General features: G+C 40.4%; 44 protein-coding genes (1 of these 44 running past the window's edge). 33 read left to right on the top strand and 11 right to left on the bottom strand.

The genetic code is table 11. The features are described from left to right. A protein-coding gene (purD, locus tag CYJ36_RS21645; RefSeq protein ID WP_101569322.1) for a phosphoribosylamine--glycine ligase crosses the window boundary here: on the top strand, positions 1-1246 show its 3' portion. 23 nt of this gene lie to the left of the window's left edge; 1246 of the gene's 1269 nt are visible here — the last part of the coding sequence; its start codon lies beyond the left edge, outside the window; it ends in the stop codon at positions 1244-1246. Here the strand turns inward: purD and CYJ36_RS24950 are convergent. Beyond that, the gene (locus tag CYJ36_RS24950) at positions 1227-1328 is read right to left on the bottom strand and encodes an EYxxD motif small membrane protein (protein ID WP_374702850.1); all 102 of its coding nucleotides are present in this window, start codon (positions 1326-1328) and stop codon (positions 1227-1229) included. The genes purD and CYJ36_RS24950 overlap by 20 nt on opposite strands. A gap of 236 nt (positions 1329-1564) precedes the next feature. Further along, positions 1565-1807, bottom strand: coding sequence for a YgaP family membrane protein (locus CYJ36_RS21640; RefSeq protein ID WP_101569321.1), 243 nt, complete (start codon positions 1805-1807; stop codon positions 1565-1567). Positions 1808-1904: 97 nt separating this feature from the next. Between CYJ36_RS21640 and CYJ36_RS21635 the strand changes: the two genes are divergently transcribed. The 11 genes from CYJ36_RS21635 to CYJ36_RS21585 all read left to right on the top strand — a co-directional run bounded on the left by CYJ36_RS21635 (position 1905) and on the right by CYJ36_RS21585 (position 15029). Continuing rightward, entirely contained in the window at positions 1905-3641 is a 1737-nt protein-coding gene (locus CYJ36_RS21635; protein WP_101569320.1) for an adenine deaminase C-terminal domain-containing protein, read from the top strand. 29 nt (positions 3642-3670) lie between these two features. After that, positions 3671-4708 (top strand): DUF3048 domain-containing protein, encoded by a 1038-nt coding sequence (locus tag CYJ36_RS21630; protein WP_101569319.1) that lies wholly within the window; start codon positions 3671-3673, stop codon positions 4706-4708. A 22-nt stretch (positions 4709-4730) separates the two neighbouring features. Then, complete coding sequence (locus CYJ36_RS21625) at positions 4731-5039, top strand: YerC/YecD family TrpR-related protein (RefSeq protein ID WP_101569318.1); 309 nt, start codon at positions 4731-4733, stop codon at positions 5037-5039. Positions 5040-5275: 236 nt separating this feature from the next. Further along, on the top strand, positions 5276-7069 hold the full coding sequence (locus tag CYJ36_RS21620) for a glycoside hydrolase family 2 protein (RefSeq protein ID WP_101569339.1): 1794 nt from the start codon (positions 5276-5278) through the stop codon (positions 7067-7069). Between the two features lie 194 nt (positions 7070-7263). Then, complete coding sequence (locus tag CYJ36_RS21615; protein ID WP_101569317.1) at positions 7264-8535, top strand: extracellular solute-binding protein; 1272 nt, start codon at positions 7264-7266, stop codon at positions 8533-8535. A gap of 168 nt (positions 8536-8703) precedes the next feature. Further along, entirely contained in the window at positions 8704-9606 is a 903-nt protein-coding gene (locus CYJ36_RS21610; RefSeq protein WP_101569338.1) for a carbohydrate ABC transporter permease, read from the top strand. A 12-nt stretch (positions 9607-9618) separates the two neighbouring features. After that, a complete protein-coding gene (locus CYJ36_RS21605; RefSeq protein WP_374702849.1) occupies positions 9619-10455 on the top strand; it encodes a carbohydrate ABC transporter permease in 837 nt (278 codons plus the stop codon). A gap of 68 nt (positions 10456-10523) precedes the next feature. Further along, positions 10524-10943, top strand: coding sequence for a DUF4064 domain-containing protein (locus CYJ36_RS21600; protein ID WP_101569316.1), 420 nt, complete (start codon positions 10524-10526; stop codon positions 10941-10943). A gap of 92 nt (positions 10944-11035) precedes the next feature. Next, positions 11036-12742, top strand: a complete 1707-nt coding sequence (locus CYJ36_RS21595; RefSeq protein ID WP_257962588.1) for a glycoside hydrolase family 2 protein — start codon at positions 11036-11038, stop codon at positions 12740-12742. A 233-nt stretch (positions 12743-12975) separates the two neighbouring features. Continuing rightward, complete coding sequence (locus tag CYJ36_RS21590; protein ID WP_101569314.1) at positions 12976-14022, top strand: aldose epimerase family protein; 1047 nt, start codon at positions 12976-12978, stop codon at positions 14020-14022. Between the two features lie 17 nt (positions 14023-14039). Next, positions 14040-15029: a LacI family DNA-binding transcriptional regulator gene (locus CYJ36_RS21585; RefSeq protein WP_101569313.1), complete on the top strand. Its 990-nt coding sequence runs from the start codon at positions 14040-14042 to the stop codon at positions 15027-15029. A gap of 336 nt (positions 15030-15365) precedes the next feature. On the opposite strand, the gene CYJ36_RS24710 is transcribed toward CYJ36_RS21585, so the two are convergent. Together CYJ36_RS24710 and CYJ36_RS24705 are read right to left on the bottom strand one after the other, a co-directional pair. Next, entirely contained in the window at positions 15366-15560 is a 195-nt protein-coding gene (locus CYJ36_RS24710) for a hypothetical protein (RefSeq protein ID WP_308315398.1), read from the bottom strand. Continuing rightward, entirely contained in the window at positions 15544-15852 is a 309-nt protein-coding gene (locus CYJ36_RS24705) for a tetratricopeptide repeat protein (protein WP_308315397.1), read from the bottom strand. Before CYJ36_RS24705 ends, CYJ36_RS24710 begins: the two co-directional genes overlap by 17 nt. A 139-nt stretch (positions 15853-15991) precedes the next feature. Between CYJ36_RS24705 and CYJ36_RS21575 the strand changes: the two genes are divergently transcribed. The 5 genes from CYJ36_RS21575 to pruA all read left to right on the top strand — a co-directional run bounded on the left by CYJ36_RS21575 (position 15992) and on the right by pruA (position 24157). Beyond that, entirely contained in the window at positions 15992-16678 is a 687-nt protein-coding gene (locus CYJ36_RS21575; protein WP_101569312.1) for a heptaprenylglyceryl phosphate synthase, read from the top strand. A 108-nt stretch (positions 16679-16786) separates the two neighbouring features. Beyond that, positions 16787-18955, top strand: a complete 2169-nt coding sequence (pcrA, locus tag CYJ36_RS21570) for a DNA helicase PcrA (protein WP_374702851.1) — start codon at positions 16787-16789, stop codon at positions 18953-18955. Positions 18956-18983: 28 nt separating this feature from the next. Then, complete coding sequence (ligA, locus tag CYJ36_RS21565) at positions 18984-20993, top strand: NAD-dependent DNA ligase LigA (protein WP_101569310.1); 2010 nt, start codon at positions 18984-18986, stop codon at positions 20991-20993. A 176-nt stretch (positions 20994-21169) separates the two neighbouring features. Then, a complete protein-coding gene (locus CYJ36_RS21560) occupies positions 21170-22378 on the top strand; it encodes a CamS family sex pheromone protein (protein ID WP_374702848.1) in 1209 nt (402 codons plus the stop codon). Between the two features lie 231 nt (positions 22379-22609). After that, a complete protein-coding gene (gene pruA / locus CYJ36_RS21555; protein WP_101569309.1) occupies positions 22610-24157 on the top strand; it encodes an L-glutamate gamma-semialdehyde dehydrogenase in 1548 nt (515 codons plus the stop codon). Between the two features lie 353 nt (positions 24158-24510). Here pruA and putP read toward each other — a convergent pair whose 3' ends face one another. Then, complete coding sequence (gene putP, locus CYJ36_RS21545) at positions 24511-25992, bottom strand: sodium/proline symporter PutP (protein WP_101569307.1); 1482 nt, start codon at positions 25990-25992, stop codon at positions 24511-24513. A 345-nt stretch (positions 25993-26337) separates the two neighbouring features. Here putP and CYJ36_RS21540 point away from each other — a divergent pair, with 345 nt between their 5' ends. From CYJ36_RS21540 to CYJ36_RS21475, 14 genes are all read left to right on the top strand, one after another. Then, complete coding sequence (locus CYJ36_RS21540) at positions 26338-26727, top strand: Hsp20/alpha crystallin family protein (protein ID WP_180850531.1); 390 nt, start codon at positions 26338-26340, stop codon at positions 26725-26727. Between the two features lie 579 nt (positions 26728-27306). Beyond that, entirely contained in the window at positions 27307-29538 is a 2232-nt protein-coding gene (locus CYJ36_RS21535; RefSeq protein WP_101569305.1) for an alpha-galactosidase, read from the top strand. A gap of 61 nt (positions 29539-29599) precedes the next feature. Continuing rightward, on the top strand, positions 29600-30781 hold the full coding sequence (locus CYJ36_RS21530) for a galactokinase (protein ID WP_101569304.1): 1182 nt from the start codon (positions 29600-29602) through the stop codon (positions 30779-30781). Then, entirely contained in the window at positions 30778-31776 is a 999-nt protein-coding gene (gene galE / locus CYJ36_RS21525) for a UDP-glucose 4-epimerase GalE (protein WP_101569303.1), read from the top strand. Before CYJ36_RS21530 ends, galE begins: the two co-directional genes overlap by 4 nt. Then, positions 31773-33326 (top strand): UDP-glucose--hexose-1-phosphate uridylyltransferase, encoded by a 1554-nt coding sequence (galT, locus tag CYJ36_RS21520; protein WP_101569302.1) that lies wholly within the window; start codon positions 31773-31775, stop codon positions 33324-33326. The genes galE and galT overlap by 4 nt, the downstream gene beginning before the upstream one ends. Continuing rightward, on the top strand, positions 33271-34311 hold the full coding sequence (locus CYJ36_RS21515) for an aldose epimerase family protein (protein WP_101569301.1): 1041 nt from the start codon (positions 33271-33273) through the stop codon (positions 34309-34311). Before galT ends, CYJ36_RS21515 begins: the two co-directional genes overlap by 56 nt. A 361-nt stretch (positions 34312-34672) precedes the next feature. Further along, positions 34673-35599, top strand: a complete 927-nt coding sequence (locus tag CYJ36_RS21510; protein WP_180850529.1) for a glycerophosphodiester phosphodiesterase — start codon at positions 34673-34675, stop codon at positions 35597-35599. An 82-nt stretch (positions 35600-35681) separates the two neighbouring features. Continuing rightward, positions 35682-35972, top strand: coding sequence for an Asp-tRNA(Asn)/Glu-tRNA(Gln) amidotransferase subunit GatC (gene gatC / locus CYJ36_RS21505; RefSeq protein ID WP_070879500.1), 291 nt, complete (start codon positions 35682-35684; stop codon positions 35970-35972). A 16-nt stretch (positions 35973-35988) separates the two neighbouring features. Continuing rightward, complete coding sequence (gene gatA, locus CYJ36_RS21500) at positions 35989-37446, top strand: Asp-tRNA(Asn)/Glu-tRNA(Gln) amidotransferase subunit GatA (protein WP_101569299.1); 1458 nt, start codon at positions 35989-35991, stop codon at positions 37444-37446. An 11-nt stretch (positions 37447-37457) separates the two neighbouring features. Further along, positions 37458-38888 (top strand): Asp-tRNA(Asn)/Glu-tRNA(Gln) amidotransferase subunit GatB, encoded by a 1431-nt coding sequence (gene gatB / locus CYJ36_RS21495; protein WP_101569298.1) that lies wholly within the window; start codon positions 37458-37460, stop codon positions 38886-38888. A 166-nt stretch (positions 38889-39054) separates the two neighbouring features. Continuing rightward, complete coding sequence (locus tag CYJ36_RS21490) at positions 39055-39966, top strand: diacylglycerol kinase (protein WP_101569297.1); 912 nt, start codon at positions 39055-39057, stop codon at positions 39964-39966. Between the two features lie 81 nt (positions 39967-40047). After that, the gene (gene rlmD / locus CYJ36_RS21485) at positions 40048-41427 is read left to right on the top strand and encodes a 23S rRNA (uracil(1939)-C(5))-methyltransferase RlmD (protein ID WP_101569296.1); all 1380 of its coding nucleotides are present in this window, start codon (positions 40048-40050) and stop codon (positions 41425-41427) included. Between the two features lie 223 nt (positions 41428-41650). Next, positions 41651-42613 carry a tRNA dihydrouridine synthase gene (locus CYJ36_RS21480; protein WP_101569295.1) on the top strand — a complete coding sequence of 321 codons (963 nt, stop codon included), beginning with the start codon at positions 41651-41653 and terminating at the stop codon, positions 42611-42613. Positions 42614-43286: 673 nt separating this feature from the next. After that, the gene (locus tag CYJ36_RS21475; RefSeq protein ID WP_180850527.1) at positions 43287-48875 is read left to right on the top strand and encodes a 5'-nucleotidase C-terminal domain-containing protein; all 5589 of its coding nucleotides are present in this window, start codon (positions 43287-43289) and stop codon (positions 48873-48875) included. A gap of 158 nt (positions 48876-49033) precedes the next feature. Here CYJ36_RS21475 and CYJ36_RS21470 read toward each other — a convergent pair whose 3' ends face one another. Beyond that, on the bottom strand, positions 49034-49696 hold the full coding sequence (locus CYJ36_RS21470) for a 2OG-Fe(II) oxygenase (protein ID WP_101569293.1): 663 nt from the start codon (positions 49694-49696) through the stop codon (positions 49034-49036). A 379-nt stretch (positions 49697-50075) separates the two neighbouring features. Then, positions 50076-50537, bottom strand: coding sequence for a phosphate-starvation-inducible protein PsiE (gene psiE / locus CYJ36_RS21465; RefSeq protein ID WP_101569292.1), 462 nt, complete (start codon positions 50535-50537; stop codon positions 50076-50078). Between the two features lie 902 nt (positions 50538-51439). Between psiE and CYJ36_RS21450 the strand changes: the two genes are divergently transcribed. After that, positions 51440-51937, top strand: coding sequence for an SRPBCC family protein (locus tag CYJ36_RS21450; RefSeq protein WP_101569289.1), 498 nt, complete (start codon positions 51440-51442; stop codon positions 51935-51937). Between the two features lie 468 nt (positions 51938-52405). On the opposite strand, the gene CYJ36_RS21445 is transcribed toward CYJ36_RS21450, so the two are convergent. Together CYJ36_RS21445 and CYJ36_RS24185 are read right to left on the bottom strand one after the other, a co-directional pair. Continuing rightward, positions 52406-54121: a GMC family oxidoreductase gene (locus CYJ36_RS21445; protein ID WP_101569335.1), complete on the bottom strand. Its 1716-nt coding sequence runs from the start codon at positions 54119-54121 to the stop codon at positions 52406-52408. Between the two features lie 328 nt (positions 54122-54449). Continuing rightward, positions 54450-54779 carry a hypothetical protein gene (locus CYJ36_RS24185; protein ID WP_308315401.1) on the bottom strand — a complete coding sequence of 110 codons (330 nt, stop codon included), beginning with the start codon at positions 54777-54779 and terminating at the stop codon, positions 54450-54452. Positions 54780-55173: 394 nt separating this feature from the next. Here CYJ36_RS24185 and CYJ36_RS21430 point away from each other — a divergent pair, with 394 nt between their 5' ends. Then, positions 55174-56001: an NmrA family NAD(P)-binding protein gene (locus CYJ36_RS21430; protein ID WP_101569287.1), complete on the top strand. Its 828-nt coding sequence runs from the start codon at positions 55174-55176 to the stop codon at positions 55999-56001. Between the two features lie 972 nt (positions 56002-56973). On the opposite strand, the gene CYJ36_RS21420 is transcribed toward CYJ36_RS21430, so the two are convergent. Both CYJ36_RS21420 and CYJ36_RS21415 read right to left on the bottom strand, forming a co-directional pair. Then, positions 56974-57273 carry a spore coat protein gene (locus CYJ36_RS21420; RefSeq protein WP_101569286.1) on the bottom strand — a complete coding sequence of 100 codons (300 nt, stop codon included), beginning with the start codon at positions 57271-57273 and terminating at the stop codon, positions 56974-56976. Beyond that, positions 57266-57478, bottom strand: a complete 213-nt coding sequence (locus CYJ36_RS21415; RefSeq protein WP_101569285.1) for a hypothetical protein — start codon at positions 57476-57478, stop codon at positions 57266-57268. The genes CYJ36_RS21420 and CYJ36_RS21415 overlap by 8 nt, the downstream gene beginning before the upstream one ends. Positions 57479-57671 lie beyond the last annotated feature (193 nt).

The raw sequence follows: 57671 nt of genomic DNA, 5'->3' as shown, positions 1-57671 counted from the left end.
TGGAGGCCGTGAACATGCAATCGCTTGGAAGGCATCACACAGTAAGCTTGCAGAAAAAGTGTTTGTTGCTCCAGGGAACGATGGAATGAGCAGCGTTGCCGAGCTTATAGAAATCGATGAGCAGGATACAGAGCAGCTTGTTGCTTTTTCAAAAGAAAATGAGATTGCGCTGACAATCGTTGGGCCTGAGGTACCGCTGCTTAACGGAATTGTAAATGCTTTTCAAGAAGCAGGATTAAAGGTTTTCGGTCCAACGCAAGAAGCTGCCCTCATTGAAGGCAGCAAGAAGTTTGCCAAGGAATTAATGATGAAAAATGAGATTCCGACTGGAGACTATCAATCGTTTACTTCATTTGAGGAAGCGAAGCAATATGTGATGGAACAAGGAGCTCCTATTGTCATCAAAGCAGATGGCCTTGCTGCTGGAAAAGGTGTAACCGTAGCTATGACCGCCCAAGAAGCTGTTGATTGCCTTCATGATTTTCTTGAGGACGCTAAGTTTGGCGAAGCAAGCAGCTCTGTTGTGATAGAAGAGTTTTTGGACGGAGAAGAATTTTCTTTAATGGCATTTGTTCATGGTGATGCTGTGTATCCAATGGTCATCGCGCAGGATCATAAACGGGCATTTGACAATGATGAAGGTCCGAATACAGGCGGAATGGGAGCCTATTCCCCAGTTCCTCAAATTTCAGATGCCATTGTACAGGAAGCTGTGGAAAAAGTACTGAAGCCGGCAGCTAAAGGCATGATAGCGAACGGAACTCCGTTTACCGGTATTTTATATGCGGGCTTAATATTAACAAAACAAGGTCCAAAGGTCATTGAATTTAATGCGCGCTTTGGCGACCCTGAAACACAGGTTGTGCTGCCGCGCTTAGAGTCAGATTTAATTGAAACGCTACTGAATATCCTAGATGGCGCAAACGTGAATCTGAAATGGCGCAAAGAAGCTGTGATGGGAGTTGTCCTTGCTGCAAATGGCTACCCCGATGAGTACAAAAAGGGCGAATCAATTGGCACGCTCTGCACTAGCTTCGAGCAAGGCGCACTCTTCCATGCCGGCACAAAGAAAAAAGGCAATGAATTTGTAACGGACGGAGGACGGGTTTTGGCAGTAGTTGCTTATGGCAGCGACTTGCTTGAAGCTCAGACTCAAGCATATGAGTATGTGTCTGAAGTCGCTTCACCAGCACTTTTTTACCGCAAGGATATTGGTGCAAAAGCAACTAAACACGTTTTTTCTTAACATAAACAAACATTAATGCAACAAGACTGCCGATGAGCAATGCTAATACAAACGACATATCGGTTAAATACTCCATAATCATTGTGTTCACCTCTTAAATGGACTCTCCTGCTTAGCGGGAGAGTTTTTATTTACTATCTGAATTAAAAGCTTTCCGCTTTTGACAATTATGTTGAATTAATTTGGAAAGCGCGTGAATTAAATTAAAAAAGGCCGTGAATTAATTTATTACTAATTCGCCCAGAACAAATCAGACAAAAAAGTCGAACCCGGCATTTTCTTTCTGTCAAGGATAAACGAGCGCTCCCGATTTTCTAATTAACTTGGGTTATAAGTCTTTTCTTCAATTTCCAGATCATCCTTGCAATATTCCTGATACATAAAGGTCATCGGACAGAAACGCAAAATTCCTTCTCCAACTTTCATTGCACCAATAAGCATCATAAGCAGCAGGGAATCTTTCCAAGGTTTTTTTGAATACTTGGCTGAAGCCCATGATAATAAGGTCAGACCAATGGTAATGCGGATTAATCCGTTTACGATTCCGATGTTTGGTTTCATAAGAATCCTCCTAATTAGAAAATACAGTAAATCTTTACTGCGTTAATAGAATACATATGTTAACATATTAAGGTAAGGAATTTAGGGAGGGTCTGACATGCCCCAACATGCAAATTGGAAAGTTCATCAGATCAGGGAGCACATACAAGTGGCATCAGGCCACAAGCCTCCAACCCTTGTTTTGAAAAATGGAATGTATTTAAACTCCTATTTGAAACAATGGGTAAAAGCCAACATCTGGATCTCAAATGATCGTATTGTTTACGTTGGAGATAAGCTTCCTGCTGAAGGACAATCAGAAATCGCTGATTGCGAAAATCGCTTTATTGTACCAGGATATATCGAGCCACATGCTCACCCATTTCAACTTTATAATCCCCATTCTTTTGGGAAGTATGTGTCACAGTTCGGTACAACAACACTTATCAATGACAACTTATTTCTGCTTTTTCAATCCAATAAAAAGAAAGCGCTTACTTTGGTTCGCGAGCTAAATAAGCTTCCTATGCAGTATTTTTGGTGGGCGCGATTTGATTTGCAGACAGAGGTTTCGAATGAACATGAGTTATTATCACTGGGTTTTATGAAGCAATGGATGGAAAATGAATATGTTATTCAAGGCGGAGAATTAACTGGGTGGCCAAAACTGCTCTCAGATGATGATTTGATGCTGTCATGGATGATTGACATGAAGCGGAATGGAAAAAGGATTGAAGGTCACTTTCCTGGAGCTTCCGCCAGTACGCTTGCCAAAATGAAATTATTAGGGGCAGATTGCGATCACGAAGCTATGACGGGAGATGACGTAGTAGAACGATTGAAGCTCGGGTACACGGTTTCTCTCAGACACTCATCGATTCGGCCTGATTTGCCGCTATTGCTTGAAGGAATTCGTGAAAAAGGAATTCGCAATTATGAACACTTGTTTTTTACAACGGATGGTGCAACTCCTCACTTTTATAAGGATAGTATGATGGATTCACTCATAAAAATGGCGATTGATCATGATGTTCCTGTTATTGATGCTTATCATATGGCAAGCTTTAATGCTGCGCGGTATTATCATATGGAAGATGCAACAGGAGTGCTTGCACCAGGAAGAACGGCGAACCTCAACATTTTGGAAGACGAAATGAATCCATCACCTGTTTCTGTTATATCAAAAGGAAAATGGCTGAGGAAAGACGGAGTCCCTGTTGATGAATTTGGTGACTTTAATTGGGAAGCAGCAGGTTTTGGAAAACTGGAGATTGAATGGAGCTTAACGTATGATGATCTGCAGTTCTCTATGCCGCTTGGACTGCAAATGAAAAATGCCGTCATTATGGAGCCGTACAGCATTGTCATTGATAATTCATTTGATGAACTAAGCACAAACCATGATGAATGTTTTCTTGCTCTAATTGATAAAAAGGGAAAATGGCGGATTAATACGATGCTTAAAGGCTTCGCATCATCAGTCGGAGGACTTGCAAGCTCGTATTCGACTACAGGTGATATTATATTAATTGGCAAGAACAAGCACGATTTAATCACTGCTTTTAATAGGATGAAGGAGCTGGGAGGCGGAATTGTGCTCGCTGAGAAGGGAGAGATTCTTCATGAAATCCCTCTTGAAATATGCGGCGGAGCATCTGACCGGAAATTTGGAGCAGTTGTTCAGAAAGAGGAAAGGTTTAAGCATCTGCTGAATGAGAGAGGCTATTCGTTCGGTGATTCGATTTATTCACTTTTTTTCCTATCATCAACTCACTTGCCGTATATTCGAATCACTCCAATCGGAATCTATGATGTGCTTAAAAAAATATTACTCTTTCCAGCGATAATGCGTTAAAATATAAAAGTGAGCAGAAGGTGTCAATCATGAAAAACAACAAGAAGAAAGTTCAGCGGCTGTTTATTGCGTTCATACTGCTCGTCATGTGTACGGCCTGTAAACAAGAACCTGATAAAAGCCCAAAAGCAGATGTGAAAGAAGAAGAAACCTCTGCACCGATAGCGGAAAATACTGAAATCTATCCATTAACAGGCCTTCCATTGAAAAATGTAAACGGGCAGCGCTCATTTGCAGTTATGGTGAACAACCACCCTGATGCACGGCCGCAGTCTGGACTTCATCAGGCTGACCTTGTCTACGAGGTTTTATCTGAAGGAAATATTACAAGGTTCTTAGCTATTTTTCAAAGTGAGCAGCCAGCAGTAATCGGACCTGTCAGAAGCGCCAGAGAATACTATGTTGACTTAAGCAGCGGCTATGATTCTGTCTTTATCAGCCACGGCTGGAGTCCTCAGGCTAAGGAAACGCTTGAAAACGGGAGATACGATTATTTAAATGGATTGTTTTATGATGGCACGCTCTTTTGGAGGGCGGATTTCAGAAAAGCACCGCACAACTCCTATATTTCAGCAGAAAATATTATGGAGGGTGCAAAACAAGCGGACATTGACTTGGTACAGCAGCCTGAATCGCTGTCGTTTTTAAGCGAAGATGAAATGAAAAACCTTAAAGGTGATGAGGCGGTCAAAGCCGAAGTGCGCTATGATAAGTCAGATGTGTGGAATGCAGAATATGAATACGACAAACAAACAGAAAAGTACTTACGATATAGCAACAATGAGCAAACAAAAGATCTGGAAACAGGAAAATCCATTGCAGTCGATAACTTATTTATTGTAGAAATGGAACATCAATTGATTGACGACTATGGAAGAAGATCAATTGACCTTACATCCGGAGGCAAAGGGATTTTGCTGCAAAAAGGCGTCAGCCGGCAAGTGGAATGGCGCAATGAAGATGGAAGAATCCTCCCTTACTTAAATGGCTCGCAAGTGGGATTTGTACCGGGGAAAACTTGGATCAATATAGTGCCTGCTCTAGAAGATTACGTATCACTCCACTAATTCTTATAAAAGGAGAATGAAGATGCAAATTGAAAAATTACGAGGTAAAGAACTCGATCAGCTATTTGAATCTGTCTTATCGCTAAATAACCTGGAAGAATGCTATCGGTTCTTCGACGATTTATGTACAGTAAATGAAATTCAGTCTCTTGCACAGCGTTTAGAAGTAGCACGCATGCTTCGTGAAGGCTTCACCTATCACAAAATCGAAACCGAAACAGGTGCAAGCACAGCAACAATCTCCCGCGTAAAACGCTGCCTTAACTACGGCAACGATGCCTATACAATGGCACTTGAGCGCATTCAAACACAGGAAACGAAGGAATCTTGAAAGGCTGACATGTGTCAGTCTTTTTTTTGTTGAGCAAAAAATAGGTAAGCAAGTGAGGGTCATTTTATAGAAGCAGGTTACCTTATAAAGCGGCAATAGAGTTAAAAGTATATTACTAAAAAAATACTATTTTTTTAGTAAAAATAATGTTGACTTTCATCATTTATTAACTATATCATCTAATTATAAGTATTTTCTAAATCTTTTAATTATGATGTGAAAGGGTGAGTATAATGATGCTTCGTGAAGAATATCCGCGTCCTCAATTAATGAGGAATGATTGGATGAATTTAAATGGTACTTGGGATTTTGCTTTTGATGATAAGAATATAGGGCTGAAAGAAAAGTGGTTTAAGGGAAACAAAGAATTTGAACATGATATTAATGTTCCATTTGTTTATCAAACTGAACTGAGCGGGATTAATGAAACCGCTTTCCATGATTGGGTTTGGTATCGTCGCGAATTTGAGGTTCCGAAGAGTTTTCAAGGGAATCAAATTGTTTTGCATTTTGGTGCAGTGGATTACCGGGCAATGGTTTATGTAAATGAGCAGTTAGTGGGTTCACATGAGGGAGGTCAAGCGTCTTTCTCGTTTAACATTACGAGCTACCTCCAGGGTGGTAAGGAATCTCTTGTTGTGAGGGTGGAGGATTCTTCGACAGATGAAACGATCCCAAGAGGCAAACAGTTTTGGCAGGAAGAATCGGCAGCAATTTGGTATACACGCACTACAGGCATTTGGCAAACCGTTTGGCTGGAGGCACTGAATAATACTCATATTTCAAAATTACGATTTACACCTGATATTGATGCGGGTGATATCAAAGTTGATTTTGAAATAGCAGGAGATTATTTGGAAAAAGATGTAGAAATTAATATTTCCTTCAAAGGTGAAAGGATTGTAAGTGATGTATTGAAAATACAAGAATCCTATACGAGCCGTTCAATAAATCTGCATAATAGAAAAATATTCAGAACAGGCTTCCATCACCAAGGATGGAACTGGACCCCGGAAAGCCCGAATTTATTTGATGTTGTCATTCGAGTTAAGGATGATAATGAGGTCCTTGATGAAATTACTTCCTATTTTGGAATGAGGAAGATACATACTGATAATGGAATGGTTTACTTAAATAATAAACCTTATTATCAGAAATTGGTTCTTGATCAAGGATATTGGCCAAAAGGGCTGCTAACAGCTCCGACAGATCAGGATTTTAAGATGGATATCGAATTAGCAAAAGAAATGGGCTTTAATGGCTGCCGAAAGCATCAGAAGGTAGAAGATCCACGTTACCTGTATTGGGCTGATCAATTAGGATTCTTAGTATGGGGCGAATGTGCAGCATCTCCTTCATATAGTGAAGATGCCGTTGCAAGGTTAACAAAAGAATGGATTGAAATTATAGAGCGGGACTATAACCATCCGTGTATTGTGACGTGGGTTCCATTGAACGAAAGTTGGGGAGTGCCTCAAATTTGCAATAATGAACAACAGAAGCATCATTCTCTAGCGATGTATCATTTAATTCACTCTCTGGATACAACCCGTTTAGTTATTTCCAATGATGGATGGGAATTAACCAAGACGGATATTTGCGCAATTCATAATTATAATCATGGGCAAAAAGAGGAAGCGGAGAAATATGAACACTTTAAAAGCTCACTATCTACTTCAGAAAAATTGCTGCATTCTCGTCCGGCAGGCAGAAGAATTTATACTGAAGGCTTCTCCCATCAAGGTGAGCCAATACTATTAACTGAGTTTGGCGGAATTGGTTTCAAAGCGGGAGAGGAATCTGGATGGGGATATACATCGGTGACGAATGCAGAAGATTTCTTAAATGATTATAAACGTGTCATGGAAGGCGTTTATGCCTCCAAATCTTTACATGGATACTGCTATACTCAGTTAACGGATGTGGAGCAGGAAATTAACGGGCTCCTGACATATGATCGCAAGCCGAAATGTGATTTGAAGGAAATCAATAAGATTAATGCTTTATGGCATGTAGATATGATTGATTAAGAGAAACAGGTAGATTGACAGCATTCTAGAATATAAGAATTTGATCTATGTATTTAACTAAATTTTTAGTAAAATTAAATTGACACAAATTGTTTAGGCAGGTAAAATTTATTTGTAAGCGCTTAATATAAAAAGAAAATTGAGATTGCGAGCTTACATTTTTAAAAGAAAAACAAATAATGAGGGGGATCATGATGAAGAAAAAAATGTCGGCAATGATTAGTTTCGCCCTGATCTGTACGCTAGTGTTTGCGTTAGCGGGCTGCAGTTCAAAAAGCTCTTCTGGTTCTAAAAATGCAGGTAAGGAAATTGTATTTTGGAACCCGTTTACTGGTCCTGACGGTAAAAACATGCAGAAAATTATCGATGATTACAATAAGACAAACCCAGAATATAAGGTAAAGAATGTATCCTTGAAAGAACAGGACATGTATACAAAAATCCCTACTGTAGTTAACTCAGGCAAGAACATTCCCGATGTAACGATTGTTCATGCAGAAAGAATCAAGCAGTTTGTGGCTAATGATATGCTTACACCTTTAGATGACTCTTTAACCAACTACCCTGATATTAAAGCAGAGAACTATGTAAAAGCTGGCTGGGATATTGGAGATTTAGACGGTAAAAGATACAGCGTTCCGTTGGATGTTCACAGTTTTGTTATGTATTACAACAAAAAGTTAGTTGATAAATATGCCCCGAATGCTTTGGATGACAACGTCGTAACGTTTGATGAAATTAAACAAGCCGGTGATCTTGCAAAGAAAGATGATATCAAGGCAATGGGATTAACTTGGATGAGACCAATCTTTTTATCTATCTACAATCAAATGGGCGGAGACATCACAAGCGATGGAGAAGCACCGACTCTTGATACAAAAGAAGCAGCTGACACTCTGAAATTTTTGAAGTCTCTAGTGAATGATAAGTATACAAATAAGGATGGTCAAGATCCGGGGCAACTCTTTAAATCAGGAAAAGCCATTTTCTATCCTGAGGGAATCTGGATGCAAAACGGATTGAACGAAGTGAAATCTTTAGAATGGGGTTTAACGAACTTCCCTCAGCTTTCAGAGGATAAAATTGTTAACTGGAGCTCTTCACACCAATTCGTAATGTTTAACAGCAAAGAAAGAAATGAATCGAAATCAGAAGGTGTCATAAAGTTTCTTGATTATATAAGACAAAATTCCCTCCCTTGGGCTGAAGCAGGACAAAATCCAGCTGCCTTAGCTACGCTGGAAGATGAAAAATTCCAGAATTTGCCTCAATCATTCTTGGTGAAGGATCAAAAACAACAAGAGACTCTCAAAATATTTGATTATCAATACAACGGTTTTGTAGCAGACGAAATTGATAAGTTTGCTGGTGATGCAGCGTTTGGGAAAGTGAAGATCGAGGACGCACTTAAAAAATCACAAAAAGCTGTTGAAGACAAAATTAGTCAAAGTCAAAAGAAAAAATAGTGATCTTCTTTTAGAATAGCAGTAAAGGAATAATTGTTATCTTAGTGAAAATGAAGCTATTGAAGAATTCCTTTTTATGAATGTAATTAGGAATTCTTTCTCTGTTCGACTATAAGAGAATAGGAGTAAACATGTATGAGTAATCCAATTCCCAGTAAACAAATGAACATGACTCCATCTTTAAACAGCAAGCATGAGGTGAGAAACAGACTAAATCTGACTCCGCTTCTGTACATTGGCCCGCATTTAATTCTATTTTTGATCTTCTTCTTATTTCCTACTGTATACGGTATTTACATTTCTTTTACGAATTGGGATCTGATCAGCGAACCCGACTTTGTAGGGTTAGCCAATTATAAAGAGATTCTGTTTAATAAAGACTCAACTTTTTATACTCAATTGCATACGGGCTTGGGCAATACGTTTAAATTTGTGTTATTTACAGTTCCGGCCTGTATTTTAATTCCATTGCTGTTAGCTGCAGGACTAAGTACGAAGCCTAAAGGAACAAAGGTTTTTCAAGCGTTGTTTTATGTGCCCACTTTGTTTTCCGTTTCAGCAGTTATGATTATTTTTACGATGCTATTTCACGTTTCTTTTGGTCCGATCAACCATTATTTCAAAGCAGACATGAACTGGGTATCTGTACAGCCGTATGCATGGATTACATTGGTTATAGTAACGGTATGGTGGTGTATCGGTGCTAATATGATTATTTACCAGGCTGCCTTAAACGGCATTCCAAAAGAATATTATGAAGCCGCTTCCATCGATGGAGCCGGGAGCATGCAGAAATTCCTGAAAATCACACTTCCGAGTATAAAAGGTCAATTGTTATACACAGTGGTCATCACGACCATTGCCCAATTTAATGTCTATGGACAACCGCTGATGCTGACAAAAGGCGGGCCGGACAGTTCCACAACCGTGTTACTGATGTATATCCAGCAAAATGCATTTGGATCAGGACAATCCATCGCCGGGATCGCATCTGCAATGGCAGTCATTTTAGGGATATGTATTATGATCGTGTCTGCAATCCAATTCTTCTTTTTAAGACAACGCAATTAGGAGGTGTTCCGCTTGAAGAAAAAATCATCTGCTAAAATGGTCTCTTTCTTATTCTTATTAGTTATGGCTCTTTTATGGGTAATCCCAATATTGTATACATTCCTGACATCATTCAAACTTGAGGCAGATCTTCAATCAAACGGATTTATGATTTTACCGATTCATTGGGTCATCACCAACTATCAGGATGTACTATTTAATAATACGAGTGCTCCATTAGCAAAATGGTTTATGAATTCTTTTATTATTTCCATATCCCAAACCATCCTGGTTTTAATTGTTGTATCCTTGGCAGCTTTTGGCTATGCAAGAATGAAATTTAAAGGCAGAAACACCCTATTTCTTTTCTTGATGGCTACGATGATGTTTCCGAGTGTAGTGAATCTTATTCCCTTATATAAAATTATAGATTCTTTAGGATGGGTCAATAGTTACCTGGCCGCTATCGTTCCCGGAGCAGCTGGAGTATTCAATATCTTCTTGGTAAGACAATTTTTGATGGGGATACCAAAAGAATTTGATGAATCCGCAAGAGTTGATGGAGCTACTGATTTTCAAATTTTCATTAGAATCATTTTACCGCTTATTAAACCGGTCTTGACAGTAGTGGCGCTATTCACATTTACCGGGGCATGGAATGATTTCCTATGGCCATCGATCGTGTTTAATGATGTGGAGAAAATGCCTATTACGCCTGGCCTGCAATTAATTCAGGGAATGTATGCACTTGATATTGCCCATGCCTTAACTGCGGCTTTAATAGCCATTGTTCCTACATTTGTTCTGTATTTGTTAACGCAGAAATACTTTATTGAGTCGCTCTCGTTATCATCAGGGGTAAAAGGATAAGAAAGTAATAATAAATTTCAGTTAAAGAAGAGAATAGTCAAAATCCCGCGGTTAAGGAGGCTCCGCTTATGAATAGAAAGTTAGAAAGAAGACTTGTTTTAATCGGTGCTGCGTGGGAGATCATTACTGGGCTTATTACTATTTTCTTCTATGCTTCACTTATAAAAAAGCAGGGGCTGGATGTAAAAGAAACATCACTGGTAAAAATAGAAGCGGTTCAGTCGTTATTTGGCAGTTTATATATGTTTGCCGTGACATTTGGGATGCTCTTCATTGCTATGGGGTTAATCAACATCTATTTAGCCAGGCATTTAGAAGATAACAGAGTTGAAGTGAAGAAACCATTTTGGTTTCTTTTAATCGGATTAGCGTCTTACCTAATGATGGATATTGTTGGTTCATTAATGTTCTTATCGGCAGGCATATTGTCATTGGCAAAAAACAAGACGATTGCCAAGATGGAAGAGTATAATGAGGGATTTTCCTAAACATAAATGTTCTTGAAGACTTTTAAAAGGGGCCGATCAGTATGGAAGCAGACAATAGATTTTTTCGAGATGAATATCCAAACCCTCAATTTATGAGGAAAGAATGGATGAATCTGAATGGGGAGTGGGAGTTTCAATTCGACGACACCAATAGTGGGGAAAAGGAAAAATGGTATGCAGACTCAACGTTTCCTATGAAAATCAATGTACCATTTACATATGAATGTGAAGCAAGCGGAATTGGTGAAGAGGTTTTTCATCCAAATGTTTGGTATAAGAGAAAAATGACCATTCCTCATAACAAAGGGAAAAGGGCGATCTTGCATTTCCAAGCATCGGATTATAGGACCAAAATTTGGGTAGATGGAGTCTTTGTCGGTGAACACGCTGGCGGCTATTCAGCCTTTTCATTTGATATTACCGATAAGTTAACGGATTCGGATGATCATGAAGTTACAGTTAAGGTAGAAGATAGCGATAGCTGCCACCAGCCTAGGGGAAAACAGCGTTGGATGAAAGATAATTTCGGGTGCTGGTATATCCAAACAACTGGAATTTGGCAGACAGTGTGGCTGGAGTTTGTTCCAGATGTGTTCCTTCAGCGTGTGAAAATGACTCCTGATATAGATAATAATTCAATAGGTATGGAGTTTACAGTGAATGTACCGAAATCGGAAGAAGTGATGGTCGAAACGGTTATTTCATTTAATGAACAAGTCGTTCGAAAAGCGAGTATTTATATGGATCGTGAAAGTGTATTAATGAGTTTGAACTTGCTTCATGAATTTCATGAGTGGCAAATTCAATTATGGACACCTGAAACACCGCATTTATATGATGTCACATTTAAACTCTACCATAATGGCAAGTTGATTGATGAGGTTGAATCGTATTTTGGAATGAGAAAGATCTCTACCTACAATGGAAATGTCCTCTTGAATAATGTTCCAATCTATCAAAAGTTAATATTAGATCAGGGCTATTGGCCGGAATCTCATTTAACGCCTCCGACTGATGGAGCCATCATCAAAGATATAGATCTTATCAAGGAGATGGGATACAACGGAGTGCGTAAACACCAAAAACTGGAGGATCCCCGGTTTTTATATTGGTGTGATAGGAAAGGACTGTTGGTCTGGTCTGAAATGCCGTCCGCTTATGAATTTTCAGATAAGGCGGTTCATCTCTTTACTAAAGAGTGGATAGACATTGTCAATCAGTTCTACAATCATCCCTCTATCGTTACATGGGTTCCATTCAATGAATCATGGGGATTGAGAAATATCTTCAAAGACCCATCGCAGCAACGTTTTACTGAAGGAGTTTATCACCTGACAAAGGCGATTGATCCCATGCGCCCGGTTATCGTAAATGATGGATGGGAGCATACTGTTTCAGATATCATCACGCTGCATGACTATGAATCTAACGGTGAGAATTTTTTTGAAAGATATAAAGATAAAGAAAAAATCATAGGGAACGTGATTCCGCACAATAATGATAAGTATTGTATGGCCGATGGGTATGGATATAAAGGTCAGCCCATTATAATCAGTGAATTTGGCGGTGTTGCCTTTGAGACGCAGGATGGCTGGGGTTATGGTGAAAATGTATCGTCTGAACAAGCCTTTTTTGATCGCGTCGGCAGCATTACGAAAGCAATTCAATCGACCCCATATGTCTGCGGCTATTGTTATACTCAATTAACAGATGTTCAGCAAGAGGTAAATGGTTTGTTAGCTGGAACGAGAGAACCAAAAGTAAGTATTGAAAAGATAAGAGAAATTAATAAAATGTAATAGGAATTGAATAGAAAACAGCAGACGATGCAAATCTTAATCTCGCACACTGCCATTTATGGGTAAAGAATGAAGAGAACTAATCATAATCAAAAAATGAACCGTTCGAACTCATTTTGCGGACGGTTTTTATTATTAAAGAAAAGGATTAATTGATTGCCAGTTTATTTAGTTAAAATTGACTCATTTTACAGAAAAGAATACGATTAATAACAAGAGGGTGAGAGTCTTAGATGGAAATCACTAGAAAAGAATTCGGGAAAATTCAAAACAAAGTGATTTATGCCTATACGTTAAAGAATTACAACGGAATGAGTTTAACATGTATAAATTACGGTTGTGTAATCACAGACATTTTAACGCCTGACCGAAATGGAATGATGGAAAATGTCGTGCTCGGCTTTGATCAGATGGAGGACTATCTGAAGTGGTCTCCATACTTTGGTGCAGTCATAGGCAGAGTAGCTGGCAGAATCAAAAATTCCGAATTTATGTTAGATAATCAGGTTTATCAGCTTACCAAAAATGAAAACAACAATCATTTACATGGCGGCAGCAAGGGTTTTAGTGATCGTATTTGGAATGTAAGTACATACCAAGCTGAAGATTCATTGAGTATAGAGTTTACCTGCACTAGTTCAGACGGGGAAGAAGGATACCCGGGTGAATTGTTGCTGACTGTAAAGTATGAATTAACAAATAAAAATGAACTAGTAATCTCTTATCAAGGATTTACAGATAAAAAGACAATTATAAATATGACCAATCATAGTTACTTTAACTTAAGCGGGAATTTGAAAGATGATATTCTGCATCATACTCTAAAGCTAAATAGCAGGAGTTTCCTGGAATTAGATGAACAATTGCTTCCTACAGGACGTGTATTGGATGCGGAGGGGACGGTATTTGATTTTCAAAACAGCAGAATGCTGAAAGAAGGAATTACCTCAAGCCACCCTCAAGTAGTTCTGGCTGGGGCCGGTTATGATCATCCCTTTATCTTATCTCAAGAGGAAGAGAAGTCTATTGAATTGTACTGTGAGAGCAGCGGCCGAAAAATGAGGATAGAAACCGATCAGCCAAGCGTGGTTCTGTATACCGGCAACCAGCTGTCAGACGATTTTGCAATTAGAGGAGTTAACGCTCGAAAATATTTGGGTTTGTGTCTTGAAACACAAGGCTTTCCAGATGCAATTAACCATTCTAATTTCCCATCTATTGTCCTTAACAGAGGTAAAGAGTATCATACTAATACAAAATACATTTTCAGTGTCGATTAGAAGAGGAGTAGGAGTGTATGGCAACTATCAAGGATATTGCAGATAAAGCAGGTGTCTCTATTGCAACGGTATCCAGAGTTTTGAATTATGACCCAACATTATCTGTAGGTGATGATACAAAAAAGAAAATATTTGAAGCGGCAGAGGCACTTTCATACAAAAAGAAATCACCGCGGAAGACCGCTTCAGCTCAAATCGCAATTATTCATTGGTATACGGAAAAAGAGGAATTGAATGATTTGTATTATATGTCCATTCGACTGGGGATTGAAAATCGTTGTCAACAAAGAGATCTTCAAGTAGTGAAGTATTTTCAAAATAACATTGATGAACTGAAAAATGAAGATATTCAGGGAATCATTGCAATTGGGAAATTCAGCAGCCAGCAGATAAAAGAGCTTTCTGTCATAACGAAAAATGTGGTTTTTGTTGACTCATGTCCTGACGAAGATAAATTTGATTCCATCATGACTGATTTTGAAAAAGCCACTAAAAAAGTCCTGAATTACTTTATCTCAAAAGGTCATAAAGACATTGGATATATTGGCGGACGTGAGGCCTTTAAGGATAAGACTGCAGAAATAGAGGATCTTAGGGAAAAAGCATTTAAGGAATATATGAACGAATTAGGTTTATTTAACGAAAAAAACATGTTTATAGGATCCTTTACAGTCGAGGATGGGCAAAAATTGATGTCGAAAGCAATTAAAGATCTGGGTGACAATCTTCCAACGGCATTTTTTGCGGGGAATGACTCTCTTGCGATCGGCTGCCTTACAGCGCTCCTCGAGTCAAATATACCGGTACCAGAACGAGTAAATATTATTGGTGTAAATGATATTAGCGTATCAAAATACCTCTATCCTTCTTTGAGTACCGTTAGAGTATACACGGAACTAATGGGTGAAACCGCCGTTGATACCCTTCTTGAACGGATTGCTGGAAGGAAAGTCGCGAAAAAAGTATACATATCAACAAAAATCGTTAACAGAAAAAGCAGTTTTTAATATACCTAAGGAGTAAACTTATTATCTTAATTTACCGCTTGCACCTTGTTCAGTTACACTCAAGTGCGTAAAGTTACTAGAAGAATAAAGTGTGCATTTTATGGTATGTTTGGCAGGTTCATAAAATAGTTGAGCTGAGATATTTGATTATGCCGTAAGAGGTTCCTTATGGTGTCATTGTAATCGTTCCTTAGTGATTGAAAGAATTTTTATATATTCCCTGGGATACATACTGTAGTGTATTTATTCATGCATTCCAAAAAAGAGGTGAAAGCGCCTCTTTTTAATTTGTATATAAAAACCAAAATCTTTGGTGGTATTTTTATTGTTGAATTCCTACTCCTCCCAAACCATATCCAGTTTATCTGCATAATACTCTATTGCCCGTTTATACCCTAGAATCCCTTCATCACAACTGGTCGCAGCAACAAGCTTAAGCAAGATTTCCATCGCTTTGGAATACTTGCCCGTATTATAAAGAGTCATTGCGGCAAAAACTTCAAATGACTTTTCATCAGGAAATTCTTTCATTCCTTTTTTCCAATGTCGCTGCAGACTTATCATATAAGCCAAGAACACGGTATGTGCTTCCTAACCCAAGCAGTGCTCCTTTGCGTTCCGCGCCTTTTAAACCGCATGTAAGAGCTTCCTCGTAATAGCCAAGTGCTTTTTTCTCCAGGCCCATCACATCGTGAATCCATGCGCATTGATAGAGAATATCTGGATTGTGTGGCTGATTTTTATTTAATTTTTCTAGGAGCCTTTTTGCTTCATCATATTGTTTATTCTCACGCAGCGAGATGGCTTGTTTTAATGTGTCCATTTTGTTCCCTGCCTTTCATCCATTTTATTAGAGAATTCGTGAACAGATTGTCAAAACCTTCATTTCACATCTGCGTTTTTTGCAGAGCGTTAATTTGATATAATGTTTAAATGGAATTGGATTGATTGGAGGAAAGACCATGTACGATGTTACCGAGTGGAAACATGTGTTTAAGCTCGATCCAGATAAAGAGATAAGTGATGAGAAATTAGAAATGATCTGTGAGTCAGGTACGGATGCGATTATTGTTGGCGGAAGCGACAATGTGACGATGGATAATGTGTTAAACTTAATGTCCCGAATCAGGAGATATCTTGTTCCGTGTGTGCTTGAGGTGTCTGCAATTGAATCGATAATGCCTGGCTTTGATCTTTATTTTATACCATCTGTTTTGAACAGCACGAATACAAAATGGGTGATGGGCCTTCATCACGAGGCAGTTAAAGAATACGGTGAGATTATGAGCTGGGATGAATTGATTGTGGAGGGCTATTGTATTTTAAATCGCGACTGCAAAGCAGCAGCTCTTACCGAAGCAAACACGGAATTATCAGCAGATGATGTCATGGCTTATGCAAGAATGGCTGAAAACATGTTTCATATGCCAATCTTCTACTTAGAATACAGCGGCAAGTACGGAGACGTGAATGTTGTACAGGCTGCAAGCTCTGTCTTAACGTCTACTAAATTATTTTACGGCGGAGGGATTTCAACTCCTGAACAGGCTGCAGAGATGGCAGAGTATGCAGATGTTATCGTGGTTGGCAATGTCATTTATGAAGATTTTAATTCAGCTCTTAAAACAGTGAAAGCTGTAAAACCCTGATTGCATATAGATGCGGTTATGAGATAAAATAAGAACATACGTTTGATTAAAGGTGGTGTCCGGAACGTGCAATTTTTAACAGATCAATTATTAAATGGATTAAATGATATGCAGAAAGAAGCGGTCAAGGCAACAGATGGACCGCTCTTAATAATGGCCGGAGCAGGCAGCGGAAAAACAAGTGTGCTCACAAGAAGAATTGCCTACTTAATGGTGGAAAAAGGCGTTGCGCCATGGAACATTCTGGCGATTACGTTTACAAATAAAGCAGCGCGTGAAATGAAAGAAAGGATTGGGAAATTGCTTGGTCCTGGTGCAGATGATATATGGATTTCGACGTTTCACTCAATGTGTGTGCGAATCTTAAGAAGAGATATTGACCGGATTGGCATCAGCCGTAATTTTTCGATTCTTGATACGACAGATCAGCTTTCTGTCATTAAATCCATTCTTAAGGAACGGAATATCGATCCGAAGAAGTTTGATCCCCGCAGCATCCTCGGCAGCATCAGCGGAGCGAAAAATGAGCTGATTACACCTGACGAGTATGAAAAAACAGCAGGCGGCATGTACGAGCAAGTCGCAAGTGATGTTTACAAGGATTATCAGAAAAAACTGCTGAAAAATCAGTCGCTTGATTTTGATGATTTGATCATGACAACGATTCAGCTGTTTCAGCGTGTCCCTGAAGTTCTTGAATTTTATCAGCGCAAATTTCAATTTATCCATGTTGATGAGTATCAGGATACGAATAAGGCACAGTACTTATTGGTTAAAATGCTTGCATCACGTTTTCAAAACCTTTGTGTTGTCGGTGATTCCGATCAATCGATTTATCGCTGGCGCGGAGCGGATATCGCCAACATTCTTTCCTTTGAAAAAGATTATCCGACTGCAAGTGTTATTTTGCTTGAACAGAATTACCGTTCTACACAGCGTATCCTTGAAGCGGCAAACGGCGTTATTAAAAACAATATGAACCGCAAAGCGAAAAATCTTTGGACGCAAAATGATGAAGGCCAGAAGATTAACTATTACCGCGCTGACAGTGAATCTGCTGAAGGGCAATTCGTAGCCGGGAAAATCAATCAGCTTGTCTCTTCACAAGGAAGGAAGCTCTCTGATTTTGCGATTCTTTACCGGACAAATGCCCAGTCCCGTGTTATTGAGGAAATTTTGCTTAAATCAAATATCAATTACACCATTGTCGGCGGGATTAAATTCTACGACCGAAAAGAAATTAAAGATATTCTCGCTTATTTAAGATTGATTGCCAACCCGGATGATGATATTAGCCTGGCTCGTGTTATAAACGTGCCAAAGCGCGGAGTAGGTTCCACTTCAGTTGATAAGATTGCCCAATACGCGCTGGATAATGATTTGTCCCTGTTCGGAGCGATTGAGCAAATCGAATTTGCCGGCGTAAGTGCACGTGTAGTCAGTGCGATGGTTGATTTCCGCGAACTGGTCCGTAATTTGACGAATATGCAGGATTACCTGTCTGTAACGGAACTTGCAGAAGAAGTGATTGAAAAGACGGGCTACCGTGAAATGCTGAAAACCGAAAAAACAATTGAAGCACAAAGCCGTCTGGAAAATATCGATGAGTTTTTATCTGTTACGCAAAACTTTGAGAAAAACAGTGATGATAAAAGCTTAGTTGCCTTTTTAACGGATTTGGCTTTAGTGGCGGATATTGATAAATTAGATGAAGATGATGACGCTTCAAAAGAAGCCGTTGTCCTGATGACGCTTCACTCTGCAAAAGGCCTTGAGTTTCCAGTCGTCTTTTTAATGGGTGTAGAGGAAGGTGTTTTCCCTCACAGCCGTTCACTTATGGAAGAAGCAGAGATGGAAGAAGAGCGCCGTCTTGCATATGTCGGAATTACCCGCGCCGAAAAAGAGCTGTTCATTACGAATGCTAAAATGAGAACTCTTTTTGGCCGTACAAGTATGAACCCTGAATCTCGCTTTATCTCAGAGATTCCATCAAATTTACTTGAGAATTTAAATGAAGTGCAAAAAAGCGCAGCCCCATTTGCAGCAAAAGCCCGTCCTGAAAGACGCCCTCAGGTCAACAGACCGATTGCAGCATCTACAGGCGGAGACGAAATTGCCTGGTCTGTCGGCAATAAAGCAGAGCATAAAAAGTGGGGAATCGGCACGGTTGTCAGCGTAAAAGGCGAGGGAGAAGGCAAAGAGCTTGATATTGCGTTCCCAAGCCCTGTTGGAATTAAACGCTTGCTTGCAAAATTTGCTCCAATACAAAAAGTGTAGACGGTTTAGATGAAAGGAATGGACTCGGATGGATATGAATGCGGCCAAACAGCGTGCAGAAACTTTGCATGAATTATTAAATAAATACAATTATGAATATCATGTTCTTGATAAGCCTACTGTAGCTGATGCTGAATACGATCAGCTCCTGCATGAATTAATCGAGCTTGAGACGGTTTTTCCTGAGCTGAAGACACCTGATTCTCCAACTCAGCGTGTCGGCGGCAATATTCTTGAAGGATTTCAGAAGGTACAGCATAAAAAGCCGATGCTAAGCTTGGGCAATGCCTTCAATGAGCAGGACATCAGAGATTTTGACCGCCGCGTAAGACAGGCAGTCGGCGATCATGTTCACTATATGGTTGAACTGAAAATTGATGGACTTGCTGTTTCCCTGCGCTACGAAAACGGAGCATTCGTACAAGGTGCAACCCGCGGTGACGGAACAACTGGCGAAGACATTACCGAGAATTTAAAAACAATCCGGTCCATTCCGCTTAAATTAAAGAAAAACCTTTCAATCGAAGTTCGCGGCGAAGCCTACATGCCAAAATCATCTTTTGAAAAATTAAATGAAACGAGAATTCAGCTTGAAGAAGAACCATTTGCCAACCCGCGCAACGCCGCAGCAGGATCTCTTCGCCAGCTAGATCCTAAAATTGCAGCGAAACGAAATCTGAATATTTTCGTCTATAGTATTGCAGACCTTGGAGAGGAAACAGGAGCAGCAACTCAAAGTGCAGGCCTTGATTTTCTTGAAGATCTGGGATTTAAAACAAATACAGAACGACGGAGATGCGAATCAATTGACGAGGTTATCACTCTGATTGAAATGCTTCAGGAGAAAAGAGCAAATCTTCCTTATGAAATTGACGGAATCGTTATTAAGGTAGACTCAATTGCACAGCAGGAGGAGCTTGGCTTTACAGCTAAAAGCCCGCGCTGGGCCATTGCTTATAAATTTCCTGCAGAAGAAGTGATGACAAAGCTGCTCGATATTGAATTAACAGTCGGACGTACTGGTGTTATAACTCCTACTGCCATTTTAGAGCCTGTTCGTGTTGCAGGAACGACAGTTAAACGCGCTTCTCTTCATAATGAAGATTTAATCCGCGATAAAGATATTCGTCTTGGAGATTATGTTGTCATCAAGAAGGCTGGAGACATTATTCCTGAAGTTGTGAATGTCCTTTTAGAGCATCGTACGGGTGAAGAAGAAGAATTCAAAATGCCAACCCATTGTCCCGAATGTGAAAGTGAGCTTGTACGGATTGAAGGTGAGGTAGCACTAAGATGCATCAATCCTAAGTGTCCGGCCCAAATTCGCGAAGGACTCATTCATTTTGTGTCCAGAAACGCCATGAACATTGATGGTCTTGGTGAACGTGTGATTGCACAGCTTTTCAAGGAGAACCTGATCAAAGATGTTGCCGATTTGTACAAGCTGACGCGTGAACAGCTCCTTGAGCTTGAGCGAATGGGCGCGAAGTCAGTGGACAATTTGATTCAGGCAATTGAAAACTCAAAAGAGCGCTCACTTGAGAGATTACTGTTTGGTCTGGGCATCCGTTTTATTGGTGCGAAGGCTGCGAAAACGCTGGCCCAGTATTTTGAGACGATGGAACGATTGCAAAGTGCTTCCAGAGATGAGATTATTGCCGTTAATGAAATCGGCGATAAAATGGCAGATGCCGTTGTGACTTATTTTGAACAGCCAGAGATGAATGAACTGATTTCTGAGTTAAAGGCATGCGGAGTCAATATGTCTTACTTAGGACCGAAGCTTGTTCAAGCAGAAGATTCTGATTCATTTTTTGCAGGCAAAACCGTTGTATTAACAGGTAAATTAGAAGAGCTTTCCCGAAATGAAGCCAAAGACCAAATCGAAGCGCTTGGCGGCAAGGTAGCAGGAAGCGTAAGCAAAAAAACGGATTTGGTGGTTGCAGGGGAAGATGCAGGAAGCAAGCTTTCGAAAGCTCAAGAATTAAACATAGAGATTTGGGATGAGAAGAGACTGCTTGAGGAATTTAAAAAATAGGCTCTTTTCGTAAATTTTGTTGCTTTAACCAGTCAGTATTCATCGTATCTAAATGAATCCCGTATCTGCCTGTCTCGGGAAAAGAGCACGATACGGACTTCTAACATGAACAATTTGAATACGTAAAACAACAATCTATGCGAAAACAGCCAAATAAATAAGAGGTGTATTCCGACTTGAAAAAAGTAATGGTAATGCTGCTCACGGGCTGTTTATTCCTTTCAGCCTGTGCACCCAGCTTTGGTGATCAAGAGGAAATCGTGCGGGAAACAGAAGATAAATCAACCGAAAAAGCGATAATTCCGAAGTACAACATTTCGGATTCCTACTACAAAATGATCTTGCCTTTCAAAGAAGGCAAAGCGAGAGGACTAGTCGCTGAAAATATAAACACCCGTTTAGATATAGACGAATTTGAAACAGGACTCATGAGAGTGGCCCAGGATGAATTTTCACCAGACGATCATCTTTATCAAGAGGGGCAATATCTGGATGAAAAAACAATTCGCAAATGGCTGAGCAGAAAGCTTGATGGCAAAGAGCTGGAAGACAAAATCAAGGAATCTGAAGGAAAGAATTCAAACGGAACGAAGAAGGAACCTTTTCAAAACACAGGCCTGAACCCCGTCAAGAGTACGGAAGGCGACTTTATTCAGCAAAACGAAAACAGCCCGATCTATTTAGCACATATGCTCGAGCACAATTACTTAGTCCGCAAAGGCGAGAACACAGTAGAGCTTGGCGGAGTTGTGATCGGCCTTGCATTAAACTCGGTTCATTACTACCGTGAAGCTGTTGGAGAACCGCAGCGGGAATATGTAATTGATCCGAAGAAGCTAGAAGAAGAAGGCAAAAAAATGGCGGCAGAAGTCATCCATCGGGTACGTGCCAAAAAAGGTCTTGAAAATGTTCCGATTGTAATTGCTCTTTATAAACAGGCACCGAAGTCATCCATTGTTCCAGGAAGCTTTATTGCAAGCACGGTCGTAAATGGCGGCAGCAACCAAATCGGCAACTGGGACAGCATTGATGAGGAATATGTCTTTTTCCCATCACCAGAAGGAACGGAAGCCTATCGTGAGGACGCCAATCTTTTTGATCGTTTCAAACAAGACATTGACGAGTTTTTCCCTAACTACACAGGTGTTATAGGTAAAGCCTTTTACAAAGGAGAAGAAATGCAAGAATTGAAGATTGATATACCGATGCAGTTTTACGGAAAATCCGAAGTCATTGCCTTTACTCAATTTGTAACCGGTAAAGTTGTCGACTATTTCCCTGATTACGTTTCTGTTGAAGTAAACGTCAGCTCAACAAGCGGCCAAGAGGCGCTGATTGTCCGCAAACCAGGACAGGAAAAGCCGACCGTTCATATTTATCAATAGAAACTGAGCCACCTCGTTTTTGCGGGGTGGTTTTTGAATCTTTTGATCTGTTTTAGAAGATTGATTGAAAAAAGAACCAGTTTGAAAACATAGTTTGATTGAAATAATGGATAAAACTCTTATTCCAAATTAATTTACTATTTCGATAATTCTACTTCGTTTGAAAAATTTCATAGTTTTAAGTTAGAATGAGGGTGTAAACGTTTCATACTTGTAGGGAGGCGGATTGGAATGATGGTACCATACAAACACGAACCATTTACTGATTTTTCAGTAGAAGAGAATAAGAAAGCATATCTTGAAGGCTTGAAGCTTGTCGAGTCTTACTTGGGGCAGGACTACAATTTAGTCATTGGCGGAGAGTGCATTTCAACAGAAGATAAAATCGTTTCTGTTAACCCTGCAAATAAAGAAGAAGTGATTGGCCGCGTTTCAAAAGCTAATAGAGAATTAGCTGAAAAGGCGATGCAAGCAGCAGATGAGACTTTTAAAACTTGGCGGAAGGTAAAGCCTGAAGTTCGTGCGGACATTCTTTTCCGTGCAGCAGCGATTATTCGCCGCCAAAAGCATGAGTTTTCTGCGCTTTTAACAAAAGAAGCGGGAAAGCCGTGGAACGAAGCCGATGCTGATACAGCAGAAGCGATTGACTTTATAGAGTACTATGCCCGTCAAATGCTGAAATTAAAAGATGGCATGCCGGTTGAAAGCCGTGCAGGTGAATATAACCGTTACAGCTACATTCCTTTAGGTGTAGGTATTATTATTTCTCCATGGAACTTCCCGTTCGCGATTATGGCGGGTACAACGATTGCTGCAATCGTAACAGGAAACACAGTTTTATTAAAGCCTGCATCAACAACTCCAATTGTTGCGGCCAAGTTCGTTGAGGTATTGGAACAGGCTGGACTTCCGAAAGGCGTATTAAACTTTGTACCTGGAAGCGGCGCTGAAGTTGGTGACTATTTAGTTGACCACCCGCGAACTCGTTTTATCAGCTTCACAGGTTCACGTGATGTTGGAACACGCATCTATGAGCGCGCTTCTAAAGTGAACGAAGGCCAAATCTGGCTGAAACGTGTTATCGCTGAAATGGGCGGTAAAGATACAATCGTTGTTGATAAAGATGCAGACCTTGAATTAGCTGCACAATCAATCGTAAAATCTGCATTTGGATTCTCAGGACAAAAATGTTCGGCTTGTTCTCGTGCAGTTATCGTTGAAGATGTGTACGATCAAGTTTTAAACCGTGCAGTTGAATTAACTAAAGAATTAACAGTCGGCGACACTACAGACCAATCTTATTTCATGGGTCCTGTCATCGACCAGGCTGCATTTGATAAAATCATGAGCTATGTTGAAATTGGCAAAGAAGAAGGCAAGCTAATGGCAGGAGGAGAGGGAGACAGCTCAAAAGGCTTCTTCATTCAGCCGACAATCATTGCTGACCTTGATCCGAAAGCACGCTTAATGCAAGAAGAAATCTTCGGTCCAGTCGTTGGTTTTACAAAAGCGAAAGACTTCGATCATGCGCTTGAAATTGCAAACAACACAGAATACGGTTTAACAGGAGCCGTTCTTACAAATAACCGTGATCACATTGAGCAAGCGCGCGAAGATTTCCATGTTGGAAACCTATATTTCAACCGCGGCTGTACTGGAGCAATCGTTGGATACCAGCCATTCGGCGGATTCAACATGTCAGGTACAGATTCAAAAGCTGGCGGACCAGATTACTTATTGCTCCATCTTCAAGCGAAAACAACTTCAGAAACGTTATAATATATAGGGAAAAAGGGCTTAAACAAACGTTTGTTTAAGCTCTTTTTTCTGTCTGAAACATATAAAGAAAAACAGCCAGATCAACCTGGAATACCGAACAAATAATAAAAAATGGAAAAATGAAAATAAAACGGCCATTTCTGAAAATGTACTACTGATTTCAGCAAATAAAACAAGCATTTTTGCAAATGAAAGTTCCATTTTTGAAAGTGAAACTTTCAGGAGCTGGATACAATTTAACAATAAAGGAAATTAAACATCTTCTTAAACTTCTCCTGTCCCAATAAACTAATTACGAGAGAAAAACATAGCAAAAAAAACGCTCTGGGGAGTCCCAGAGCGTTTTAATCATCTTACTTCGTCGCTTCCTCCAACACATCTTCCATTTCAGTAAATGTAGTTTGAACCTTTTCAGAAGGTCTGCTTGTAAGTAAGCTGACTACGTATACTGCAAGTAAACTTAAGAAGAAACCAGGAATCATTTCATACATAAAGTCTTTTAGGGCTGGGACGTTTACCCAGATCAGTACAGTGACGGCACCAACGATCATTCCAGCTAATGCGCCCCATTTCGTCATGCGTTTCCAGTATAAGCTTAGCAAGACGGCTGGTCCAAATGCAGAACCGAAACCTGCCCAAGCATAGCCTACTAATGAAAGAATCGTGTCACTAGGCTCTAATGATAGTAAGACACCTACTACAGCAACAAGCAAGACAGACAAGCGGCCAATAAGAACGAGTTCTTTATCGCTTGCCTGGCGTCTAAAGAACGTTTTATAGAAATCCTCAGTCAGCGCACTTGATGTAACGAGCAGCTGAGAAGAAATCGTGCTCATGATAGCCGCTAAAATAGCTGCAAGCAGGAATCCTGTAATAAATGGATGGAATAATACTTGAGAAAATTTAATGAAAATCGTTTCTGGATCTGCAAGAGTTGCTGCAGTTTGATCGATAAATGCAATTCCGACAAGACCTGTCAGCAAAGCTCCAATAATCGAGATGATCATCCAGCCCATCCCGATTCTCCGTGCTGGCTTTAATTCTTTAACAGAAGAAATAGCCATAAAACGGACAATGATGTGAGGCTGTCCAAAATAACCTAAACCCCATGCCAGGAATGAGAGAAGTCCAATTAAGGATGTCCCCTTGAAGATATCGAGATACGTTGGATCAATTTCACGAACAACATCAAAAGTCGGGCCAACTCCGCCAAGTTCCATAAATGCTACAATCGGCACAATGATCAGCGCCAGGAACATGATAACTCCCTGTGCAAAATCCGTTAAGCTGACTGCCAGGAATCCGCCGAAAAGAGTATACGCCATCACGACTCCTGCAGTTAACAGCATGCCAAACAAGTAATCTGTTTTAAAGGCTGATTCAAATAGTAGTCCGCCTGATACTAACCCGGCAGAAGTGTAGAGTGTAAAGAAGATGATAATGACGATTGCAGACACAAATCGAAGAATACGTGATGTATCTTTAAATCGATTTTCAAAATAATCCGGGATTGTGATTGAATCATTTGCTACCTCTGTATAGGTGCGTAGACGGGGAGCTACAAGAATATAGTTTAAGTAGGCACCAATGGATAGTCCTACTGCAATCCACATACTGGATAATCCTGTTGTATACATGGCACCTGGAAGACCCATCAGCATCCAGCCGCTCATATCTGAAGCCCCTGCCGATAATGCCGTTACTGCCGGTCCGAGTCCTCGTCCCCCAAGCATGTAACCAGACACATCGTCTGTAGACTTCTTGTAGGCATAGAATCCAATCAGAAGCATGCCGACAAAATAAATTCCGAGTGATATAATTGTTCCAATTTCCACCAAATCTCTCCTTTGACATAAGTGATAGTGTGACAAGAACCAAAAACTGCAATCCGTTCAGCCCTATGGTTTACTAACCTAACAAACTATTCCCTTTGTTTCAAGGATTTCAAACAGATGCGACAAGGATTTAAGCGCTAGAGAGCTATGACGCTTGTAAACGTAAGCGCTTTCTTAAATTAATTAAAGTAAAACTATTTATAATATTCTGACCAATATATTTTTTTCATTAATCGTATTTTGTGCAGTTTAAATAAATACAAACATCTTTTCTGGGATAGGCAATTTATCGGGACGATACATATGATATTGGGATGGAAACGAACAAGTAAAGGAGGGGTGAAAATGGATTCAAATAGAAAAGACCCTATGAAAATGATCAATGATTTTTTTACATCAAGGCCAAAGAACACACTGCTCGGCAGTATAGATGACTATTTCAAACAATCATTTGCGCCTTCAGGGTTCCCTGTCTGGACGGATGAAACGGACACCGGTTTTATTGTAAAAGCAGAGCTTCCCGGAGTTGAGAAAGAGAATATTCATCTCGAAATCATGGGAGAAGAGCTTATCATAACGGTAAAATCTGATAAAAAAGAGACTAGAAGCGGGAAACAATCAATACCTATTCCACCATCATTCCTAAAAAGAAATTTAAAAGCGAACTACCGCAATGGTGTCTTGAAAATAACCATTCCAAGGAAACCATCGACTAAAATCGATATTGATTTTTGAGGAACACTCAAGTCTGAAGTATTTTAAATTTTGACAATGAAACAACCAAATAAAAGTGGAAAAAAAGTGCCGGCACTACTTTTTACGGCACTTTTTCATTTAGAACTCCATAAGTAAAAATATAAGTAAAAATTCAATAAATTTTAGTTAAATTTTATTGAATTTATTTATCTGGTAAATTATTATTAACTTGTAAACATTTTCACCACCATTGTAGTCCGTACCTATTAATTATGATTTATAAGTAGTAAAAAAATTGAAGAATTCTCTTCTTGCCTGCCTAACTCGTGTGTCCATCCTGATCTTCATTAAAACGGTTATTTGATGGCAATATGTAAGCGATTCCATTATTATTTGCAGATTTTAAGTAAAGTCTTTATTTTCTGCTATGACATGAAGATCAGCCGGCGGCTGCTTGTCAAATTCCTTCCCAATGCTATATCTGAAAGGTTTTTAAGGAAATGGCTATATCCGCCAATCTATCTTTTGAAAAAAGGAAGTCATAGAGCTTGAAGGAAAAGATTCACATTCTATCATGATTTCTGTTGTACTAGATCTTGGCCAAAGGAGCTTGCTGCGATGCTTATTTTTATAAATGAAGAACTTAACCAATTCCATTTGACGAACAAAACCGTCAGCTATATCTTTCATGTCATGAAAAATGGAGAGCTTGGGCAGCTGTATTACGGAAAAAGACTTGAAAATCAAGCTGACTTTTCCCACTTTGGGGCTTATCACATTCCGACTGCTGCCAGCTGTCACGTTGAAAAAGACGACCCTGCGTTTTCACTAGAGACGGTCTGTCAGGAATATCCGGTATACGGAACAACGGATTTCAGAGAACCTGCGATCTCCCTGCGTCATCCAAGCGGAAGCTCTGTCAGCAAATTTGAATATGCGGGGTATGAGGTCCTCGATGGCAAGGAACGGATACCTGGTCTGCCATCTACTTTTGCGAATGCAGGAGAAGCTTCAACTCTTGTTATTACACTCATTGATAATTTAAGAGATATAAAACTTAAACTCTACTATACGATTTTTGAAAATTCATCATCGATCACACGGCACGCAAGTCTTGAAAACGATGGAGAGCATCCAATTGACATTGAAAGATTGATGAGCCTATCTCTCGATCTAAGTGATCATGACTTTATGATGGTCCATCTGGCCGGAGCGTGGTCAAGAGAGAGGCATGTGAAAGAACGCAAGCTTCAAACGGGGATTCAGTCCATTTCAAGCATTAGAGGAGCAAGCTCGCATCAGCACAATCCATTTTTAGCTCTGAAGCGCCCGCATACGACTGAAAACAACGGCGAGGCATACAGTTTTCACTTTGTCTACAGCGGCAATTTTTTAGCACAAGCTGAGGTTGATCATTATAATACAGCAAGAATACAAATAGGGATTCACCCATTTCAGTTCAACTGGCGCCTGAATCCGGGCGAAGCATTTCATGCACCTGAAGTCGTCATGACGTATTCAGATCTTGGATTAAACGGTTTGACGCAATCACTTCATACCTTATACAGAGAGCATCTTATTGCACCTGTTTGGCAAAAAAGACAGCGACCTGTGGTGATCAATAACTGGGAAGCGACATACTTTGACTTTAACGCTGAAAAAATCCTAGTGATAGCCAGGCAAGCTAAGGAATTAGGAGTTGAATTATTTGTTCTTGACGATGGCTGGTTTGGGAAGCGAAATGATGATACGACATCGCTTGGTGACTGGTTTACCGATCCTGACAAATTGCCGGGCGGGATAGAGGCATTATCGAGGGCAATCCAAAATGAAGGAATGCAATTTGGTCTCTGGTTTGAACCGGAGATGATTTCTGAAGAAAGTGACTTGTATGAAAAGCACCCAGACTGGGTTATTTACGACCCGGAGCGTTCTCCTTCATATGGTCGCAATCAATGGGTGTTGGATTATACAAGAGAAGAAGTCGTCGATTATCTTTATGAACGAATCTCTTCTTTTATCCGCTCGGCAAAGCTCAGCTATATCAAATGGGATATGAACCGGAACATAACAGAAGCATATTCTGCGTCGCTAGGCCAGGATCGACAGGGAGAATTTTTCCACAGATACATTCTGGGGGTTTACGATCTGTACGAAAGACTGACCTCCAAATATCCGGAAGTTCTGTTTGAATCATGCGCAGGCGGAGGCGGACGATTTGATGCTGGCATGCTTTATTATGCTCCTCAGGCTTGGGCAAGTGATGATACAGATGCTGTTGAACGATTGAAAATCCAGTATGGCTCATCCTTCGTCTATCCGATTTACAGTATCGGCTCGCACGTTTCCGATATTCCAAATCATCAAACGCTGCGCAGTACGTCACTGAAGGCACGGGGAGATGCAGCCTACTTCGGAACATTTGGGTATGAGCTTGATCCGAATAAAATGACAGATGAAGAAAAAGCGGAGGTCAAGGCACAGATTGTAACGTATAAATTGCATCGGACTCTGATCAGGCATGGTGATTTTTACCGACTGATCAGCCCGTTTGAATCAAATGAAGCTGCCTGGATGGTTGTTTCAAAGAACCGAACAGAAGCTCTTATCGGCTGGTATAAAATATTGGCGACTCCAAATCCAAAGAAAATCCAAACATTGAAGCTGGCAGGTCTTGATTCAGTCAGCACGTACCAGGTAAACGGTTCAGATCAGGCCTTCGGCGGAGATGAACTGATGCAAAGAGGGCTTGCGCTTCCGGTTGAATATAATGGAGTAAACCAGTATCAGGCAGAGCGAGGCGGAGACTTTCAGTCATACGTATTCTACTTAACGAAAACCGGGGGATGAGCAAGTATTTTTACCTCCTCAAAAACAAAATCTATGCACAGGTAAAAGGGGGACACTCACTATGAATGCGGGGGAACTGGAAGGTTTATTCAGAGAGAAGTTCGGCAAAGAAGGCTTTCGCAGCTTCTTTGCCCCAGGACGCATTAACCTGATTGGGGAGCACACAGACTATAACGGAGGGCATGTGTTTCCTTGCGCGATTACGTACGGAACTTATGTGCTTGCTGCAAAGCGGACGGACCGGATGCTGCGCATGTATTCAGTGAATTTTTCCGAAAAGGGAATCATTGAGTGCTCACTTGATGAACTGAGCTATCACACAGTACATGATTGGGCGAATTATCCAAAGGGAATGATATCCTATTTAAAGAAAAACGGATATCTAATCGAAGAAGGCCTTGATCTCTTATTCTATGGTAACATTCCAAATGGTGCAGGCTTATCGTCTTCTGCATCGATTGAAATGGTTACAGGCGTGATGCTTCAATCTCTTTTTGATTTAAAAATAGACCGGATTGAGCTCGTCAAACTCGGTCAGATTGTTGAAAATCAATACATCGGCGTGAACAGCGGGATTATGGATCAGTTCGCTATCGGCATGGGGAAAAAAGCATGCGGCATGCTGCTTGATTGCCAAACCCTGCAATTTCGATACGCTCCGATTCAGCTCGAACATCACGTCATCGTGATTATGAACACAAACAAACGCAGAGTTCTGGCTGCTTCAAAATACAATGAACGCCGTCAGGAATGTGAAGACGCTCTGAAAATTTTGCAGGAAAAGGTACCGGCACAATCCCTTGGCGAGCTATCGCTGGAAACCTTCGAAAAATATGAAACTTCCATTGCAAATGAAACCGTTCGAAAGCGCGCACGTCATGCTGTCAGTGAAAATGAACGCACGATTCAGGCACTGGAAGCTCTTGAAAAGAATGATTTATATACTTTCGGCGAATTAATGAATGACTCCCACCGCTCTTTGCGAGATGATTATGAGGTAACCGGCGCAGAGCTGGATGCTCTTGTTGAGGCTGCTTGGGAGCAAAACGGTGTCATCGGTGCGCGCATGACAGGTGCAGGCTTTGGCGGGTGCGCCATTGCGATTGTTGAACGCGGAAGTGTCGGCGATTTTCTCAATCAAGTCGGCCAAACCTATCTGGCAGCCGTTGGCTACGAGGCGTCCTTCTATATTGCAGATATCGGAGACGGAGCATGCGAAATCGAATTGGAGGTTCATATATGAGCATTTTAGTTCTAGGCGGAGCCGGCTATATCGGCTCCCATGCAGTCTATCAATTAGCGAATCAGGGTATGGATGTTGTCGTTGTTGATAATCTCCAGACAGGCCACAAGGAAGCGATTCATCCGAAAGCGTCTTTTTACGAAGGCGATTTAAGAGATAAAGAGTTTCTAAGCGGTGTTTTTGAAAAAGAAGAAATCACTCAGGTTTTGCATTTCGCAGCCAATTCTTTAGTAGGCGAATCGGTTGAGCAGCCGCTCAAGTATTTTCATAACAATGTATACGGCCTGCAGGTCCTGCTTGAAGTCATGCAGCAGCACGGTGTAAAAGAAATCGTCTTTTCATCAACAGCTGCCGTATACGGCGAACCAGCGGTCATTCCGATTACAGAAAACGAGCCGACAAACCCGACCAATCCGTATGGCGAATCAAAGCTCATGATGGAAAAAATGATGCGCTGGTGCGAAGAAGCATACGGCATCCGCTATGTATCATTGCGTTACTTCAATGTTGCCGGTGCCAGATCGACCGCTGAAATCGGCGAGGACCATACACCGGAAACTCACTTAGTTCCGATTATTCTTCAGGTTGCATTAGGTCAAAGAGAACACATCTCTGTCTTTGGAGATAATTATGCAACTCCTGATGGCACGTGCATCCGTGATTACGTCCACGTGGAAGATTTGATCGACGCCCATCTGCTTGCCTTAAACTATTTAAGCAGAAAAGGAGAAAGCATCATTTTAAACCTCGGCAGCAGCCAGGGCTTTTCTGTAAATGAAATGATCAAGGAAGCAAGAGAAGTGACTGGACATCCGATTCCGGCCAAGGTTGCACCAAGACGTGCGGGCGATCCAAGCACACTTGTTGCTTCGTCAGAAAAAGCAAGATCAATCCTAGGCTGGGAGCCATCCCGCACAACGATCAAAACCATTCTGCAAGATGCCTGGAACTGGCATCAAACAAAACCAAATGGATATGGAGAGGATTCCAGATGAACAATTCTTCATGCGTCAATCAATTAGTAGAGCAAGCAATCCAGAAAAAATTCATCACAGACAGAGACCGGATTTATGCACGTAATCAGATTCTTGGTCTGCTTGGAATTGATGCGTATGAAGAATCCGATCTGCAGGAATCCCTGCTGCCTATTCCGGAGCTCCTTGAGAGTCTAGTAGAACAGGCATCTGAACGAGGCGTGATTGAAGGTACCTTTGATGAAAAAGAAAAGCTGTCTGCGAATTTGATGAATGTCTTTCTTGAAAAACCTTCTGGCGTTCAAAAAACGTTTGAAGAGTATTATCAGCTCTCACCAGAAATCGCGACAGACTACTTTTACAAGCTAAGCCAAAACAGCAATTACATCCAGACAAAACGTATTTCTAAAAACATTCATTATAAAACGGCGACAGAGTACGGAGAGATTGATATTACCATCAATCTCTCAAAGCCTGAAAAGGATCCGCGTGACATTGCACGGGAGCAGGCGGTTAAAGCAGCTGCCAAATATCCGAAGTGCCTGCTTTGTATTGAAAATGAAGGTTATATGGGCCGCATCGGACATCCTGCAAGAGCGAATCACCGGATCATCGAGCTGACTCTCGAAAATGAACCTTGGTATTTTCAATATTCACCTTACATTTATTACAATGAGCACTCTATTGTTTTATCCGGACAGCATCGGGATATGAAAATTGACGGAAATGCATTCCGAAGACTGCTGGCATTTGTAGAACAGTTTCCGCACTATTTTATCGGGTCAAATGCGGATCTTCCAATCGTGGGCGGATCGATTCTTTCGCATGATCACTATCAGGCGGGCAAGTATACTTTTGCGATGGCAGAAGCCCCGGATGAAGAACATTTTACGGTTGCCCGCTTTCCTAAGGTAGCCTTCTCAAAAGTAAAATGGCCAATGTCGGTGCTGAGACTGCGATCATCAGATAAAGCGGCACTCGTTTCTGCAGGAGAGCATGTACTAAACAAATGGAAAACCTACTCAAACGAAGAAGCAGAAATTCTAGCATTTACAGGAGACGATCCCCATCAAACGGTGACTCCGATTGCCAGAATGCGGGACTCACGGTTCGAGCTTGATCTTGTCCTGCGGAATAACCGAACAAGTGCAGAGCACCCAATGGGTATTTTTCATCCGCATGCAGATCTGCATCATATTAAAAAAGAGAATATCGGCTTAATTGAAGTCATGGGCTTAGCCGTGCTGCCTGAACGATTGAAAACAGAGCTTCAGGAAATTGAAGCCTTCCTCCTTGGCGAAGATGTAGAAATTGGATCCCACCACCAGGAGTGGGTTCAGCATTTAATCTCAAAGTATCATTCTTTTGAAAAAGATACTGTCAATGAGATCCTGAAAAAAGAAACAGGTTTAAAATTTAGCAGAGTATTAGAGGATGCGGGTGTTTTTAAAAGAACTATTGAAGGGAATAAACATTTTAATCATTTTATCCAAAGTTTAAAAAGAGAGAGGAACGATGAAAATGAAAATCCTTCACGAAACGATCCTGAAGCATCCGCAGCAAAACATTGAGAAGTACACACTTCAAAACACTCAAGGATACTCTGTCAGCTTTTTAAACCTCGGCGGAACGATCACATCGATCATGACGCCAGATCAGAACGGAAACTTTGAAAATATTGTATTAGCCTATGAAACAGCTGAGCAGTATCTTGAAAATCCATATTATTTAGGTGCGCTGATCGGGCGTGTGGCAGGCCGCATTCCAAACGCTGAACTCGGACGCTATAAGCTTGAAGCAAACGAAGGAGAACATCAGCTGCACGGCGGACCCCATGGGTTCCATCAAGTTTTCTGGAACGTGCAAACAGTTGAGCACGATGATTCTGCAGAAGTCATTCTGACACATTTCAGCAGGGACGGAGATGGCGGATATCCCGGCAATCTGGAGGTCCAGGTAACATACCGCCTTGATTGTGATAACACGTTTACCATTGATTATGAAGCACGTTCTGACCAGGATACATGGCTGAACCTGACCAATCATGCCTATTTTAACTTATCAGCAGGAAGCAGAAATATCCTAAATCATAAGCTAACGATGAATAGCGAGGCTATTGCTGAGTTCGATGAAGATTCCCTTCCGACAGGGAAATGGATTCCTGCAAAAGAAACCCCGTTTGAGCTAAAAACCGGTAAACTATTAAGGGAAGCAGCTGAATCCGACCATGAGCAGATGGTGAAAGTCGGCAACGGATTTGATCACCTCTTTTTATTCGAGCAAAGCGAACTGAACCAAGTCACGCTTGAGGATAAGGAAAGCGGACGGAAAATGGTTGTCCAAACAACAGATCCAGCAGCCGTCATTTATATGGCGAACAAGATGGATACAAAGCATCCATTAAAATCCGGGCAGGCGGGTGGACTATATTCAGCGATCTGCATTGAAACACAGAGAATTCCTGAAGCTCTCTTAATTCCAGGCCTGCCGACTCACAAGCTCGCAGCAAGGGAAGAATATCGATCAAGAACATCCTTTACGTTTGGATTAAGCTGAAGCTGCGCCAAAGCAGCAAATAGAGGTTAATCAAACGTTTGTTTAAAACTGGAACACCACATCTTTGCTGGTGTTTTTGTTTTTTAGGGCACAGATGGAAAAAAGAAAGTATTGGTACTGTTTTGGAAAGTAAGTGGTGGATTCCGGCAAGTATTTGAGGTGGAATGGATTGCTAGAAACAAGATGTATTTAAAGAAGTAGTAGAGCCTGTTACTGTGATACAGGAAGAACACATAGCTATTTTTACAAATAAGATAAGGCTGAATGGATTCTTTCTAGCAAAAGACGACACACCAAATTCCCCATCCATGATATAAAGAAACTACCACCAACCAAAAAAGGGGACCAAACCATGGAAATCGTGCCACAGCCCGTCCGAAAAAAGAGAACCAAGCTGAAAATCACCTCTGTGCTTCTCATCACGCTGATCCTATTTATCACCATCCTTCAATTCATCCCTGTTCAACCTGCAGAAAAGCAGGCATTCCTCAAAAAAGGCAAGCGTCCTCTCATCATCGCGCATCAAGGCGGTGACGGCATGGCGCCCGGCAACACGCTCGCAGCCTTCTCACTGTCTGAAAAACTCGGGGTCGACATGCTCGAAATGGACGTGCACCTATCTAAAGATGAAGAAGTCGTTGTCATTCATGATGCAACCGTTGACCGCACGACGAATGGAACCGGTGAGGTGAAAGACATGACGCTTGCCCAGCTAAAGCAGCTTGACGCCGGCTTTCAGTTCGTTGGACCTGACGGAAGCCGTCCTTACCGGAACAAAGGGGTTACCATTCCAACAATGGATGAAATTTTCACCGCATTCCCTGGCTATCCGATGACAATCGAATTAAAAACAGATGAAACGCTCCTTGCCGACAAAATGGCATACCTGATCAAAAAACACAATATGACAGACAAGGTCATTATCGCCTCTTTTCATGATGAAGCGCTGAACTACTTCATTAAAGCAACAGATGGCCAAGTCCCTGTCAGCTCACCTTCAAAAGCAACACGTAACTTTGTGCTGTCACACAAGCTATTCCTGGACCGCCTGATCCCAATGAACAAATACACAGCCATGCAAATCCCGATGCAGGCAAGCGGCCTCAATCTGACAACCGAGCGAATCATCAAATCCCTGCACGACCGCAATATCTCCGTTCAATACTGGACCATCAACGATGAAGACAGCGTCCGCAGACTTGTGGAAATCGGCGCTGACGGCATTATGACCGATCATCCGAACATCGTAAAAAAAGTGCTTGATCAAGAATACGGAAAGGCGCAATAATCGCAGCTTTTGTTGCTTTAATGCACTGACTTTTGATATCATCAGAGTATTGTTTACAAGAGATTTAACGGAGGTGGAGCACTTGTCACGCATTTCAAAAGAAGAAGTGAAGCACGTTGCGAATTTAGCACGTTTAGCGATAACAGAAGAAGAAACAGAAATGTTCACAAATCAATTGGACGCGATCATCACGTTCGCCGAGCAATTGAATGAGCTTGATACAACAGGCGTTGAGCCGACAACTCACGTATTAGAGATGAAAAACATTCTGCGCGAAGACAAAGCAGAAAAAGGATTGCCAGTAGAGGATGTCGTGAAAAACGCTCCTGACCATAAAGACGGATACATTCGCGTGCCGTCCATTTTAGAATAAGGAGGGAGCAGCCACTATGTCATTATTTGACCACAAACTGTCAGAGTTAAAAACATTATTACATAAAAAAGAAATCACCGTTACCGACCTGGTTGACGAATCATACAAACGAATTCATGCCGTAGACGATCAAGTGAATGCTTTTCTTACACTAGATGAAGAAAAAGCACGTTCCTACGCAAAGGAATTGGACGAAGCCATTGATACGCGCGAGGAATTTGGATTGCTGTTTGGAATGCCGATTGGTTTAAAAGACAACATCGTGACGAAAAACCTGCGCACAACAGCTGCAAGTAAAATCCTTGAAAACTTCGATCCTATATATGATGCGACTGTCGTTCAGCATTTGCAAAAGGCAGAAGCGGTTACAATCGGAAAATTAAACATGGATGAATTTGCAATGGGTTCATCAACAGAGAACTCAGGCTATAAAGTCACGAAAAATCCATGGAATCTTGAAACCGTTCCAGGCGGATCAAGCGGCGGCTCGGCTGCAGCAGTTGCAGCCCGCGAAGTACCTTTTGCGCTTGGATCAGATACAGGCGGTTCGATTCGCCAGCCGGCAGCTTTTACAGGTGTCGTCGGATTAAAACCTACATACGGACGCGTTTCCCGTTTCGGACTGATTGCATTTGCATCATCCCTTGATCAAATCGGGCCGCTGACAACAAGCGTTGAAGACAATGCCTTCTTGCTCCAAGCTATATCAGGCGTCGATCAAATGGACTCAACTTCAGCAAACGTTGACGTTCCAGACTTTTTATCAGCCTTAACAGGTGATGTAAAAGGTCTTAAAATCGCTGTTCCGAAAGAGTATTTAGGTGAAGGCGTAAGCGAAGAAGTGAAGAAATCTGTCCATGATGCGTTAAAAGTGTTAGAAGCACAAGGTGCAACATGGGAAGAGGTTTCTCTGCCGCATTCAAAATATGCGCTTGCTACCTACTATTTACTGTCATCTTCAGAAGCTTCAGCAAACCTTGCCCGTTTTGACGGTGTCCGCTATGGCTACCGTTCAGACAATGCGAAAAACTTAATCGAATTGTACAAGCAATCCCGTTCAGAGGGCTTCGGCGATGAGGTCAAACGCCGGATCATGCTTGGAACATTCGCGCTCAGCTCAGGCTACTATGATGCTTACTATAAAAAAGCACAGCAAGTCCGCACACTTATCAAAAAAGACTTTGAAGATGTGTTTGAAAAGTACGACGTCATCGTTGGACCGACAACGCCAACTACAGCCTTTAAAGTAGGCGAAAAAACAGATGATCCGATGACAATGTATGCGAATGATATTTTGACAATCCCAGTAAACCTTGCAGGCGTACCTGGGATCTCCGTGCCTTGCGGATTCTCAAACGGTTTGCCGCTTGGACTGCAAATTATCGGCAAGCATTTCGACGAAAGCACAATTTACCGTGTTGCGCATGCATTTGAGCAGGCAACCGATCATCATAAAGCAAAACCTGAATTGTAAGGGGTGAAATCATGAACTTTGAAACGGTCATTGGACTTGAAGTCCACGTTGAATTAAAAACAGAATCGAAAATTTTCTCAAGCGCACCGAACCATTTCGGCGCTGATCCAAATACAAACACAAGTGTGATCGAACTTGGCTATCCAGGCGTTCTGCCGGTACTGAACAGAGAAGCCGTTGATTTTGCCATGAAAGCAGCTATGGCTTTGAACTGTGAAGTTGCGACAGATACGAAATTCGACCGCAAGAACTATTTTTACCCTGATAACCCGAAAGCTTACCAGATTTCTCAGTTTGATAAGCCAATCGGCGAGCACGGCTGGATTGATATTGAAGTGAACGGCTATAAGAAACGAATCGGCATTACCCGCCTTCATTTAGAAGAAGACGCTGGCAAGCTGACACATACAGGCGACGGTTATTCTCTTTGTGATTACAACCGCCAGGGTACACCGCTGATCGAAATCGTATCAGAGCCGGACATCCGCACACCCGATGAGGCATACGCTTACCTTGAAAAGTTAAAAGCAATCATCCAATACACAGGTGTATCAGATTGTAAGATGGAAGAAGGCTCTCTTCGCTGTGACGCCAACATTTCCCTTCGTCCAGTCGGTCAAGAGAAATTTGGGACAAAAGCAGAGCTGAAAAACCTGAACTCCTTCAACTTTGTCCGCAGAGGCCTTGAGCATGAAGTGAAGCGCCAGGAGGAAGTTCTGTTAGCAGGCGGCATCATCGAGCAGGAAACACGCCGCTTTGACGAAGCAACAGGAAAAACAATCCTGATGCGCGTCAAAGAAGGATCTGACGACTACCGCTACTTCCCAGAGCCTGATCTTGTGTCTCTGTACATTGATGAAGACTGGAAACAACGTATTCGTGCAACAATCCCTGAGCTTCCAGATCAGCGTCAAAAGCGCTATGTCGAAGAGCTTGGCTTGCCATCTTATGACGCACAGGTCTTGACGCTTACAAAAGAAATGTCTGATTTCTTTGAGGCAACAGTGGCAAAAGAAGCAGACGCTAAGCAGGCTTCGAATTGGTTAATGGGTGAAGTGAGCGGCTACTTAAATGCTGAAGGAAAAGAGCTTCAGGATGTAGCACTCACACCAGAAGGACTTGCAGGCATGATCAAGCTCATCGAAAATGGCACCATTTCAACGAAAATCGCGAAAAAAGTATTCAAAGAGCTGATCGAAAAAGGCGGCAATGCTGAGCAGATCGTTAAGGATCAAGGACTAGTCCAAATCTCTGACGAAGGCACGCTGCGCAAAATCGTGAACGAATCACTGGATGCAAATCCGCAATCCATCGAGGATTTCAAAAGCGGAAAACAAAAAGCAATCGGCTTCCTTGTCGGTCAAATCATGAAAGCAACAAAAGGCCAGGCAAACCCGCCATTGGTCAACAAGCTATTACTTGAGGAAATCAAGAAACGATAATCAACAGACGGTGCCGCAATGGAAATTCATGATGGCGCCGTTGTTTTTATTTTGCATTGGCTATACTAGTTCTATGAATTGCGTATCTAACAAAAAAAGTGTAGTATAATGATGGCTTGTTAGATACAACAAATCATGGAAATACATTCTTAGGATGATGGGGAAAATGAAAAAAGCAAGAATAATCTATAATCCAACATCAGGGCGCGAAGCCTTTAAAAAACAATTACCTGAAGTTCTTCAGAAATTTGAAATAGCCGGATACGAAACGTCATGCCACGCTACAACTTGCGAAGGCGATGCCATACAAGCAGCAAAGGATGCCGGCGAACGCGGCTTTGACCTCGTCATTGCAGCCGGAGGAGACGGTACCGTAAACGAAGTAGTAAACGGACTGGCTGATCTTGAAGTAAGACCGCAGCTTGGTGTAATTCCCGTTGGAACAACGAACGATTTTGCCCGCGCCATCAGCATCCCGCGCGACAATATCTTAACAGCGGTAGACGCCCTGCTCGAAGGTGAAGCAAGAGCGATCGACATCGGACGCGTGAATGGGCATTACTTCGTCAACATAGCAGGCGGCGGGCGTCTGACTGAACTCACATATGAAGTGCCAAGCAAGCTGAAAACCGTATTAGGCCAGCTCGCTTACTATTTAAAGGGCATGGAAATGCTGCCTTCCATTCGCCCGGCAGAAGTTGAAATCGAATACGACGGAAAACTGTTCCAAGGAGAAATCATGCTTTTCCTCGTTTCACTGACAAACTCAGTCGGCGGCTTTGAAAAGCTGGCACCAGACTCCAAGCTGAATGACGGCATGTTCGACCTGCTCATCTTGAAAAAGGCAAACCTTGCCGAATTCATCAGAGTCGCAAGCCTTGCCCTGCGCGGTGAACATATCAGTGACAGCAACATCATCTACACAACTGCAAACCGAGTGAAGGTCACATCCACTCAAAAAATGCAGCTAAACCTAGACGGCGAATACGGCGGCGACCTGCCAGGCGAATTCGTCAACCTATATCGACACATCGACGTCCTCATGCCGCTTGCAAAAGCAGAGCAAATGGACGAATAGAAACTTGGCCCTGCGCCAAGTTTTTCTTATGTCTTCATTGTGTTAAAATGAGAAAATCAGTATGAGTAAAGGAAGATAACCATGACAAAGGCGACCCCGCCAGTACAAAAAAATGAATACTACGACGTTACCTTTGAAGACCTGACACATGACGGGTCAGGCGTTGCTAAAATCGAAGGCTATCCAATCTTCGTACCAAACGCACTTCCAAACGAAAAGGGTCAAATCAAAGTCACGAAAATAAATAAAGGCTACGCATTCGGACGCCTTGTCGTGCTGCACGAAGAAAGCTCAGAACGAACCGATGCCCCATGCCCGATCTATAAACAATGCGGCGGCTGCCAGCTTCAGCACTTAAGCTACAAAGGCCAGCTCGATTTTAAACAAAAGCAAGTAAAAGAAGTACTCACAAGAATCGGAAAGCTGAACCTAGACAACATTACCGTTCACCCGACACTTGGCATGGAAGACCCATGGAATTACCGCAACAAAGCACAGGTACCAGTTGGAGAACGAGAAGGCGGACTAGTAGCCGGTTTCTACCAGCAGCGCTCCCACGAAATCATCGACATGGAGCAATGCCTCATCCAGCAAAGTGAAAACGATGAAGTCGTCGCAGCCATTAAAGCCATTGCAACCCGTCACGGCATTCGAGCGTATGACGAAAAGAAAAACAAAGGCTGGCTCCGCCACATCATGGTCCGCTACGGCATTGTCACTAAAGAAATGATGGTCGTCTTCGTCACAAGAACACCCGATTTCCCAAACAAAAAAGCCATCATCGACGACATCACATCCCAATTCCCAGCCATCAAGTCCATCGTCCAAAACATCAACCCAAAACGCACAAACGTCATCTTCGGCGACCAAACGACCGTGCTCTGGGGCGAAGAATACATTTACGATTACATTGGGGATATTAAGTTTGCGATATCGGCAAGATCGTTCTACCAGGTCAATCCTGAACAAACGAAGGTTCTTTACGACAAAGCGCTGGAGTATGCAGACTTGAGCGGGGAAGAATCAGTGATTGATGCTTATTGTGGTATTGGTACGATCTCATTGTTCTTAGCGCAGAAAGCTAAGAAGGTTTTCGGCGTTGAAATTGTGCCTGAAGCAATCGAAGATGCAAAACGCAATGCAGCATTGAACGGAATTGAAAATGCTGAGTTTGCAGTTGGGGAAGCTGAAATTGTTATTCCGAAGTGGTATGTAGAAGGAAATGCGGCAGATGTCATTGTTGTCGATCCGCCTCGTAAAGGATGCGATGAAGCCTTGCTGCAGACAATATTGGATATGAAGCCGAAGAAAGTTGTATATGTGAGCTGTAATCCAGCGACGCTTGCGAGGGATTTGCAGGTGTTGGAACTTGGCGGATACTCTACGGTTGAGGTGCAGCCGGTGGATATGTTTCCGCATACGACGCATTGTGAAGCGGTCGCGTGTTTGGAGTTGGTATAATAGGAAAGCAGTTGAGATAGAAAAATTCTATACCATCTGCTTTTTTGTTTATAAAAATATCCATTAAAATAAACATTGCGTTTTTCAAATCGTTTTTCATAAATGATCAATGTCCAAAGGAACTTGTGTTTGAAACTAGGTTATTAAGCATGATATAAGTGTAAAAGAATATTTTTTTACCGGAGTTTGAAGTTGTATCCATAGTGAGAGGATTGAGTTTGAAATGATAGATAATTTTTGGCGTGATTTGCCGCGGCCATTTTTTGTACTTGCACCAATGGAAGATGTGACAGATGTTGTTTTTCGTCACGTTGTAAGTGAAGCCGGTCGACCGGATGTATTTTTCACAGAGTTTACAAATTCGGATAGCTATTGTCATCCAGAGGGCATGAAAAGTGTGCGTGGCCGTTTGATGTTTACAGAAGATGAACAGCCAATGGTGGCACATATTTGGGGGGATAATCCCGAATATTTCCGTCAAATGAGTATTGGCATGGCAGAGATGGGATTTAAAGGCATCGATATTAATATGGGCTGCCCTGTACCGAATGTGGCATCGAGAGGAAAAGGGAGTGGCCTTATACTGCGTCCGGACGTTGCGGCAGAACTAATTCAAGCAGCAAAAGCGGGCGGACTGCCTGTCAGCGTGAAAACACGACTTGGCTATAAGGAGGTAAATGAGTGGGAGGAGTGGCTTACGCATATTTTAAAACAGGATATTGCGAACCTTTCTATTCATTTACGTACAAGAGAGGAAATGAGCCAGGTAGATGCGCATTGGGAGCTCATTCCGGAAATCAAAAAATTACGTGACCGTATCGCACCAAATACGCTGCTAACAATCAATGGCGACATTCCTGATCGTCAAACTGGGCTGCAGCTTGCTGAACAATATGGTATTGATGGCGTTATGATCGGGCGAGGGATTTTTAAAAATCCATTTGCTTTTGAAAAAGAGCCAAAAGTGCACAGCAGTAAAGAATACCTTGATCTTTTAAGACTGCAGCTTGATCTCCAGGATCAATATGCGGAAGCAGTGCCGCGTTCAATCACAGGGCTTCATCGCTTTTTCAAAATTTATGTCAAAGGATTCCCTGGAGCTGCTGAATTACGAAATCAATTGATGAACACGAAATCAACAGATGAAGTGCGTGCATTGCTTGATAGCTTTGGAAAAGAATATTGATGGGACGGGGACAGTGACATGATCTAATTCTCAAAAAGGTAGAGAATTCATGTGTACTTATTTTATTCAGTATCAAGTTCCTTTGCAGTTGCAACTATTTTTGATAAAGTTTGTTTTCTGAATGAAAAAGGTCTTAAAAATGTAATATACCCGTCAGCACCCATGTGTTGTCACATACACACCACACACGTGGAGTGTGTCTCGCAACTCCTATTAAAAGAAGGCAACTAACCCTTTTGGGTGTTGCCTTTTTTTGTTTCCTGAAAAGGGTTTACGAAGTTATAATGGATATATCTATTTCTCTACATTTTGAATTTCGTTTTAAATTTTCCGCTTTTTAGTATTCAGTTTTTTTAGCAAAGTTTCTAAAAAGGGCTCATTCTGAAAAGATCGATAAAGCTCTTGAAGTTACGAAGATAGTTCTAAAATACCCAGTGCCTGTCACTCCTAAAAAAAGTCTAATCGATAAAATTCGGGTAGTGACTGGCATTTTTTTAACGATTTTTTCTTATTATTTCACAATTCGTCAATTTTTTACATAAAATTAATATTAGGTCAATATTAGGTCAATTGTAGGAGGTTAAAATTTGTATGGGGAAGAGTTTGCTGTTGAAAAGTTGTGGATTTATTCTACGATCATTTCAGTCTTCAATCAAAAAAAGGAGGAAAAACATTGAAAAGAGGACATAAGAAGAGTTTAAGTATTGTCACGGTGCTTGTCTTGCTTACAAGTTTAGTTTCACCATTTGCTAATACTAATGCAAAGGCTGAAACTTCTGTAGCTGCGGATTTGATTATCTCAGAATATATTGAGGGATCCAGTTTTAATAAAGCTATTGAGCTATACAATGGAACAGGTGCAGAGATCGATCTAAGTGGGTATACTCTAGAACATTATAATAATAGTGGAACTGCACAAACGGGAACAACTACAACGAATCTTGTTTTACCATTAGATGGTAAGCTTGCAAATGGTGATACATACGTCATATCTCGTTCAGATGCAAATCCTTCTATTGCTGCTGTAACGGACAAAATCGATACAAGCAAACAAGTCATTAATTTCAATGGTAACGATCAAATCGTACTTAAGAAAAATGGACAAGCAGTTGATTCAATTGGTCAAGTTGGATCAGTTGAAAATGTTCTAGCAGATGTTTCTCTTGTTAGAAACAGCAATGTTCTAACAGGAGATACAATTATTAATGATGCCTTTGATAGAAATAAAGAATGGACTAATTTGCAGAAAGATATTTTTACAGATTTAGGAAAACACACCTTTGGGAATGCCGATCCTGGCGAACCAACCGATCCAGAACCAGTTCCAACCATCTCTATTGCAGATGCACGTAAACAACCTGTAGGTAGTACTGTAACGATTGAAGGTATTGCCACAACGAATACAGGTCTTTGGGGCAGCGAAACTTTCTATTTGCAAGATGCAAGTGCGGGGATGTTTGTTTTTAGCAGCCCGCAAAATGTAAAGCCAGGAGATAAAATAAAAATAACTGGTGAATTACTAACATATAAAAATGAACTAGAGATTAAACCATCAAGTCTTGCAATTCTTTCATCCGGCAATGAACTCCCAGCGGCACAGGCTGTTACGAAAGTAGATGAAGCTACACAAGCTGAACTGCTCAAATTGGAAAATGTTACAATCACTGAATTGAGTAAAGATGGCTATGGAACTGCTTTCTTCCAAGCAGTGTTTGAAAGCGGAGAAAAAGTAAGGGTTATCCATGATAATCGTACAGGCTCTAATTATGATGAACTAATTAAGCATTACAAAGAAGGCGATAAAGTTCATCTGACAGGAATTGGATCTGTTGATGAAACTGGATTCCACTTAAAAACTACTGGTCTAGATAGCTATGATTTGGTTAACAAGCCTTCCGTTTATGCAACTCAGGCACAAGGCGTTGTTCCAGCTGGTACAAACGTCGAATTGAAATCAGGCCTTGAGGGCGCTGAAATCTATTACACAACAGATGGTTCAGCCCCAACTCTATCAAGCACAAAATATGTTGCCCCAATTGCATTGGAAACTGGTGAAACAACCATTAAAGCGATTGCGGTTACTAATGATAACACAAGCGAAGTATTTACCTTTACTTATAAAATTTTAAATACTGAAGGTATTTCAATCCTTGATATTCAAGGAAAAGGACATACTTCCGAATACAATGGATCTTCAGTTACAAACATCACTGGTGTTGTAACTCATGTCTTCGGTTCAAGCAGCTTTGTCATGCAGGATGTTGATAATGCAGATAATGACAGTGCAACATCAGAAGCAATTGAAGTATACAAATCATCTCATGGGGTTTCTGTTGGCGATAAAGTATCTGCTAACGGAACAGTTACAGAATATGGTGGTGGTGCTAACCTATCTAAAACACAAATTACTGCAACTACAGTGACAAAAACAGGTACAGCAGAACTACCTGAACCACTTGTAGTCGGGAAAGATATTGTGCCTCCAAACAAAATCATTGATAATGATAAAATGGAATCTTTTGATCCAGCAGAAGATGGCATTGACTTCTGGGAATCCGTTGAATACATGCGCGTTTCATTCCCGGATGCTCTTGTAGTTGGACCTCCATATAATAATGATGTTCCAATTATTGTTGAAGGCACATCAAATAATGAATTGAATGTTCAGGGCGGACTAAATATCGCAAAAGACGATTATAACCCTGAAAAGATCTTCCTGGACAATGTCGGCAATAACTTCCAGCCGGGCGATAAGTTTGGCGGCGATGTAATCGGTGTCCTTACTTATGCAAGCGCTGGCTATCAACTAGTAACGGATAAGACCAAATTGCCTTCTGTAATTAGATCAAACTTAAAACAAGAAGTTACTCATATTGTACCTGCTGAAGATAAATTAACAGTTGCATCTTACAATGTTGAAAACTTCTCAAACAACACAGCAAATACACCAGATGAAAAAGTAGCTAGAATTGCAAAATCATTTGTAGACGATATGAAGTCACCAGACATTATTACACTAGTAGAAGTGCAGGATAATGATGGAGAAACTAATTCTGGCAATACTGATGCATCTGAAAGTTATAAACGTTTAATCGAAGCGATCAAAGTTGCAGGCGGCCCAACATATGAATGGACAGATGTTGCTCCTGAAAACAATACTAACGGTGGTGCACCTGGCGGTAATATCCGTGTTGGTTACCTATATAATCCAGAACGCGTTACACTCGCAGAAGCAATAAAAGGTAGAGGAACGCAAGCAAACGAATGGACCGAAGAGGGTAACTTAATGCTGAACCCAGGTGTAATTAATCCTGATAAATTCTCTGGAACACGTAAACCAATCGCTGCAGAATTCGAGTTCCAAGGCCAACGTGTAGTAGTTATCGGTAATCACTTGAACTCTAAAGGTGGAGACGAATCTCTTTGGGGATCAAGCCAACCGCCTAAATTGGGCTCAGAAGCTGAACGTATAAAATTAGCACAAGAAATTAATAACTTCATTGATACAGGTCTTGCAAAAAATCCTGCTCTGAATGTTGTTGTTGCTGGAGATATGAATGATTTCGAGTTCACACCGGTTCTTGATACACTTAAAGGCAATGTTTTAACAAATATGGTTGAACAAGTTCCTGCTGAAGATCGTTTCTCTTACTTTTTCCAAGGAAACAACCAGGTATTAGACCATATTTTAGTTTCAAATAATTTAGTAAATGCTGCTACAGCTGATATGATTCATATCAACGCAAACTTTACTGAAGCACAGGGTCAAGCATCTGACCATGATCCTGTATTGGTTCAACTTGATTTAGCTGATAAATATGACCTAACTATCATGCATACCAATGATACCCATGCAGCTTTAGACAATATGCCTAAGACAGTGACTGCTGTAAAAGAAGAAAGAGCAGCAAACCCTGAAGCACTTCTTCTTCATGCAGGGGATGCATTCTCTGGCACCTTGTATTTCAATGAATTCCAGGGTGAAGCAGACCTGGCCTTGATGAACTTGATGGGCTTTGACGCAATGACATTCGGTAACCATGAATTTGACTTAGGTTCTTCACAAGATGGCCATCAAGCATTGGCTGACTTTATTAAGGGAGCTAACTTCCCATTCGTAAGTGCAAACGTTGATTTCTCAAATGATGCTAAATTTGATGGAATATTCAATGATTCCGTTCCAGCGTCTTTTGAAAATGGCGAAATTTACAATGGAATCATTAAAGAAGTAAACGGTGAGAAAGTTGGGATCTTCGGTTTAACAACTGAGGAAACAGCTGATATTTCCAGCCCAGGTTCCATTGCATTTGAAAACTATCTTGCAGAAGCAGAAAAAGCAGTAAAAGCTTTTGAAGCACAAGGTGTCGACCGGATTGTCGCATTGACTCATATTGGTTATGACGATAATGCAGCAATTGATAATGACTTGATTCTTGCTGAACAAGTAGAAGGAATTGACGTTATTGTTGGTGGACATAGTCATACCGCATTGACAAAACCAGTTGTTGTGGCAAAAGATGCAAGTCCTACCGTAATCGTACAAACAGGTAATGCGAACAGCAACCTAGGTGTATTAAATGTTGAATTTGATGAAAATGGTGTAGTCGAAGCTCATGATGGTCAATTAGTTGCAATTAGCGGCAAAGAAGCTGATCCTCAAGCAACAGAAGTATTGGCACCATACAAAGCAAAAGTTGATGCAGTAGCTAAAGAAGAAATTGGAGTAACTTCTCCAATTGAATTGGAAAACCCACGTACAGACGGCGATAATACAAAGCCAAGTGTACGTAAAAACGAAACAATCTTGGGTAACTTGATTACAGATGGAATGCTTGTGAAAGCAAAAGCATTCACCGGTAAAAATGTCATAATGGCATTGCAAAACGGCGGTGGTATCCGTGCGGCAATAGATGCTGGCCCGATCACTGTTGGCGAAGTAATCACAGTACTTCCATTTGCTAATACGTTAGCAACCATGGAGTTAACTGGTGCTGAGCTAAAAGAAGCATTTGAAATCTCCGTAGGTAGATATCCAGGAGAAAATGGCGGATTTTTACATGTAGCTGGTGCTAAAGTAGAATTTGATTCTACGAAACCAGCAGGAGAACGCGTTGAATCCGTATCTTACTTAAATGAAAATGGTCAATATGTAGAAGTTCAAGACGAAGTACCTTACACGATTGCAACTAATGCTTTCACAGCTAAAGGCGGAGATGGTTATGGTGTCTTTGCGAAAGCATATGAAGAAGGCCGTGTAACAGATTTAGGTCTATCGGATTGGGAAAACTTCCGTGATCATTTAGTAAGTATTGGGAGCAAAGGTATCCCAACTGAAGTTGAAGGTCGAACTGTTGATGTGAGTGTAGACCCAGGAGAAAATCCAGGAGAAAACCCAGGAGAAAACCCAGGAGAAAACCCAGGAGAAAACCCAGGAGAAAACCCAGGAGAAAACCCAGGAGAAAACCCAGGAGAAAATCCAGGAGAAAATCCAGGAGAAAACCCAGGTAATAAACCAGGAGAAAATCCAGGTAATAACCCAGGAGAAAATCCAGGTAATAAACCAGGTGAAAACCCAGGTAATAAACCAGATAAGGTAAAAGAAATTAAACTGCCAGTGGTTAAAGAGGGTAACAAGTATACAATTAGTGAAGATGCTCTTGAAAATCTTGAAGAGGAAGCATTAGTTGTTGTTGAAGTTGATGAAAAGATAAATGCAACATTAACCCTTACTAAAGACCAAATTCAAGCTTTGAAAGATGCAAGTGCAGTAATTGTGGTAAGCAATGGAAATGTAGATGTAAAAATTCCTGCTTCTATCCTGCCATTAGCAGAAAATCTGGACATTAAATTGAAGAAAATGGAAGTGGAAGGTTCACTGGGTGTTTATGACTTTACAATTGAGGCTGATGGCAAATCATATCATAAGTTCAATGAAAAAGTTAAACTAACATTCAAAGTTGATCCAAAACAAATTAAAAATCCTAAAAATGTAAAAGTTTATTATTGGAATGAAGAGGAAAAAATTTGGGAACTAATCGGTGGAGAATACAAAAATGGTGAAGTCACAGCTTATACCGATCACTTCAGTACGTTTGGTATATTCGAAGTCGAACCAGATTCTAATATGATTCCAACTCAATCTGAACATGAACTTCCGAATACAGCAACAAGCAACATTAACATTTTACTAGCAGGATTAATGTTAGTTCTAGCTGGCGGGATTTTATACTTCGTTAAGAGAAGAAATATTAATTCAATTTAATATTTATTAGTAAATAAAAAAGGAAGGCGTGCGAATTTAATGCACGCCTTTTCCTATGTCATTTTGATTATTTAATTGGTATTTGATATTTACAATTTGATGTTATTTCATTAATAAAACTGATTTTCATCACTCGTTTTTTAACCATCGAACAACTGTCAACGTGCAGATAATTTTTGTCTTCTCATCCATTGTGTTGCAACCCACTTTTCTCCATTTAGAACTGGCGCTCCACCATGTAAAGTTAGTTCGTTTACGTTTTTATCGTTATAGAAATATTCGAAATACACCGCCATCCCTTTTTGTGGGGATACTGAAAAATTCAGTTTAGGAAAAAAAGTTTCTCCCCCATGCTCAACATCATTTAAATACATGACGATTGTGCTAATTCTATTATTTTTTGCTGCTTTACTTGCAGATGTAAAAAAATCAAAATGAGCTTTATACTCTTGACCGGGAGTATATTTAAGAATTTGAATACCTTCCCCATGTTCAACGGGTATATTCATAATAGAAGATATTCTTTTTTCAATTGTGGTAATGATGTCATTTTCTTTTTCTTGAAAAAACATACTACTACTTGTTCTTATCTCATTTACTTCGTGTGTAACTCCAATTTTAGAACGATGCATTTTGTCTTTTGACAATCTAATTAGTTCTTCACATTCTTCATCACTCAAAACATTTCCTAAAATGACTATTAGTGGTTCTTCTAATCTAGCAATTATATTAATTTCTCTATCTTCTGTTTTGATTTTATTTCCAATGTGATTAAAAATAGTTAGTTCTTTACTATTTGATTTATTACTATCTAATGTCAACAATCATCGACCCCTTAAAAGATTTAATTTTCAGAAAGATTAATTTGTATTTCTGTAAGCGATTACTTATAATAATTATATCATGAACCTCCATTATATAACTGTTCCTTATTCAGCTAACAAATACTTTAGTTGAATTAAGCGTTTTATGGCTGAGGCCATATTTTAGTTATTCCAAAGGGCGCCCTTGTTGAATAATTAAATCCCAATTTCTCATTTATATCACTGAGAGATTGGGATTTTTAATACTGTAATACCCTTAACGTTGTAAATATGCGATTACCTATACTGTAATTTAAATAATTTTTACATTGAAGACATGTAAACAACGTATTCTTATTGACAACAAGCCTAGCATCATCGAATTCTAACCAATTATTTATTTATTGAAGGATTTCATGGCAGGTGTATTGTTAATAATATAGTAGCTCAAAATTAAAATGAGGATAACGAAAGCATGTAATAATGTATTGAATGGGTCGTCATGATCAACAATAATTAAGCGGATCATTGCTGTAATGCCAATGTAGAGAAAGTATCGCATCGGAAAATGGTAGTTTTCACGGAAATATTTTACAATCATTGAGATAAATTCAAAATATAGAAAAAAGACAAGGATCTGTTCGAGGAAATGTTGAAAATTAGGTGTATCAGATGTGACAATGAATTCTACAAAATGAATGATTTCTTTAGCCATTAAAATACATAAAACCGTCGCAAGTATGATTAATGATGCATTTAAGATAAATTGTAATATTGATGGGACAGCGATATGAAAAGCCGGAAGTTTACTAAACTCGAAAATTGCTTTTTGCGAGGTAATCCTCCACGTCTCTCTCATTCATTGATGACCCCCTTTATCTTCGTATACACATTACTGCACTATTATTCCAATAGCAATTAAAATCATTTTTAATGCCTTACCAGCTTCTTTGCTGTCTTATCCAGATGCAAGTCATCGTACAGCTTGCGCCGCCAAACATGGACATGCTTCATATACTTTATGCATTTGACGTTTTGATGTATCTTTACTAATACAATGCCTTCAAATTCAGTGGCTTTCTTTACTAATATTACAATTGCTTCACAGGTCAGCTTTTGACAAAGATATTGATTGTCAAATCGATCTCATCATTATCATGAATTACATTGATATTATCATCTCAAATCGAAATTTTGTTAAAAAACGGAATATTATCTAACACATAAAATAAAAAATGTAAGAAAATATAACATTATTTGATTCTAGGGTCCAAAGCAAAAATGCGAATTTTAAACGCTAATTAATTACCAAAAACGTCTAATATCCAAAATATTAGTACTTTGTTAGGTTCTGTAAACGTCCGTTTGTCGGGCGGTTTTTTTGAAGTAACGTGCAGTTTAGCTGAAGATATTTCTTTTATTTTTGTTCCGCAAACGGGCCAGATTGTAAAGTAATTCATTTTCCTAAAATAGATATTCATTGAAAAGACCGATTCACCTCCCCTTGCTATACTAAGTTAATTAGAGATAAATACTTTTCTTCAATATTACTTGCTAAACATCTAAGTGTGCTTTATAAATCAGGAGTGGTGGAATTTTATGCGGAAGCAAATCGTCGAATTTATAAGCTTCGTTCAGAACCCTTTAAGTCATTAAACATTTGGTTGGAACATTATCGTGAAATATGGGAAGAAAAACTCGGCAGCTTGGAACTTTATCTGAAGGAGCTGCAGAATAAAAAACAATAATTGGAGGAATAAAATGTTTACAAAAACCGAAATCACCCGTAGTTTCAACGCTCCTCGTGAGCTTGTATTTAAGGCATTTACCGAATCAGAACATCTGCAGAACTGGTGGGGCCCAAAAGGATGGGCTTTTGATATTTCTAAGTTTGAGCTTCGCCAGGATGGTGTCTTCCATTACAGCCAGACATCTCCTGACGGTAATGTAATGTGGATCAAATTTGTATATCATGAAGTAAATGCTCCAGAGAAACTCGTTTACACCTCTTTCTTTTCTGATGAAAAGGGTAACATCGTACGTGCTCCTTTTAAAGACAACTGGCCATTGGAAACTCTTAATACTTTTACATTCACTGAGCATGAAGGTAAAACAATACTTACGATGATTGGGACACCTGTATCCCCAACTGAGGAGGAAATGAAAACTTACGAGGAGTCGCAAGAAATGGTTCGGGAGGGCTTTTCAGGAACCTTCGTTCAACTGGCTGATTACCTCTCAAATATTTCAGAAAACTGATATAGGTCAATGACGAACAAAAGAACAATGAGAACACTGTTAATAGCAGTGTTCTCATTGTTCTTGGTAATTATTTATTTTTACTGATTTTAAACGAACGGGTGCTTTAGTTGAACTAAAAAAGTGATTATTTAAGAATGAGGATAATTTTATGTTATTCCATTAAGGGCGCTATCGTATTATAAGGTCTACAAGTCATTTCTGGTTGGCCAACTTTTTATATAGGACGGTCGGGCGCATGGGATTAGATCCCGTTCAGAATATTGTCCACCCTCTACTTGCAGAAACATGTTTGAGGCTGGTTGGGACTCAGATCTCGTATAACAAGCGAAGCTATGATACTGCAAGATAGGTTAGGGGCTACCGACTAATTTAAACTGAATAAACAAACTGTTTGATGCCTCACGGCGTCGATTGTATTTTGTTGAATTTATTGGATATTATCCGTCTCTTTTCTATACCTTATTCTTAGCATTCATAATCTTCAAATGCCTCATCATCCACTACATATGGGTCAGAATCCTCTCGAATAAATCGTACACAAGCTAAACCAATCATTTGCGAAGGGATAGAAGTGTTGCCGTCTGGTAAAATTGGAGAGATTGAAAGATCTGCGACTTTTAGGTTTTTAGTACCAAAGACATTGAGATATCCATCAACAACTCCTTCTTGAATGCCCCTAGCCATCCTACATTGTCCGCCGAAGTGTTGAATATTGCGATACGTAGCTTTAACATATTTAGCAATCTCTGCTTTTTTTTCTGCTTCATTTGTCATTTCAAAGACATCTTCAGCAGGGTATACTAACTTATAAATACCTTTAGGATCAAGTTTTCGAGCTTTCTTCATAATTTTGTAAATTTCAATATACTGATCAATCATGAATTCTAAGTCATTCTGATCTTGCAATGGATTGAGGTTAACGGAAGGATAAACTTCAGGATCGCTGTGAGCGGCCAAAATCGATCCTCTGCTTCTCGGGTTATTGTCGAAAGGACCAATACTCATTACATTTGTCTTTTTATTTGGATCAAACGCCCAGTTGTTAACGAAGATAACTGGTGGTGGAAGAAAAGAAGGTGTTATGCTGCTATAAATTTGAAGACGGCGACCTCCTGTTTCACCTTCTCCTTTATGAGCACCTAGTGGAAATGGTAGATCAGGGTCAGCATCTCTCACTTTTAGAAGTCGACTAGTTTCTACTTCAACCCCCACTCCAGCAGTAAATTGAGCTTGGAAGTTGTATCCAACATTAGGACTCTCTGATAATGTTGATACACCGATTCTGGCTAAATCCATAGGATTTCCGATTCCTGAACGTTGAAGTATGACTGAGGAAAAATTACCCGCAGAGATAATGATTCCTTTTCTTGCAAAAGCTTTTTGTGATACCCCATTTCTGACAAAATCAACTCCTACAGCAATGTTAACCCCTCTTTTTTGTTTAAATAGGATTTTATTGACGGTTGTTTTTGCGAAAATAGTCAGTTGTCTTCTACCAACTCCAAACTCATCTGGGTGGAACTCATTCCCTTGTGTGACAATATTTTCATTTAAATATCCGGTTGCTGTTGATGAACGAACAAATTTTCCGTCCACCTTTTTGTTCATAGCCTGTGATTTATAAAATGTGCAATCTTTTACTCCTGTATTATAGTCTTCAACAATTGGGATACCTAAAACTTCTGATGTTGCTTTAGCTAAAGTAATTGTAAGACCATCTTTAGGAATTATTTGTTGTCTAACAAAAATAGGACCTTTTGTTCCCCGTTCTTCCGGTTCTTGTGTCTCTCCTGTATAAGTTTCATTTTTTTTGAATAATGAACTTATATTTTCATATTTCCATTGAGGTCCAACAAGCTCTCCCCACTGATCATAAAGTTCACGACTTCCCCTTACGGCATACATGGCATTATGTTCTGAGCTTCCACCAATTGCTCGACCACTTGAGATTCTTAGCTGGCTATTAATATTAGGTTCAATTGTAGACATTATATTAAAGGAGTGTCTGTTATCGGTAGCTAACAGGCCTGATCCTGGGTTAGAAGCACTGCTTAACTCATTTCTCATGTTTGTCCCTGCCTCAAGAGTGAGTACAGAAGTTCTGAAATCATCTGATAATTCTTTTGCGACAACCCCCCCAGCGGTTCCAGCGCCAATGACGATATAATCAAAATATTTCATTTTTTCTTTTTTTGACACACTATCATTTCTTTCAATATCGGATTCAGAACGAATAAATACCATATTTGACACACCTTTCAATATCGGATTCAGAACGAATAAATACCATAATTTACTTTAAAAATCCTTTCTCAATTTATGTATAAAGCAGCAGATTTAGAATAACGATTTTCACTATTTACTTAACCTGAGCTTCTGGTTCTTTTAATCCTCGGTTATGTTAACTAGGTTTGTATAAAGTATTCATGTAATACTTTGGCATTTGAATTGTTTCTATGTAACAAACGAGCCAGATAGTGGAGGAAATGAAAAACAATTAAACCCATTCTCATCTTAGGAATGGGTTTATATAGGTCATCTGATTGTACACCTTATTTAAATAGAATAGATATCGAGCACATGAAATTGAACTTTCGTTATGGTGTATTTTGACATGTTGAATTTTATAAGTTGTATAATCTCGTGGCAGCATCGAAATTTTCGCTAAATGTTTAAAAGACGGCCTTGTGACTAAATTTGTCAGATAGGCTGATTGATTACTCCCCGGCTTTCTCCTTTTATTCAGAGCGTGAATCATTTGTTCAGCGTTCTTTATTCCTAATCCATGTCCAAAATAAGTACCATCTCCAAGAACAACGGCATTTTCTCCTCTCCAAATCTTAGAAGAGATTGTTAATGTACTTAAAGTAACGGAGCAGGTTTATTGAAAAGGGAATTTAGGCCCCCTATAGTTCTACATCTAAAGTTGTAGGGGATTTCAAACTATACCTGGATGTAATAATTTATGTGGAATGTAAAAATAAATATAAGAAGGTTTAAAGGGGTTTTTTTGAAAATTACAATAACTCCGCTTCGATTTGACATCATCTTCTGCAAATATCCTGAACACCAGGAACATAAGAATAAGGAAGTCTTTTGCAAGGAGTTACTGAATATGTATGAGACCAAAATGCATGAGATCAACCAACACAAGTAGCTGCTTTAACGATGCGAGGTTAAATTTTGGCTGAGAAAATCAATAAGATGAAACAAGAATGGGAGGATGGAAACGAATGACCATATTAGTGGCAGGAGCAACGGGGACCGTAGGGCGGCATGTCGTAGATCAACTTATTCGAAAGGGAGAAAAAGTAAGGGCATTGACACGTAATCCGCTACAAGCCAATCTCCCTGCAGGTGTGGAGGTTGTTGCGGGGGATTTAAGTGAACCAAGTACGCTTGTTTCTGCTTTGGTTGGCGTAAGCGGTTTGCATTTGATTACTACAGGCGCCGAATATACTCCGTTACAAACGGGACCAGAAATCGTTCAGCTTGCTGAGAAGGCTGGAGTACGCAGGGTTACTGTTTTATGGAACGGCGAGAAGGGCCCTTTTGAGAGTGCTGTTGAGGCAAGTGCCCTGGAGTGGACTCAACTTCAAGCCTTTGAATTCATGGCAAATGCACGAAAATGGGCAAACTCCATACGCTCCGAGGGGCTGGTTCGAGATCTGTTTGGGGGATCACCAATTGCTCCTGTTCATGAAGCTGATATTGGAAGAGTCGCAACGGTCGCACTGACTGAGGACGGTCATGCAGGTAAAATATATACCTTAACAGGGCCTGAGAGTTTGTCAGTTCAAGATAAAGTTCGGATTATTGGCGAGGTTATCGGACAGGAAATCCGATTTGTTGAGAGTTCTGAAGAAGAAGAACGTGAGCAAATGAGGAGGATGGGTGTTGAGGAGGATGCCATTGACTATGTGATAAACTGGCACCTTAACCCGCCTCAATCCGCTCATAAGGTATTGTCGACCATTGAGGAAGTAACAGGACAAAAACCGTATACTTTCGCAGAGTGGGTTAAGACTAATACAGGATATTTTATTAATTCTAACAGCTAGTCATTCCGGAAGCTATTGAGGCAGTGAAACTAACATCGGCGGGAGAGCATATTGAACGGCAGACCTGGTCTTGTCCCTGGTTTCCATTTCGAGAGTGGCTGCCATTGATGCCATAAGGCTCTAATCGGTTGTTGTATAGCTTTGACGTATACTGGAAGCCCTGATCCGAATGGAGAACGGCTCCAGCTACGTCTTTTTTCTTTATCCATTTATCTACCGTATTTAACACAAGTTCGAGATCGTTTCTCTGGGATAGCTTTTGCATACAAAAACTCAGTTCATTGTAAACGGAGTTAATAAGTTATTCCGTTATAGCACCTGTTAGTCAAATAAGTGATTTCTCTTTGTTTAGAGAATATCATCTGTACTTTGTGCGTTTTTCTCCGAAATAACTATACTCAGAAATATTAAGTTTATCCCAAACCCAAGCTTGAAAAATTTCGTCTATTCCTTTTTTTACTTCTGTGTCATCCATATCCTCGTCAATACCTAATTACTCAAAAGTGAATGTTTCTGTCTCACTTGAACCTTCATATTTTGTACCAACTGAAAAAGTAACTGTTTTAACCATTCATTAATCCTCCTATATATTTCTTAGGTTAGGTCTGATACGTAAAAATTGTACTATTCTACCATTTAATGGTAGATATATTATTTATAATAATCTCATAAAAGTCCCATATATTTGTGATATGTCAGTAGTCATCCGGCACTAAAATGGGAAGCCAATTAGCACTACAATTAGCACACTAAATTTATAATGGACAATACCATTGTACTATTACTAAATAGGTAACTATTTCTTTTCAGAAACGATTGTAAACCTTGTAATAACACTAAAAATAGCAGGTCAAATTCATATGCGAATTAGCCTGCTATTTTTAGTGTTATTTACAGTTTTCCTTCCATAAACGGAACCCCTTAGTTTAATAGCAGCTGATTTTTTATTGTATAAAACATACGATACTACCCCTATTGATCTTTAAGGTTTAAAGCGGTATGTGCATCCTGCAGTCTCACATTTAATTGGTCACCTAAATGATTAGGGTGATAATATCCATTGGCAATCATATAATCTGTTATTTTGGCATGGGTATCCACTGCATTTCTTAATTGCTCGCGAAGAGCTGATTTCAGTTCAGGTGTAGCTGTTTCCGTAATAGCAAATGCGAGATTTCTGACGGCAGATTTAGATGAAATCAGAAAATCCGAGGCGATTGCCCGTTCTGTTAATCCTTCCATTCCAGCCATATTTTGCAGGAGATTAGTCATTGTGAGTCTCCTCCCGGTTTGTAATAAAGGTCTGAAGTTGCTTCAGATCTTGACTTCCTGATTCTAAATCACCAGAAAGAATCGTTTTAAGATCTCCATCAGGAAGCAATTTGCTCATAGTTACAGCTTTTGTTAAACATACTGTTTTAAATGCAATTAACTCGAATGTCTCCAGTGTTTCATGAAGTCCTAAATATTTTGTCAAAAGTATCTCTCCTATCTTTAAAAACTTCTCTTATCTTGCTTCAGACAGGAGATTCACATTCCACCAAAAATATTCCATTGAATAATATTCACATATTAAAGGGATTTTAATTTAAGGAGCATTCCTGTTAGAAGGATTTTCGGGCACTTGAACAAAAAAGAGCCCTCTTGGTATGATACGGGGTGTCAAATCG

It is taken from the genome of Bacillus sp. UMB0893 (assembly GCF_002858905.1).
Classification (GTDB): Bacteria; Bacillota; Bacilli; order Bacillales; family Bacillaceae; genus Bacillus_P.
This window is presented reverse-complemented; position numbering and strand designations above follow the sequence as displayed.

What these genes read in the sequence shown, in the direction of transcription:
- CYJ36_RS21530 (WP_101569304.1), top strand. Translation starts at nt 29,600, where the DNA reads ATGAATGCGGGGGAACTGGAAGGTTTATTCAGAGAGAAGTTCGGCAAA.
- ligA (WP_101569310.1), top strand. Translation starts at nt 18,984, where the DNA reads ATGGATATGAATGCGGCCAAACAGCGTGCAGAAACTTTGCATGAATTA.
- galE (WP_101569303.1), top strand. Translation starts at nt 30,778, where the DNA reads ATGAGCATTTTAGTTCTAGGCGGAGCCGGCTATATCGGCTCCCATGCA.
- psiE (WP_101569292.1), bottom strand. Translation starts at nt 50,537, where the DNA reads ATGAGAGAGACGTGGAGGATTACCTCGCAAAAAGCAATTTTCGAGTTT.
- CYJ36_RS21585 (WP_101569313.1), top strand. Translation starts at nt 14,040, where the DNA reads ATGGCAACTATCAAGGATATTGCAGATAAAGCAGGTGTCTCTATTGCA.
- CYJ36_RS21620 (WP_101569339.1), top strand. Translation starts at nt 5,276, where the DNA reads ATGCTTCGTGAAGAATATCCGCGTCCTCAATTAATGAGGAATGATTGG.
- pcrA (WP_374702851.1), top strand. Translation starts at nt 16,787, where the DNA reads ATGCAGAAAGAAGCGGTCAAGGCAACAGATGGACCGCTCTTAATAATG.
- CYJ36_RS24950 (WP_374702850.1), bottom strand. Translation starts at nt 1,328, where the DNA reads ATGATTATGGAGTATTTAACCGATATGTCGTTTGTATTAGCATTGCTC.
- CYJ36_RS21430 (WP_101569287.1), top strand. Translation starts at nt 55,174, where the DNA reads ATGACCATATTAGTGGCAGGAGCAACGGGGACCGTAGGGCGGCATGTC.
- CYJ36_RS21445 (WP_101569335.1), bottom strand. Translation starts at nt 54,121, where the DNA reads ATGAAATATTTTGATTATATCGTCATTGGCGCTGGAACCGCTGGGGGG.
- CYJ36_RS21540 (WP_180850531.1), top strand. Translation starts at nt 26,338, where the DNA reads ATGGATTCAAATAGAAAAGACCCTATGAAAATGATCAATGATTTTTTT.
- gatB (WP_101569298.1), top strand. Translation starts at nt 37,458, where the DNA reads ATGAACTTTGAAACGGTCATTGGACTTGAAGTCCACGTTGAATTAAAA.
- CYJ36_RS21480 (WP_101569295.1), top strand. Translation starts at nt 41,651, where the DNA reads ATGATAGATAATTTTTGGCGTGATTTGCCGCGGCCATTTTTTGTACTT.
- CYJ36_RS21515 (WP_101569301.1), top strand. Translation starts at nt 33,271, where the DNA reads ATGAAAATGAAAATCCTTCACGAAACGATCCTGAAGCATCCGCAGCAA.
- rlmD (WP_101569296.1), top strand. Translation starts at nt 40,048, where the DNA reads ATGACAAAGGCGACCCCGCCAGTACAAAAAAATGAATACTACGACGTT.
- CYJ36_RS21420 (WP_101569286.1), bottom strand. Translation starts at nt 57,273, where the DNA reads ATGACTAATCTCCTGCAAAATATGGCTGGAATGGAAGGATTAACAGAA.
- CYJ36_RS21610 (WP_101569338.1), top strand. Translation starts at nt 8,704, where the DNA reads ATGACTCCATCTTTAAACAGCAAGCATGAGGTGAGAAACAGACTAAAT.
- CYJ36_RS21575 (WP_101569312.1), top strand. Translation starts at nt 15,992, where the DNA reads ATGTACGATGTTACCGAGTGGAAACATGTGTTTAAGCTCGATCCAGAT.
- CYJ36_RS21450 (WP_101569289.1), top strand. Translation starts at nt 51,440, where the DNA reads ATGTTTACAAAAACCGAAATCACCCGTAGTTTCAACGCTCCTCGTGAG.
- CYJ36_RS21600 (WP_101569316.1), top strand. Translation starts at nt 10,524, where the DNA reads ATGAATAGAAAGTTAGAAAGAAGACTTGTTTTAATCGGTGCTGCGTGG.
- galT (WP_101569302.1), top strand. Translation starts at nt 31,773, where the DNA reads ATGAACAATTCTTCATGCGTCAATCAATTAGTAGAGCAAGCAATCCAG.
- CYJ36_RS21635 (WP_101569320.1), top strand. Translation starts at nt 1,905, where the DNA reads ATGCCCCAACATGCAAATTGGAAAGTTCATCAGATCAGGGAGCACATA.
- CYJ36_RS21625 (WP_101569318.1), top strand. Translation starts at nt 4,731, where the DNA reads ATGCAAATTGAAAAATTACGAGGTAAAGAACTCGATCAGCTATTTGAA.
- gatA (WP_101569299.1), top strand. Translation starts at nt 35,989, where the DNA reads ATGTCATTATTTGACCACAAACTGTCAGAGTTAAAAACATTATTACAT.
- CYJ36_RS21615 (WP_101569317.1), top strand. Translation starts at nt 7,264, where the DNA reads ATGAAGAAAAAAATGTCGGCAATGATTAGTTTCGCCCTGATCTGTACG.
- CYJ36_RS21590 (WP_101569314.1), top strand. Translation starts at nt 12,976, where the DNA reads ATGGAAATCACTAGAAAAGAATTCGGGAAAATTCAAAACAAAGTGATT.
- CYJ36_RS21630 (WP_101569319.1), top strand. Translation starts at nt 3,671, where the DNA reads ATGAAAAACAACAAGAAGAAAGTTCAGCGGCTGTTTATTGCGTTCATA.
- CYJ36_RS24705 (WP_308315397.1), bottom strand. Translation starts at nt 15,852, where the DNA reads ATGGACACATTAAAACAAGCCATCTCGCTGCGTGAGAATAAACAATAT.
- CYJ36_RS21595 (WP_257962588.1), top strand. Translation starts at nt 11,036, where the DNA reads ATGAGGAAAGAATGGATGAATCTGAATGGGGAGTGGGAGTTTCAATTC.
- pruA (WP_101569309.1), top strand. Translation starts at nt 22,610, where the DNA reads ATGATGGTACCATACAAACACGAACCATTTACTGATTTTTCAGTAGAA.
- CYJ36_RS24710 (WP_308315398.1), bottom strand. Translation starts at nt 15,560, where the DNA reads ATGAAAGAATTTCCTGATGAAAAGTCATTTGAAGTTTTTGCCGCAATG.
- CYJ36_RS21535 (WP_101569305.1), top strand. Translation starts at nt 27,307, where the DNA reads ATGCTTATTTTTATAAATGAAGAACTTAACCAATTCCATTTGACGAAC.
- CYJ36_RS21490 (WP_101569297.1), top strand. Translation starts at nt 39,055, where the DNA reads ATGAAAAAAGCAAGAATAATCTATAATCCAACATCAGGGCGCGAAGCC.
- CYJ36_RS21640 (WP_101569321.1), bottom strand. Translation starts at nt 1,807, where the DNA reads ATGAAACCAAACATCGGAATCGTAAACGGATTAATCCGCATTACCATT.